The sequence below is a fragment of the Labilibacter marinus genome, from assembly GCF_001659685.2.
In the GTDB taxonomy this organism is placed as follows: domain Bacteria; phylum Bacteroidota; class Bacteroidia; order Bacteroidales; family Marinilabiliaceae; genus Saccharicrinis; species Saccharicrinis marinus.
The window spans coordinates 115,343-173,013 of the sequence record NZ_LXYE02000012.1; the positions used below are offsets into that span (position 1 = coordinate 115,343).

Sequence of the window (57,671 nt, forward strand, 5' to 3'; positions counted from 1 at the left end):
TTTGAAATTGAGAACAAGTCTGTTCCTTTTACATAGAAGGTTATCTTGCTAGAAGATATTTTCTGGCTAACAACCTGTGGTAAAGTATAACTTAATTGTGCTGTTCTTAATTTAAAATACGAACCGTTTTCCATCCAGTAACTTGAGTTGCGGTAACTGTGGTTATTAGAATAAGTAGTTAACCTCGGGTAATCGCTACGTAATACTTGCTCAGAATACTTTCTTTCAGCAAAGTTGTAGTAATACGAGTTGGTCAACATTTTGTCTACATCAGCAACCCCTTGACCTAATAGGTATAAATCAAAACCTTTGTAAGCTACATTTAACTTAAGTGCATAGTTGATTCTAGGTGCCGAATGACCAATCATTGTTTTGTCATAAGTGTCAATTACATTATCACCTAAATCATTAGTTATATCCATCAGTTTAATGTCGCCAGGTTTTAATTCGCCATAAGATGAAGTAACTCCGTAATTGATGATATCTTGTTCATCAGCATAAGAGCCATCGTAAACCCATCCCCAAATAGCATCGGTTTCTTTGCCTTCTCTATTTTGGTGCTCGTACACATTTAATTCGTCATATTTTTCATGAACTGATTCTGAATACATGAAATTACCACCAATTAAAAAATGAACATCACCAATTGAGTTAGAATAGTCAACTGCTACGTCAACACCTTTATTGCTTATCTCGTTGTAGTTTAATGTAGGAAATACATTAGAAACGTAATAAGGGATTTGTGTTTTTGACTCAACAGGAATATCCGATCTAAGCTCATCAAAATAGTTTACCTCAAATGAAAGTTGGTTGTTGAATAAACGACCTTCTAATCCAAGGTTTATCTCTCTTGATTTTTCTAGACCTATATTTGGGTTTCCAAGTTGAGATACCTTTTGGCCATAAGCCACTGGAGTAGTAGAGTTGTTAATACCAAAACGTACAGAGCCTGCGCCACCATACTCATTGCGGTAAATAAAATAGTCTAAGCTATTGTCGTATCCCATTACTCCATAACTACCTTTTAGCTTTAAGTGATTAAATAAACCATCCTTAAGGAAATCTTCGTTAGAGATAACCCAACCGGCACCAACTGCACCAAATAACTCGTATCTGTTTTTATGCTCAAATCGGTCTGTTCCCATCATTGAGGAAGATCCTTCAATTACATACTTATTGTTGAAAGCATAGTTTAATCGAAGACCAACATTTACACTTTTATCATCCTGTGTAGTGGTTGCTCCATCTTGCAATGTTTTGTAAGCAAAATGAGATGAGTTAAATACAGCATTTGCTAAAACTGCATGTTTACCAAATACTCTGTCGTAGTTAATTTGAGCATTAGCATTAACAAGTCGAGTAAAATCATCTGCAAGTTTTTGCTCATTACCTTTGGCTACGTCGTTACCAACCCTAACTAAAGAATCTTCTCTAGCTACTTTGTAACTAGCATACTCTAAGTTTTTACCAATAGAGATAGTGTTGTATGTATCAAAGCCAATATCTGCACGTGCAGTAAGTCCTTTTACATACTTGTTAAAGTCAAGATCCATTCCTAAAGAGGTTTTTGCAACAAAACTCTCGTCGTTAACATATCCCGTTTTTGTTAAATCGCCATATAGGTTTGTTCTATCTGCTACTGGACTCCAACCTAATGAATCTGGGTTTTCTCCCATTGAACTAACAAATACTGGGTAGTCGTTTGGTCTATGAGTAGATAATGCTGAGATGAAATCATTGGCTGTTACATTCGATCTCTTTCTTAAACCCATTTTAGTGCCTAAGTCAAGATTAAGTTTAATAACATCATTTACTCTATAATCAATGTTAGATGCTAAATCTAATTGGTTATAAGAGTTGTCATCTCCTACGTTTTCAAGACCATCTTCATGGGTAAAACCAAAGTTCACAAAATATTGTGTTTTATCGTCACCACCTTCAAGCATAGCAGTTATTCTTTGATAGTCGGCGCTATTCTTTAAGAATCTATCATGAAAGTCTTCGTTAGGGTACATTCTTGGAGAAGTACCATTTCGATAATGGTCAATTTGTTCTTGTGTATAATATGGTTCTAGTCCATCGTTTGTACGAGCCTGATTATATAATTCGGCATATTGTGCAGAATTTACATATTTAGGATCAATAGTAGGTAATTTTAAACCACCCTCAACAGAAAAGCTAAGCTTACGAGTTGCATTTTTACCTCTTTTAGTAGTTAGCATAATTACGCCATTAGCAGCAGAAGGGCCATATAACATTTTAGCAGTGATGTCTTTTAATACATAAATAGACTCAATGCTTTCTAATGTAACATCGTACAATGAACGATGTGGAACACCATCAACAACTACCATGGGCGCATCGGCATCTCCACCTCTGGATCTACCGCGAACCTTTAATGAAGCACCATTTGCCCCTGGTTGCCCTGCTGATTTATTTACAAGTAATCCTGCAGCAAGACCAGCTAACGCAGCATTTGTTCTGTATTCTGTAGAACGTCTGATTTCATCACCAGATATAAAATCTACTGCTCCTACCAAGCGTTCGTTTTTTATCGTGGTGTACGGAAGCTTAACTGTTTCCTTTCCTTTTGTAGGAGACAGTTCTACCTCCTCAATATTAGGTTTATTAATGGTATCGCTTTGCGCAGATACTTGTATAGCACTGGCAAGGAGCATTAAAAAACATAAAGAAATTATTTTATACATATTTTTTTCTTTTAATCTGTTAACAATGATTACCAACCAGGATTTTGTTCAAACTTACTCATCATGTTAATAGTAGATGATGGGAATGGATACCAGTAGTGTTTATTTTCAAATACCCTTTCAGCAATCTTTTGTGTGCTATAGGTAAATCCTCCACTACCATCTTCGGTAATGTAAGCGCCGTAAATTCCTTGAGGTAAAACTTCATGAGCAATTCTCCAGCGTTTTAAATCCCACCAACGGTGCTGTTCAGAATATAGCTCTCTTGCTCTTTCATCACGGATGTAATCTCTAAAGGTTGCTTTATCTGTAGAATAAATACTTTGAACATCTACCATACCAACACGATCGCGTATTATATTAATGGCGTTAAGAGCTGTTAAACCAGCAATGCTTCCTGTTGCTTCTGGAACTGCAGCAGATGGTCCGTATAACTCATTGGCTAATTCAGCAAAATCAAGATATAATTGCGTAAAACGAATTAAAGAAAAGGTACGTGCGTAACCATTTGTTTTATCAGCTTTATTATTTCCAGGCCAACGAAATTTACCAGCATGAAAATATCCAGAGTAAGTACGACTTTTACCTTTTACATATTTGTAATGTTTACCGTTTGGTTCGTTTGATTCCAACTCCGGCGGAAGATTTCCTCGGAAACTCTTATTTTTGATGGTTAACATTTTATCCCCATGACAAAAGATGTTATTCTTTAATCGAGGGTCGCGATTGTTATATGGATCAGTCGGATCCCAAACGGAAGACATAGCAGCATCTTCAATTTTATAACCATCGGCAGTTTCGTACCAATCTACTGCGTTTTGTGTAGGAACTACATAGTTACCCCAACCGCCATCAAAATGAGGTAGGTACCATGCTGTACCAGTATTGTTTCCTTGTAAGTTAACCGTAGCATTACTTACATAAGGTTGAAAAATACCTTCGTTGCTAATTCCGTTAGTTCCAAGTCTGTAGAATATATCATTATATTGATTTTGAGGCATTAGCTCATATCTGTAATGTCCTAAAGCACTGTTTAATGCTTCGTTACATGCTACAAGCGCTTCTCTTGCTTTCTCTTGATTATAAGTAGGCGTACCTTTGAAACTTAAACTTTGAGAACGTGGAATATTATAGTGCGGACTTGCAGCATACAATAAGGCCATAGCCTTAACTGCTTTAGCAGTCGTTTTTGTAATTCTTCCTGCATCACGAGATTCTGTTCTTTCCCATGATTCTGGCAAATACATAATGGCGCTATCTAAATCCTGAATCAGCCATTCGTTACTTTCTAAATAAGAAGGGCGTTCAACATCAAAATCTTCATCTACACTAAAAGCTGTTTGCATATTTGGAAGACCTCCAAAGTCACGGATCAACATAAAATAGAACCATCCTCTTAAGAAAAAAGCTTGCCCTACTAATTGTCCTTTTAACTCCTGTGCCGTATATTCCGATTCTTCAGGAAAAGATTTAAGAAGATCAGCATTAGCTAAAATTTGATTACAAGCTCTAATTCCAACGGATGCTTCGGCGGGTACTTCTCTAGTTTGTAATCGGAAATTAAATTCAGAACTACCTCCATCATTTGTGGCTATACCTTCGTTTTGGCTATTACCCATAGTCCATCTTGTATGAGGTCCTTGCCAATCAAACCAGTCTCCAGTATTGGCATTTTTATTAATGCCAGATGCAGGATTTACGTGTTGACATTCATCAGAAAATGCTCCTACCTCTTGACCGTAGTCAAAACGATCATGTGCGTAATTATGAACAAGCAGGTTTACTCTATCAACTGCTCCTTTAAAAGTATAGTAATCACTATATATTTTTTCCTCAGTTAGCCCCATCTCAGGACTCTTATCCAAGTAGTCTTCGCATGAAAACAGAACTGGAATAAGAAGCATTAAAGCCAATATTTTATTTAATTTTTTCATCTGTTCAAATTTTCAGAATTTATTAGAATGTAGCCCTTAGACCAAGGTTATACCTTTTTGCAATTGGGTAAACTTCAAGTTTTTTGGCTTCGGGATCGAACTGTTTTGGAAGTTTTTGCCAAGTGTACAGGTTGTTTCCGTTTAAATACAATTCAAAGCCGTCAAGTAATGTCTGCCATCCTAAAGCTTTTTTACCAAACCTATATTTTACTTCTAATGACTTAAACCTAAGGAAGTCAGATGACCTGTAGCTATAACTACTATTAATGCTATTGTATTTATTGTTTGTAGCATGTAGAGTAGGATGACTTGCACCTGTATTTTCAGGAGTCCAATAGTCAAGCATTTCCGTATTCAGCATTCTAAAGCCATATCCACCAGAAGTTTCATATTCCCACAAGTAGCTTGGAGATAGCTCTTTGTCTAGACCGAACATTCCGTTAAACATAGCATTTACACTAAAGTTTTTGTAAGCAAGGTTAATAGAAAAAGCATATGTTTTAGACGCATATGAAGGGTTTCCTATAGGCACCATATCTGACTTAGTATTAAGTAAACCATCTCCATTAAAGTCAGTGTAGATAAAATCTCCAGGCATTACATCGGTTCCTTCAGCTTGCGTATAGTTATATACATCGTTCCAATTTTGCATAATGCCATTATTGATGTATCCAGGTTTCCATCCGATTGGTTTTCCTGCGTTTTTCTGGTAGTCTGGAGTGTAAATAAGGTCATCTCTATTTACCACACGGTTTTCACTTAATGAGAGGTTACCTGTGAAACGGTATTGAAGATTATTACCAATATTTCCTCTAAAGATTAATTCCATATCGATACCATGGTTTTTAGTTTCTCCAATGTTGGCATCAGGATTTGTATTACCAAAGTAATTTGGAATCGCATTTCTTTTCATTAAAATACCAGTACGACTTTCATTAAATAAGTCAATATTTGCTTTAATTCGATTGTTTAAAAAGCCAAGCTCAAAACCAAGGTTTTGCTTTACCGCTGTTTCCCAAGTTGCATCTGGGTTTGCAGGAGCACCTTCCATATATATGGTTTTGTTTACATCTCCTACTTCTGTAAAAGTAGTTCCGTATCCACCAAGACTATTGTTTTCAGCATTACCATCTGATCTACTAGTGTAGGTTGAGATGTATGTAAATCGATCAGCTCCTTTATCGCTACCAATTTCACCCCAAGAATATCTTATTTTAAAGAAATCCATGAATGATAGGTTGTCTTTTATGAAACTTTCTTCTGAAACAACCCAACCTACTGCTAATGAAGGGAAGAAACCAAAACGTTTTCCAGGTGCAAATTTCTCACTACCATTATAAGCACCATTAAATTCAGCTAAGTATTTATTTTGGTACCCATAAGTAGCTCTACCTACCCAGCTTTCTTCAAATGAAGGGAAACTAACTTTACTTCTAGCTTTTCTTCTGCTCCAAAGTGCTAGGGCAGAGATATTATGTGCTCCAAGTTCTTTTTGATAAAGTAAAGAACCTTCATAGTACAAGTTGCTAGCATATTTGTCAATCTCTTGCTCATTATATTTTAGTAAACCTTCTACCATATCAGGATCAGAACCAAATTGAAGTAGTTCCATGCTTTCGTGGTTAGCTTCGTAATATAGGGGATCAGCAGTGATAGAGCTTTTATACATTCTATTAAAACCATGCGACATTTTTCCTTTTAATAGAAAATCTTTTAGAAAGCGTTGTTCTAATATGATATCAGTGTTAATCGTAGTGGTTTTTTTACTGATTTCGCCTTCGCGTTCAAGTTCTCCTAAATAGTTAAATTTAAACCAGTCGGTTGCAATTTCGGGGTCTACACCTAGTTCTCCATTACTTAATACAGGAGGCGCTCCTACTTGCATCCAGCTATAAAGTCTTGCTAAAGAACTTCCACCTTGATCTGCAACACCATTTCCGGAACCATCATTTGACACACGGTTACCATGCCAATCTTTAAAGTTTCCAGATAGGTTAACCTTTACTTTTGTGGTTTTAGAGAAATTAAAATCAAGATTACTTCGCCAGTTATATCTTTTTTGCGAGGTACGTGGGTCAAAATGTTCTTGTTTGTCGATATCAAACATATCACCATCGTAATTGTAACCAAACGAAGTAAAGTATTTTACAAAATCGTTACCTCCTGAGATGTTTAAGTTGTACGATCTTGTTTCACCTTGTTCGATTAAATCGTTGGCCCAGTTAGTATACGAATAAAAATCTCTATCTCGATTTGGGTCAGCCCAAGCATCTATTTCACTTTGAGGCTTTAGGTTGCCATATTGCCCGTCATTTGTTAAGGCTTGGTTATAGTATCCAAGAGCTTCGTGATAAGGGCGTACGTAATCAGTTTCAATTACAGGAGATTTTATACCCCAATTGGCAGAAAACGATACTTTTGTTTTTCCTTTATTACCTCGTTTTGTAGTTACAACAATAACACCATTTGCTGCTTTTACACCAAATACAGCAGTTGCCGAGGCATCTTTTAATACAGATATAGACTCAATTTCGTTAGGGTCTAAGTCATTGAAGTCACGCTCAACTCCATCTACTATAAATAGAGGAGAGTTATTATTCCAAGAAGACTGTCCTCTAATTAAGATTGTAGCATCTGTAGAACCTGGTTGACCTGCTGCCTGCATGGTTGATACTCCAGGTAATATACCTGTTAATGCTTCTGAAACTGTAGTTACACTACCAGCTTGTAGTAATTCTTCACCTTTTGCTTGTGTAATAGAACCTACAACACTTGCTTTCTTCTGTGTACCATAACCTACTACAACTACATCGTCAATTAATTCTGTTTCGGCATTTAAGTTTACATTTAATACTGTTTTACCAGCAACAGCAATTTCTTGTGTTTCGTATCCAATAAATCGATATACTAACACTGCATCAGAACTAACGGATATTGAGTAATTACCATCAAAGTCGGTAATGGTACCTCGGGTGTTATCGCCTTTAACCACGATGTTTACACCGGGAATTCCTACTCCGTCACTGTCTTTTACAGACCCAGTAAGAGAAACGTTTTGAGCAACTACACTAAATCCTGCTATTACTAGTATTAATACCAGCATGGTGAGTCGTTTTAGTGCATTTGCCATGTTCAATCTTTTTTTCATATTACATAAATTACATTTGCGTTTTAGGATTTATAATTATCTAATTTTAAATGTTATGCATGCTGTTTACGGAGGTATGGACCACTTTCTAATTTTCATTATTTTAATTTTTTAGACATTTTTTAACATGGCGAAAGTATATGAGGGAAGGATTTTGACAGGGGGAATAACTGAACTTAATGAGGAATTTAAATTTGAAGCTTAAAATATGGACTTATAGGTACAGTAATTGAAATTGAATATTTAAGGAGATAAAAATGGAAGATGTAAATGGATTGTTAATTAACGATTTATTCTATTTAATTATTGGTGAAGTTATTTAATGTGCAGATATATAGTTATATGAAGGTGTTTGTGAGGCGGTAAAAATCATAAGTACGTTAATGTAATTTGAGGAGTTGAGTAGAGACTATATAGGGTGTTTAGATAAAAATATGAAGGGGGATTAAATAGGTTTGGTGTATAATGTATAATGTATACAAAACATAAAGATTTGTGTATCTTGTATGTTGTATTGTAAGTGTCAGTTGTAGAGTTGTTTGCGAGAATTGTTGTATGGTTGTTTATGTGTTTTTAATTCTGAAACTACCCAATGTTTGTATAAATTCTTTTTTTTTGTTTTTGAAATAAGTTGATTTAGTAAAGTGTTGTAAAATGATTAATGTCTCATGCAGTCAATTGGTTAAGGTTGTTTTTGGTAATTTTTAAGCAAGGAGGTTTGGATAGGGTAAGTATGGGCGAAATAGCGGGTAATAATAAAATTGGTAAAAATGGAGAGTTGTGTGTATAGTATTAGTATAGTTAGGTTATGATAAAGCAATGTTGTTTAATTAGTAATTCGTGGAGGTTGTAATACGCACTAATTCAGAGTGTTGCTGTTTGGCTAGAGGTGTGTTTAATCATTAAATTCTGAATTAATAAGGGGGTGAAATATTGAATGATTCTATACTAACACCCGCTTCGGTTTCAGTAACTTTATGAGGCCTAAATAAAAAAACATGAAATTTAAACCGCTATTACTCATTACTCTGTTATTTGTGCTTGGTTGCTTGCATGCCCAACAACACTTCCTTTTTAAAAAAGTATCTACTAAAGATGGCCTTTCTCAAAGTGATGTTCATGCCATTTATCAAGACTCAAAAGGTTTTATGTGGTTTGGTACCAATGATGGTTTAGATAGGTATGATGGTAAAAACTTTAAAAATTTCACAGATGCTAGTACTCGAAAGATAAAAACGACTAGTCACCCTATCACCCAAATAAAAGGAGACATTAATGACAAATTGTATATAGGTACACTTATAAATGGAGTTACAGTAAAGAACGAAGTTAATGGAGTTACTTTTGGAATTACAAATTCTATTTATAGTAAGCAATTGCTGGCGAATAACACAGTTAAGTGTATTGAAATAATTGAACCTGGATTAGTTTGGATAGCTAATACAAATGGTTTGTCTAAAATAGATAGAGATAGCAAATATAGAAACCCGAAGTCTTATAAATACTATGTAAACCCAAGTGAAATTGGTTTGCCAAGTTTCTCGAATATCCAAATTGCTCAAGATTCAACCCAAAACTTATGGATACTTATTTCTGAGGGAATATATAAATGGACCTATCCGTTTGATGAAGTTCCAAGGGAAGTAAAAGCCTTTGATGATGCCCCAAAGCATGTGATTGCTACTAAGGATGGATTGTATTGTGCCTTAAGGAATGAGGTTTGTTATTATGATTTTAATAATAATACTCTTAAAAAGATTAATGCTATTGAAGCAACATGTCTTTTAAAAGATAGGAGTGGACAGTTATGGGCAGGAACAACTAAGGGCTTACATGTTTTAAAATTGCATAAAAACAATATTGATACCTTAACTCACACCATTATCAAAGAAGGCAAAAGTGCAAGCCGAATTAGTAATAGTCATATCTTATCTCTTTATGAAGGTAAAGATGGATTAGTGTGGGTAGGCACAAAATTTGGAGGTATAAATATTTACGATCCAAAACGCAATCATTTCTTATTGTTTAATAATAAGAACAATGCATCTAAATTACCACACAAAAACATAAGCTCCGCTTTCCAAGATAAAAGTAATAATTTATGGATGGGAACTTTTGATGGAGACTTTATATGTCTTGATAAGGAAAATGTAAGTGCTTTTAGTAATAACTATAGAAATGTAAAGTTAAACAGATCTGTAGGGGTTATTAATGTTATTAAACCTGTAATACTTCCGAATAAAAACGAAATATTGTTAATTGGAACGGATGATGGTATTGTGACTTACCCTAAAACTAATATTAACTTACCTCATATAGAATCAGGTGTAAATGATATTTTCCAGGATAAAAAGGGAGTGATATGGATTGCTACTTCACAAGAAGGAGTTTATAGACATGATCCTTATGATAAAGTAAAAGACTGGCAAGTTTCTTTCGATTCTTCATCACCTTTAATTAATCATGCTACTTGTTTTTGTTACGATAGTTTTAATCGGTTTTGGGTAGGAACTAAGGGCGGTCTGATGCTTTTTGAAAAGGATCAGATGCATAATGAGGTTCCTGAATTTAGACAGATTACTTATCACGATGATAGTGGTTTGAACTATAATGATATTGTTAGCATTTATGAAACTTCTAAAAAACAGATGTATTTTGGTACCAACGGGCGTGGTATTAATGTGTTAACTAAGTTAACAGAGGGTTCTGCAAGGTTTAGCTATATTACAAAACAAGATGGATTATCTAACAATGTAATTAAATTTATTTCTGAGGATAAAAATGGGAGTATCTGGATTAGTACAAATAAAGGAATCAATCAGATTGATTCACAAAATAATAGGATTAATAGCTTTAATTTGGAGGATGGACTTCAGGATATGGAGTTTAACTCAAAAGCTTGTTTGTTATTAAATGATGGAAGATTTTTAATGGGGGGGATTAATGGTTTTAATGTGTTTAAACCAGAAGCCATTAAGCATTCTGTAAATGTTCCAAATGTTGTTTTAAATGATTTATCCATTCTAAATCGAACTATTAATAATAAGCGAGAGGTAAATGGGAGGGTTTTGCTTTGTAAGAGTATTGATTATCAAGACTCTCTTGTTTTAAAACATGATGAAAACAGTTTCTCTATTAAATATGCTTTAATTTCAAGCTCAACATCGTTAAATCAGATGGCTAGATATAGGTTAGTAGGTTTTGATGAGGATTGGAATTATAGTAATACGAATGTGGTAAAATATACCAATATACCTAGGGGAAACTATAAGTTAGAAATAAGTGCTACGAACGATGGTTATAATTGGTCTGATAAACCCAAGGTTATTCATCTCGAAATAAAACCGCACCTAGCCTTTTCTGCTCCTATGATAATTATATACATCATTATTTTAATGGTGGTGATATATTTTTTTACTAAGTATTCTTTTATTCAGATCAACCATAAAAATCAATTACAAATTGAGGCTTTTAAGGTAGGACAGATGGAACAATTGAACGATTTAAAGTTGAAATTTTTCACCAATATATCTCATGAGTTCAGAACTCCTCTTTCATTAATAATTAGTCCTATAGAGAATTTACTGGCTAGAGATCAATTGACTGATAAAGCGGTTACACAACGTGTACTTAGTCTTGTCTATCGAAATGCGACAATGTTAAATAAGTTAGTCAATCAGTTGCTCGATTTTAGAAGTCTTGAAAAAGGTAAGTTAAAACTTAGAGTTAATGAAGGAAATGTGGTAGCTTTTTTAAAGCATATATACGATTCATTCTTACCAACAGCACGAGGCAAGCAGATAAATTTGAAGTTTAGCTCGGTATTAAAGGAAGAAATGGCATATTTCGATCATGATAAACTTGAGAAAGTAATTTATAATTTGATATCTAATAGTTTTAAAAATACCAGGCCAAACGATAGTATTGAGCTTATTGTAATGGAAAGTGAAGGTGAAGAATTTATTAAAATATTAGTAAGCGATACGGGGGCTGGCATTCCAGAGCACATTCAACCGCATGTGTTTGAACGTTTTTTTAATGAGAATGGATCGGTAAATAATGGCTATGATAGTTCAGGAATTGGTTTATCATATTCAAAATCATTGATAGAACATATGCATGGTTCTATTAAATTTACGACTAAAGAGAATGTTGGAACTACTTTTACTATTCTTATTCCTTGGAAAAAAACCTTCTTCAAAAAGGATGAGCTTTATGTGGATTATGAATCGATAGATATTAAACCTGTTATTGATGTTGTTAATAAAGTAGAGAGTAAAGACTTTAAAGGTGATGTAGCTCAAGTTAATAAGGAATATACACTTTTGGTTGTTGAGGATAACGATGAATTAAGGCTATTTTTGAAAGGTATTTTTGAACAAGAATATCATATAATATTGGCTAAAAACGGTAAGGAAGGTTTAGAGTTGGCTAACGAAAAAATACCTGATCTTGTATTGAGTGATATAATGATGCCATATATGAATGGAATTGAATTGGCTAAGTCTATTCGGAATACCTTTGAAATTAGTCATTTGCCGATCATATTGTTAACGGCAAAATCGAGTGTAGAAAATCAATTGGAGTCATATGGGGTTGGTATTGAGGGGTATGTATCGAAGCCTTTTAATGTGAGCTTGTTGAAAACACAAGTTGGAGCGATACTAGCGGGTAGACAAAAGTTACGCGAAAAGATTATTAATAAGGTGGATATTTCCCCGTCGGAGGTAATGCCAACTAATGTAGATGAAAAGTTTTTAGTCAATGTAATGAAGATTATTGAAGACAGAATTGGAGATCCAGATTTTACAGTTACTGAAATTGCGGCAAAATGCGGTGTTTCTCAACCTTCCTTAAGTAAAAAAATAACAGCACTAACTGGCTTAAAACCAAAATTGTTTTTAAGAAACATTCGTATTAAAAGAGCAGCACAATTACTAAGGCTTAATGAACTCAATATTTCTCAGATAACGTATGAGGTTGGTTTTATTGATTTAAAACACTTTAGAAGCTGTTTTAAGGAAGAATATGGAGTTTCACCATCGGAGTATAAGCGAAGGTATAAAGAGGAAGATATATTAACCTAGGGCAAAAAAAATCCCGATAAACATATGCTTATCGGGATTGTATATTTTAAAGTATCAATTACTTTCTAATAATCGTTTGGTCTCTATCTGGACCAACAGAAACAATGGTGATAGGTACCTCAAGTTCTTTTTCAAGATAAGCAATATAGTCGCTTAATTCCTTAGGGAACTGATCTTCTGATTTCATTCCTGTTAAGTCCTCAGCCCATCCTGGCACTTCTGTATAAACAACCTCTATGTCTTCAGGTAATTCAAACGGAAATTCGCTTGTTTCTACACCGTTAACTTTATATGCAGTAGCTACTTTAATAGTTTTAAATGAGCTTAAAACATCACCTTTAGTCATAATTAATTGAGTAACCCCATTAATCATTACTGAGTATTTTAGAGCTACTAAGTCTAACCAACCACATCTGCGTGGGCGACCTGTAGTTGCTCCAAACTCATGACCTGCTTTACGAAGCTCTTCACCTGTTTCGCATTCTAGCTCAGTTGGGAATGGTCCGCTACCAACACGTGTACAGTAAGCTTTAAAAATTCCGAATACTTCACCAATTTTGTTAGGAGCAACACCCATACCTGTACATGCACCTGCGCATATTGTATTGGATGAAGTAACGAATGGATACGAACCAAAATCAATATCTAATAAAGTACCTTGGGCACCTTCCGCTAATACAGACTTTCCTTCTTTTAAAAACTTGTTAATATCGTGCTCGCTATCAATAATGGTGAATTTTTTCAAGCACTCGATACCTTCCATTAAGCCAGCTTCAAACTCTTCAATGTTGTATTCAAAATCATACATCGATAAAAGTTGTTCGTGCTTCTTTTTTAACTCCTCATATTTTTGCTCAAAGTTATTTAGGATGTCACCTACACGTAAACCGTTTCGTCCAGTTTTATCCATGTAAGTTGGTCCTATTCCTTTAAGAGTAGAGCCAATTTTAGTTTTTCCTTTTGAAGCTTCCGAAGCTGCATCTAAAATACGGTGTGTAGGTAATATTAAATGTGCTTTTTTCGAAATCAATAGATTCTTTGCTAAATCCATATCTTTTGCCTCAAGCTCATCAATTTCCTGCTTAAAGCTAATCGGATCTAACACTACACCATTACCAATAATATTCATCTTGTCGGTATGGAATATACCTGAAGGAATGTTGTGTAATACGTGTTTGATATTGTTAAACTCTAAAGTATGACCAGCGTTAGGTCCACCTTGAAAACGTGTTATTACATCATATTTAGGGGTAAGTACGTCCACAACTTTTCCTTTACCCTCGTCTCCCCATTGAAGACCAAGAAGAACATCAACTTTCATGTGTATTATTTTAAAGTATTTTTTATTGCAGGATGGTATATTTCTGCTTTTCGACTGGCAAAAATAGTTATTAAAACTGGTAAAATGTCATGGTTTTAGATATATTTTTCCATACCATCTGAAACCTAGCCTTAACAGCTTAAAACAGTTGGTAAGAAGCGTTGTGTGTTAGCTTATTCTTTTAATTTAGAACAATCTTTGCAGGTTCCGTAAATGTATAATGAGTGATGCGAGACCTGAAAATGCATGGTTTCTTTTGCATTGTTAAGTACAGATTGAACACCTGGATCACAAAACTCCGTAACATTTCCACAGTTTACACAAATAAGATGGTCGTGTTGTTTAGATTCGTAGGCTTTTTCGAACTGTGCAATGTTTTTACCAAACTGGTGTTTAATAACCAACTTGCATTCTAAAAGCAAATCAATGGTGTTATATAAAGTTGCCCTACTCACTCTGTAATTTTTATTCTTCATAAAAATGTACAGCGATTCAATATCAAAATGTCCATCTCTCGAATAAATCTCTTCTAATATTGCAAAACGTTCAGGCGTTTTTCGGTGTCCGTTCTTTTGCAGAAATTCAGTGAATATTTTTTTCACTTCTTCCTTGGCCTTCACCTTATCCATATATAAACTAATTAAAAATAACGGCCTAAAGATAGAAAAATCAGTAAAAAAAAGAAACGATTGTTTAGACTAAATTAAAACAAGAGAATTAATTTAATACATCTTCTATTTTTGTATTCTTTCTTGTCGTGTAACAGTGTGTACCCCTTTTATTTTCATTATCTTGTAAATGAGGTTGTTCAAGTCTTCTACGTTATGTATATATAAATAAATAGACCCCTCAAAAATACCATCGTGGCTTTCTACATGGATGGAGCGCATATTTACATTTTGATCGTCAGAAATAACCTTTGTCATCTTACTAACGATACCAATTTGGTCAATTCCCGTTAGGTTAATGATAGCTAAAAAGGACAGGAGTTTGTGTGTAGTCCATTCTGCAGATACCAGCTGATTTCCTTGACTCGACATTAGTTTGATGGCAATAGGGCATTTTCTACTATGCAATATCACCTTTTCTTCGTCATCCACATAGCCCACAACATCATCTCCAGGAATAGGATTACAGCAGCTAGCTACTATGTATGTGGCTTTATCCGTATCATCTGTTAAAACGATAGGTTTGCGTTTGTCAATTTTTTTAGATTCGGATTGTTTTGCTTTTTTACCACCTCCAAAAGATAAACCCCAATATTTAATCCATTTATTACTGGTTTTTTCTGTTAGGATTTTATTGATATTCTTAAGAACTATAGCTCCACTTCCTAATTTAAAGTACAGATCCTCTTTCTTTTCAATATTATAATGACGTAGTAATTTACTAAGAATACGATTATTGGTAGTTAGCTTTTTACGATTAAGTGCATCTTCAACTATTTTTTCTCCTTTAGCAATATGCTCCTTACGTTCTTTTTTAAAGGCATCTTTAATAGCTGTTTTTGCTTTGGCAGTGGTAACTACTTTAATCCAGTCGTATTTAGGTTCTTGCTTCTCCGAAGTTAGTATTTCAACCTGATCACCACTTTTTAGTACGTAGCTGACCGGAACCAATTTGTAATTTACTTTTGCTCCAATACACTTATAACCAAGATGCGTATGGATTTCAAAGGCGAAATCAAGTGCTGTAGCACCTTTAGGCAATATTTTAACTTGCCCTTTAGGTGTAAAAATCATGATTTCAGAAGCAAATAGATTGAGTTTGAAATCATCTAAAAATTCCAATGAATCAGAAACTGGGTTTTCCAGCATATCGCGAATTCGTTGAAGCCAATTGTCTAATTCCGATTCTTTTTCTTGAACTCCTTTATATTTATAATGAGCAGCAAAGCCACGTTCTGCTATCTCATCCATTCTTTGACTACGAATTTGTATTTCTACCCATTTACCAGCAGGTCCCATCACGGTAGCGTGTAATGCTTCATATCCGTTGGCCTTAGGATTGCTCACCCAGTCTCTTAGACGGTCTGGTTTGGGTTTATAGATATCGGTAATAAGAGAGTAAATATTCCAACATTGCGATTTTTCAGGAATCAGCTGATTGTCTTTAAAAACCACCCTGATAGCCAAAACATCATATATCTCATCTACAGGAATGTTTTTCTTTTGCATTTTATTCCAAGTGGAATAAATGGACTTAGGTCGTGATTTTATTTCAAATTCGATACCTGCATGTTCCAAGGTTTCTTCTATTGGAGTGATAAACTTTTCCAATATATCTTTGTCCTTGTGCTCTTTGGTATCAATTTTACTGGTGATGTCTTCGTAAATAGAAGGGTGCTCGTATTTAAGACTTAAATCCTCCAGCTCTGTTTTAAGCGCATATAAACCAAGTCGGTGCGCAATAGGAGCATACATAAATAATGTTTCTCCTGCGATCTTTAATTTTTTATGCTCAGGCATAGAGCCCAGGGTTCTCATATTGTGCAGTCTGTCGGCTAGCTTCAGGATGATGACGCGAATGTCTTCAACCATAGTTAGTAGAAGCTTTCTGAAGTTTTCAGCTTGTGCCGATTGACTTTTATCAAATACCCCAGATAGTTTGGTTAAACCATCCACAATAGAGGCTACTTTAATACCAAATATGGCTTCTAAGTCTTCGTAGGTGTAATCAGTGTCTTCAATAACGTCGTGCAAAAGTGCAGCAGCAACACCAGTACTTCCCAATCCTATCTCTTCGGCTGCAATTCGCGCTACCGCCAGTGGATGTAAAATATAGGGTTCACCCGATTTTCTACGCACACCTTTATGCGCATCACGAGCTAGCTCAAATGCTTTTTTTACCAGCTTTAATCCTTTTTCAGTTTGACACTTGGGGCATATGCTCACTAAGTCATCAAATTCTTTTTGAATTAACTCTTTCTCTTCTATTTCCGATACCGATTCCTTCATTCAGTATATATCTGCAATCTAATTTATAATGATAAACTACCTACTAAAACAATTATAGTAAAAAAATGCTATTTCCCTGCAATAACAACATAGAAATCACTTTCAACTAAATATTTGTTGGCCAATTCTTTTATTTTGGCCACCGTCATGCATTTTATGCTTTTTTCCAGTGTGTCAAAATAGCTCAGATCTAGGTCAAAACCTAGCAACCCTCTTGATGCATCAGAAATGGCAAAAGGGCCATCTAAATTACGCATCAAGTCACCTAACATAAAGTTCTTCACACGGGTTAATTCTTCTTCCTCTATATCCTGAGTCCTTAGCTTTTGCATTTCGTTAAAAACCTCTTTTACGGCTAATTCTCTCTTTTCTGAAAGAACCTCAGTGGAAATTCCGAAAACACCAGCTTTAAGAAACGAAATCATATAGGATGAAATACCGTAAGTGAGTCCTTTTTCTTCTCTTAGATTATTCATTAATCTAGAACCGAAGTATCCACCAAATAACGTATTTAAAACCTGTAGTGGTAAAAAGTCTTCATGATCCTTTGTTACGCTAGGTCTAACAATTCTAATAGCTGACTGCATTGCATTTTCTTTGTGCTCTAAATGAAAATGCTCCTGGTTAGGACTTGCAGTTGGGAGTTCTTGAGAATCTTTAGTGTCATTGGCCCAATCGGTACCGCCAAAATGTTTGTTTAATACCTCTTGTAAATCATCGCCAGGTTGCCCAGATACAATGATTGTACAAAGGTTAGAAGCATATTGTCGTTGATGAAAGTCCTTTACATCTTGCAAGTTTATTTCATCAAAATGGTGCAGTTTAGCCACTTTACCATATGGGTGATCTGCACTAAATAATATTTCTTGCGATTTACGATGAGCTAAAGTTTTTACTTTTTCAGAATCTACTAAAAAGTCCTGCTTTTTCTTAGCCATATGAACATCAAACTCATGCTGAGATAAAGCTGGTTTTTTAATTATGTCTTCTAAAATGGGTAATACATTAGGTAAATATTTTGATAGGGCGTAAAGTGTTATTTGAGCATGATGATAGTTGGTTGATTGTCCAAGGTAAGCTCCGTAAAAATCAATTTTTTCTGCCACCTCAAAAGCCGACATAGATTCAGTACCTTCGTGTATTAATGAGTTTGTAACCGCAGCGACCAATGCTTTTGGTGATTGAACTACTCCTGCAGCAAATACTAAATCCAACTTAGCAACTTCTTGTGTCCCTCCCTCAACAAATAATACCTGTATACCATTGTTCAGCTTATAGGTTTTTTGCTCCAAAATATTTAAGCCAGAAGGTAAGGCAAATGATGGCACTTCTTTTCTTTTTAACATCCTTTTTCCTTTTTCTCCTTTGATAAATAATATAATTTAGAACAATTACTTTGCTCGAATAAACTCTTAGCACATGCCTGAATTTCTTCGGCAGTAACCTTGTTGTATTTGTCCACTTCGTAGTTAATATCTTCGGCTTTGCCTAAAAGTTCAAACTGAGCTAGTGTCATTGCTTTATTCAGAAAATTGATTTCAGAAAATAACATGGATGACTCAATTTTGTTTTTCACTTTTTGAAGTTCGTAATCGCTTACCAATGTTTCTTTAATGATTTTGATTTCTTCCCAAATGGCTTTTTCAGCATCATAAATATTAACATCATCCGAAACATTTCCAGCAAAAGTAAATAATCCTTTTTCGATGTCTCCTGAAACATAGGCATGTATGTCGGTAAATAGTTTTTGCTCTTTTACCAGCCGTTGGTAAATACGTGCGCTTGTTCCGTTTGAAAGAACATCAGACAGTAAATCTGTAGCATGATATTCCTTATCCGTTCTGGAACACATATGAAAAACCAATTGTAATGTATCTGAAGGTACGTCTCTTTCAGCAACCAGTTCTCTCATTTTAGTTTGCTTCGGTTCAAGTGGTAAATTCCGTTTTACCACATCTCTTGATGGGATATCACCAAACCATTTTTTTACTTTCTCAAAAACATCATCGGGATCAATATTACCCGTAACCGTTAAAATGGCATTGTTAGGCGCATAATGCGAATAGAAAAAGCTTTTTACTTCGTCTAAAGTAGCGTCTTCAATATGTTTTACATCCGCTCCAATAGTTGGCCATTTATATGGATGAACCTTATAAACCAGCGGACGAAGCAATAATGGAATATCTCCGTAAGGCTGATTTAAATAACGTTGTTTAAATTCCTCAATAACTACCTTTTTTTGCACATCAAGGGATTCTTGCGAAAAATTTAATTCCAACATTCTATCCGATTCTAACCAAAGTCCTGTTTCTAAATTTGAAGCAGGAAGGGTTAAGTAATAGTTGGTTAAATCATTGCTAGTCCAGGCGTTATTATCGCCACCTACATTTTGCAAAGGATTATCGTACGATGGAATGTTTTTACTACCTCCGAACATAAGGTGTTCAAATAAATGGGCAAAACCCGTTTTCTGTTCATCTTCGTCTTTTGAACCTACGTTGTATAGTACGTTTACAGCGGCTAATGGGGTGGTTTTATCTTGATGCACAACAAGGCGCAAACCATTGTCGAGCTTATACTTTTTAATTTCTATCATTCACTAAAATTGAAAGGCTTTGCCTGATAAGTCCTGCAGCGTGTTTCTATATTCTGCAAGCATTTCTTCCATGATTACTTTTACTGGTTTAATATCCTCAATCATCGAAGATATCTGACCAATTTCTAATTCTCCTTCATCTAATTCTCCTAAAAACATACCTTTTTTAGCACGTCCTTTACCAAGTAACTCTTGAAGCTCTTCTATTGTTGCACCTTTACTTTGCGCATCAGCCACCTGTGCTGAAAACTTATTGTGGATTAATCGGACTGGCCCTAGCTTTTTAAGGGTTAGCGTTGTGCCTCCTTCTCCTGCTTCAATTACTTTTTTCAGAAAGTCGGGATGTGCAGAAGATTCCTTGCTAGCAGCAAATCGAGAACCTACCTGAACACCATCGGCACCTAAAGCCATGGCAGCAGCCATTCCTCTTCCTGTTCCGATTCCGCCTGCAGCAATAATAGGCAGTTTTGTTACTTTTTTAATTTGCGGAATTAATACCATCGTAGTGGTTTCTTCTCTGCTATTATGTCCGCCAGCTTCAAAACCTTCGGCAACCAATATATCAACACCATTATCTTCGCATTTTTTCGCAAAACGACTATTGGCAATGACGTGGGCTACTGTAATACCGTTTTCTTTTAGTTTAGCGGTATATTTTGCAGGGTTTCCAGCGCTTGTGAAAACAATTTTTACACCTTCCTCAATAATTAAATCTATAATAGTATCAATTTCAGGATATAATAAAGGCACATTAACGCCCCACGGTTTATCTGTGGCTTGTTTCATTTTAGTAATGTGCTCTCTTAAAACTTCAGGATGCATTGAGCCAGCTCCTAATAAACCTAACCCACCTTGATTACTTACTGCCGAAGCAAGCTTCCAACCACTACACCAAACCATTCCTCCTTGAATAATGGGGTATTTAATATTGAATATAGATGTTATCTTATTTTCCATTTTTAAGCGCTTTACCAGAATTAAATAGCGGGCAAAGATACTAATTTTTAGGGCTCAGTAAACATTTTGAGAAATTAGGATATCAAATACTTAATTTAGACTTTTTGTCCGAAATGTTTGTTGTGAGAAAGAAATGGTCTTCGTATTTAAGTTTAAGTACTTTAAATACTTAAAGGTTAACGTACATGCAGTCAGTGTTTTATGATTTTGTCACGTATTTGTCACGCATGAAAAAATGAATTTTATATTTTTTTTATTAATTTCATACATCATGATACCAAAACCAAAACATTTTTAAATATAAAAATCCCAAGGAATTATGGCCAGAAGCAAATCTAATGACAAACAGGTGTTTACCTGTGAACAAACACATCAATTAAATTATTTTTCGCACTTGTATAATAAAAACGAAGATGTGGAGAAGTTTTTAAGAAGAAGTTGTGCCACAGGTACAATTGATAAAAAAACGCACATTGAAGTTTTTAAACTTATAGAGGAGGAGTTAGGTTATCCTATTCCTTAACTAAAAAGAATCCTTCCTGAATTTTTCAGGAAGGATTCTTTTTTTAAAATTCTACTATAACACCTATCGTTGGTAATACTGTACCACTTTCTGTAAATAGTTTATCAAAAGCATATCGTTGTTCGCCTGGGTCTGCACCTGGGTTTTCAATAATAGGGCTACCAGAATCATCAAGCTGTTGTACGTATTTAACTGGTTCTGTTAATTTTTGGTTGTATAAATTCTGAATATCTAGATATATGCCTAAGGACCAATTTTTAAAAGTATATGATTTATCTACTCTAATGTCTAATTGGTGAAAATTGTCTAATCTTTGTTGATTATACTGGCTGTAATCTAACTGCTCTCTACCTGTGGCATCCCACGAATCCTTTAAGGTAGTTGTATTTTCATCCACAGGTGTAAATGGTGTTCCTCCAATGAAGCGCCATTTTAAACCAATATCCCAATTATTTTTGAATGTTTTATTAATAGTAGTTGTAAATAAATGTTTGCTATCCCAAGAACTTGGAATATACGTTCCTTCTAAATCGGTAAATTCACTTCGTACAAAGGTGTAAGCAGCAATAAAGCTGTATCCTTTGGCAGACCTCTGTCGAGCCATAATTTCAAATCCGTAAGAACGACCCTTACCTGTTGATAATACAGCCTCGTCACCGATAACTCCAAAATCGCCACCTTTACTAGCCAACGAGATAGAATCATTTAAAGAAACGGGATAGTTGCCGTAGTTTTTGTAGAAACCTTCCAGTGTTACTTTAGTGAAATTGTTGGCTCTGTATTCAAAACCAGTTACATAATGGTCGGCATGAATATGTTTTAAATTATTTTGTTTATTAACTAGGTTTCCATCATTATCTCTAAAACCTAAAGTAGTGTATGATGGCAATTGGTAATATCTACCCACATTTAAATTGTAATAGAAGGTTGGCGATATTTCAACAGAAGCTGAAAATCGTGGACTAATTTGGTCAAGCATGTTACTCATTGCTTTGGAATAGTTGTTGCCGTCTAAGCGCACTCCTAATGAGAGTTTTACCTTGTTGTTGAGTACAGGCATACCTACTGAGGTAAATAAACCATATTTAATAAAGTTAAGCTCCGATTCGTAGTTGATGTCAGTTTGTTCGCCATTTAAATATACCTTTTGAAAAGTACTGTTGGCATAATTAACGCCTTCTAACGAAATACCCGAATTAATACTCATTCCTCCACTTTTAGAATTTATCTCTGCCCTAAATTTATTCTCAATTTCTTCCGACTCGTAATCGTAAGTTAAGTTCTCATCAATAGTAATATTATCACGATATTTGATGGCCGTGTTATTTAAATGACTTCTACTGGCCACCAGTGTTAAATAACTCTTTCCAAAATAGTGCTTGTAGTTGGTTCCAATGGTATAATTCCATTGTTTGTTAACGGGAATATAAGATAGTGTATACTGGTTCTCGGGTGTGTCACTGGCGTTTTCATTTAGTTCAAAATCGTCAATGGCTCCAAAGCCTAAAAAAGTAATTTCATTTTTAGTATTGATTCGGGTTTTAGTTTTAAACTGAAAATCAGTAAAAGTGGGCAGAAATGGAAGGTCTAATGCTTTAAATAAAAACTGTAAATATGAGCGACGCACAGAGGCAAAGGCAGTTGTTTTTTCAGATAATGGACCAGATGCCGAAAATGCAATTTCACTAGCTCCTAAGACGGCTTTATAATCTCCTTGTTCCTTGCTACCATCTTTTTGTTTAAACTCCAAAACTGAGCTTAATGCATTTCCTCTGGCAGAAGGGAAAGCGCTTGAATAAAAATCCACTTCACGAATAAAGTCTACATTTAACATACCAACGGGTCCTCCTGAAGCACCTTGAGTAGAAAAGTGGTTGATGGTTGGAATCTCAATGCCATCAATATAAAACTTGTTTTCGGCAGGACCACCACCTCGTACAATAATATCATTTCTAAATGATACAGAACTACCAACACCTGGGAATGATTGAATAACCTTTGAGATATCTCTGTTTGCACCGGCACTTTTTTCAATTTGATCAATGCCAATTCTCCTTAAAGAAACAGGACTTTCAATTTTTTGAGCGAAAGGAGATGTAGTAACGGTTACTTCAGATAAAGTTTCAGAACTCGGCTCCATAGGTACTTCTATAAAGTTAGAGCGAATCTTAGAAATCATGATTTCCTCTGTAATTAAGCTTTTATATCCAAGAAACGATAATTGCAATTGAATAAATTCGGCATCTTTAATTTCAAACTCAAACCTTCCCAATGAATCTGTTGTGGTGCCATTAGTGGTGTTGTATACAATGATATTTACAAATTGTAAAGGTTCGTTAGAGTACATGTCTTTTACTACTCCTTTAAGTGTACTTGTTTGCGCAGAAGCCCATGCCGAAACCCAAACTAAGAGCAGAGTAATATATATTCGATAGTTCATATTGTTTAACTTTTAAATTCATCAATTAAACACAAAGGTAGAATAAAGGTTCATTTTATTCGAAAGTAATTTTTAAAAAATAGGATGTGTACGTTTGTCGTTAATTCAAATTTCCATTAACAGTAAATAATTCATAAATTGAGCATGTAAAAACCCTTATAAAATCAATGGCAAAAGGCATTCTTCGTAAGAAATTTCTTACCTGGCGACTAAGGTATATCAGCAACCGACAGTTTATGATTATACTTAGTATTGTTATAGGTATTGCAGCAGGTTTAGCGGCTGTTACTATAAAAAAAACAGTTGGTGTTATTCATCATTTTGTACATGGAATTACTTCTATGGAAGGATTGGAATGGCTGTATTTTGTGGCGCCAGGAATTGGAATATTATTGGCCGTTTTGTTTATAAAATATATTGTTCGCAGACCAGTTCGTCATGGTATTCCCAATGTTTTATATGCCATTTCAAAGAATCAAGGTCAAATGAATAGGCATAATATGATTTCTTCGGTCATTGCTAGTTCATTTACGGTAGGTTTTGGTGGTTCTGTAGGGCTGGAGGGACCAACAGTATCTACAGGAGCTGCTATTGGCGCCAATCTTGGTAAAGCCTTGCATTTGAATTATCGTCAGATAACATTGCTGTTGGGCTGTGCTTGTGCAGGAGCTATGTCTGCCATTTTTAAGGCACCTATTGCTGCCATTGTATTTGCGCTCGAGGTAATAATGCTCGACTTAACATTAACTTCACTTGTTCCCTTATTACTTTGTTCTGCTTCGGCTGTGGTGGTTTCATATTTATTCTTGGGGCAAGAGGTGGTTTACCCTTTTGATATAGAGCATACCTATACCTTAAAAGAACTCATTTTTTATGTGTTACTAGGTTTAGGTTGCGGATTGGTAGCTACCTATTTTACGCGCATGTATAAATATATCGAACGCCTTTTTGAGAAAGTTCAGAATGGCTGGACTCGTTTGATTTTTGGTGCAATATCGTTAGGTATTATATTAGTGTTTTTTCCTCACCTTTTTGGAGAAGGGTACGAAGTTATTAATGGTGCTTTAAACGGAGAGTTGTTTTATTTACATGATGTAGGTGTTTTTGCAGGTATGAGTGACACTTTTGTCAATTTTGTGATTATTATGGCGCTTACCATAGGTGTAAAAGTAATTGCTACTTCAGTAACTTTTGGTAGTGGTGGAGTAGGGGGGATATTTGCACCAACGTTGTTTATGGGAGCAAATACGGGAGTATTGTTTGCTACTTTAATCAACCGTTTTGGCTGGATAGATTTACCCGTTAAAAACTTTGCTTTAATTGGTATGGCTGGTTTAATTGCAGGCGTTTTACATGCACCTCTTACTGGGCTCTTTTTAATTGCAGATTTATCGGGCGGTTACTCCATGTTTTTGCCTTTGATGATAACGGCCACCATTAGCTTTATTGTAGCTAAGTCCTTTGAGAAGCACTCTGTATATACCCATCAGTTGGCGCATCGTAAGGAATTGCTAACGCATGATAAGGACCAGAATGTAATGACCATGATGGAGGTGAGTAAGTTGATTGAAACTGATTTTGCCATCATTTCTCCAAAAGCCAACTTAGGTGATTTGGTTAAAGTTATTTCAAAAGCACATCGTAATTTATTTCCAGTTGTGGATGATAATGGAATTTTAAAAGGTATGGTTAAGATGGATGATATTCGTGAAATTATCTTTGAGCCCGAAAAATATGAATCTGTTAAGGTGCAGGAATTAATGTATATGCCAGAGTATTTTATAAGTCCTGATGATAGCATGGAAGACTTGGTTGAAATATTCCGTAAATCGTCGCGCTTTAATATTGCTGTTATTGATAAAGGAAAATACCATGGTTTTATTTCTCGTGCTAACGCTTTTACAGCCTACAGAAACCAAATAAAAGAGTTTTCAGCTGATTATTAGAATAATATTATGAATAATCAAATGGATTTGCTGTATCAGATTAGAGAGCTTCAAACTAAAACAGGATCAGAACAATTTAATAAAGGAATTTTCCCGTCGTATAGAAAGAATACCATTCTGGGTATCCAACGACCTGATGATAATATTTTTTTCTCAGTTTCTGTTCTATATATTTTAAAAACCATATATCCGCATCTTGCCGAAAAAGAAAAGGAGATAGTAGATAAAATAGAAGGAGATTTGCTACCCAACCTTTCTTTATACACGAATAAGTCAGATAGAAATTCATTTAATTTTTGGCAGAAGCTACCGCACAAGCACTTCCCCAATGGGAGAATTTTAAGTCGCTTAAATAAGTTCCAGTTACCTGATGATGTTGATACAACGTCAATGGTTCACATGGTAAGCGGTTTACCTTATAAAGAGGTAGAGCGTACAAAACAGGCTCTTGTTCATCATGTTAATGGGTATCGATATAAAATACAGAATGGTCATCAGCAGTTACGTAATTATAAGGCGTACTCCACCTGGTTTGGGGAGTATATGCCCATCGAATTTGATATTTGCGTGCTGAGTAACTATTTGCTGTGGGTTAATCATTTTCAATTTAAATTGAATGAATATGATGAAGAAACTATAGCCCTTTTGATAGAGACTATTCAGCAGTCCTTGTATTTAAAATCGAGTTTTAAATCGGCGCCCGAATATCCTAAAGTAGCAGTCATCTTATATCATTTGTCTCGTTTGGCTTCAAGCACCTCATTTATTCATCGAGTTAAGAATATACTTATTAAGGATTGTTGGAATCAGTTTAATGTAAGTCAAAATCTATTTGAGAAAATGATACTTCAAACCTCACTCCTTAAATTGGGCGAGGATGTAAGTTTTGATTATCCTTATCAATATGATGAAGAATACTGGTGGTTTACAGCAGGTCTATTATCTGTCTATTCAAATTCAATTATTGAACAACTGGCCACGCAACCCTTATTTCACTTTAGATTTACTTGCCCTGCCTTTAATCTTGCTCTTCGGTTAGAAAATAAAGTGATAAAAGGATTATTTTAAGGCAGGCCATAAATGTAAATGCTATTCCAGTTTACTTCTATATTCTTTTAAGGCAAGCTCTAATTCATCTATATTATGTGTTCGCATAACCGCATCTCTTAATTGAGCAGCCATGGGCAAATGATGCGTGTAAATCTTAAAAAATCTCCGAAGAACAATCCATGGTTTTTCATCTTTCCATGTGTTGTTAAATAAATTGGCATGTTTCAACATGGTGTTTAGTTTTTCTTCAATGCCCACTTCTTTTTTGTCACTAAACATCCAAAAGTTGTTAAATATTCCCCTACCAATCATTATGCCATCTACATTAAACGCTTTCATTTTTGCATGACCATCGGCTATGGATAATACATCACCATTTCCAAGTAGTTTTACTGAGGGATTTATTTGATTACGGATGTCTACTGCTTTTTTAATTTCATTCCAGTCTGCAAGGCCTTCCGACATTTGTTTTTGTGTTCTGCCGTGCACGGTCAAAGCTTTAATTGGTTTCTCTAATAAATGAGAAATCCAGCTCTCTGTTTCAACTAGTTTAAAACCAATACGTGTTTTAACACTAACGGGTAATTGTGTTCCTTCAATGGTGGCTTGTATTATTTCCTTGGCATTATTTGGGTTGGTAATTAATGCACTACATGCTCCTTTTTTTATGATGTTTTTCTGGGGGCAACCCATATTAATATCAATACCATCAAAAGGAGTATGTTCTTGAATGTATTGTGCAGTCTTATGAAATTTTTCTGGGTCTGTACCCCAAATTTGAGCAACAAGTTTTATATCGTTTCTTTTAATTACCTCTAGCTCCGATGGATTTACTTTAAAACGATGCAGTACTTTGTCGTGCCCTATGGGGTGACAAAAACCATCTGTAGATAAAAACTCTGCAAATACTACATGTAAATTATCTGTAGCTGACTCTTCTAATACCATTTGTCTAAAAACGGTATCTGTAACATCCTCCATTGGAGCTAAAGCAAAAATATGTTGCTTCTCATTCCAAAAATTATTCTTTGTATTCATCGCATCAAAAACACAAAAATCGGTAAAAAGTTTGATGATGTAGCTAAGTGCTTAGTAATATAGCGGTTAATGTCTGTAGTGTAATAATGCTAAATGTTCAGATTGAACTGTCATATAATGGCTATGAAAAAAAATAGAAAAAAAGATATTTTTTCTTCGTTTGAAAAAAGGGGGGCTTCATTTAAAAAGAATGCTATTTCACATAGAAACCCCATTGAGAAGGTAGTGAAATCAAGGGTTTGGGGGACTTGTGCGAGGTTGTGTTTTTTGGTAGATAACACATAATCTACTACTTTTGACATGTAATCAAAAACAAAAAAGGTTGTTTTTATGAGATTTTCTCACAACCTATTTAATTTAAGATTGGATAGAGTGGAAACAACTTTAAATCAAACCCGACCAAATCTCAGAAAGCTGGATGACGAAATCTGGAAGTCAATTCCAGGGACAGAAGGCAAGTATGAGATTAGTGACTATGGTAGAGTGAAAAGCTATTGTTACAGCAGTGAGGGGAAGATAGTAAAGTCTGGAAATATCAAAGGATATAGAAGTATCAATCTTAAGGTTGATGGACAGAAAAAAACAATATTGATTCATAAGTTAGTGGCTGAAACATTTTTAGAAAACAGCGATGAATCAAAAGATGTTGTTATTCATAAAGATTGGAATAAATTAAATAATCACGTTAGTAATTTAGCTTGGTTATCGCGAGAAGAAAGCTTTACTAGAGCTCAAGATAAATTGATTCAAGCAAGAAAGAAGAAAGGAAGAATTGTAACGCACTCTAAGCTTAGTGAAAAAGATGTTGCAGCAATAAAGAGTATGCTTGAAAAAGGTAGAAAGCAAAAAGTGATTGCAGAGTTGTTTTGTGTTAGCGCTATGCAAATATCAAGAATTAAAAATAACACTAGTTGGTCAGAAGTTTAATTAAAACAAAAATATACCTCCCTAACAAATCATCCTATAACTATCATAAAGAAGGTTGCCACCCATCCAAACCAAGGCAACCTTTTTTTGTGTCTTATAGTTTGGTGTGGAACAATATGATAAATATTTAATAGTATATTGGGGTTTATGTTTTTTTTTTTTTTCTTTGTAGTGTTATTTTAGTTTAGTATAAAATAATAAAAACCTAAACCTTATGATTTTAAAACCCCTAAAGAAAACATGTCAAACATCCGCACATTCAAGTGTATGTCCTCATAATTGGTTGTTTGTTCCGAAGTTTTAAATTTATTCAAGTGTAAAATATTTTGTTCATGTGTTCAGAAGAGCATATTTGTAATCGCTAACCATAAAAATGTATAGTATGTAATTGGTGTGGTAAGGTCTTTATTTAATTGGGTATTCTTAATGTCTGCTTATTGATACTTTAAAGACTAGAGAAGTGCAGAAAAAAAACTTGGCTTCCGCAAATAAATAGACGCTCAAATCAATGTTATTCGCTAAGCCAAGCGTTATAAACTAATTGTAAAAATAGTATTATGAAATTTAAAAATTGCATGTTCATTGCATTATTTGCAATAGCAGCATTAATAGCTTGTGATAAAGAGGAAGTAGTTTCAAAAGAGGAACAAAAAGAAATTGTAACGGATGCTAGAACATTTGTTTTGTCTGACTCAATAAAGGTTGATGTAGATAATGGTATTTTATCTTTTGAAAGCGAAGAGTCACTTCAAGAATGTATCGATTACCTAAATTTTATTGGTAATGAAAGGTTATTAGATTTTGAGGAGGCATTGGGTTATACTTCCTATAAAACAAGTTGTAATCTTACAGATAAAAAATATCTGGTTGAGGATGATTTATTAGGGACTTTGATGAACCAAGATAGACAGATTATTGTGGCGGGGTATCTCTTAACAACTAATCTTAAAGACGAGACAACAGAAATCAAACCTCTTGATGATACAAGCTTGAAAAGTAGTAGTTATAGACTAGCGGAGGAGGTAACGATTAAATGGCAAGAAGACGCTTTTGATGTAATGCAGACTGGTGAGAGAAATGGCTATTTAAAAGGGTACTGTAAAAATACCCCCAAGAAAAAAGAATGGAAACTGTTTCCAACTCCCAATATGTGGGGTGGAACAAATGATGCAAGTAGAATTCAGGCTAAGGTATGCTTTCAACGAGCTGGGTGGTATAATTCAATTGTAATTAAATTTAAATTAGAAAAGCAAACTGATTCTGGTTATTATTACAACTTGCATTATGTAACTGTTGATGCGAAGTATAAACGTAGGAGGAGAGGCGAAACCAAGTTTGATAGAGAGAAATCTTGTTATGCAAAAAAACAAGGGGATGAAATATCTCATCGTCCATATAACGGTACTAGACGTTTGGAATGGGCAAGAGTTCCTGTTAAGTTTGATTATAAAGCAAGGTGGAGAGATGATGAAAGTAAGGTTGTAGAAACAGGGGAGGTGTTGCTATTAATGAAGTGTACCTGATAAGGTTAATTTATGGAGGGAGGTTTCTCCCTCTTTTTTTTGCTGCTAAAGAATCTTTTGAAGCAAAAACTTTAATGATTTATCTGATTTTAAATAGAAATGAAATATGAAAATTAAGTTTATTATAGGCTTATTGTGTGTAGTAAGTTTTTGCTATTCGCAGGATAGTAAATCGTCAAAGTTGTGTATTGATTTATATACAATGGAAACAATTAATTCTGAATTGGTTGGATATGTTAAGTTTGATTATGAGATTTTGCCAAAGTTGGCTTTGGGAGCATATATAGGTTATAGGCAGGATAAAAAGTCTCAATATGGAAGCCCGTTAGTTTATGATGGGAGTAAAATACATTTTGGTTTGAATACGAAATACTACTTATTAGATTCAAATGTTTTATTGAGGCCATATTTTTGTGGACAGCTTGGTTGCACTTATAGTAAGTATGATTTAAAACCAGAATATTACGATATACGTAGTGCTGAAATAGATTGTGGAATTTACGCAGGTGCTCAGTTTAGAATATATAAATCTTTAAAAGCTATGTTTGAAGTGGGTTATGGAAAAAATAGTATTACAAATTTTGGAATAGCGTATTGTTTATGAGGTGTATAGTTTGTGCTGCTCTAATCGCTCTTTTATCCTCCTGTTTTAAAGAGGTGGATATTGATATTCCATATCAAGAACCAAAGTTGGTGGTTGGAAGTTATTTTACACATAACGAAAAAATAGAGGCTATATTAACCAGTACGGTTCCTGCTTATGACACCCTTTATAACTTAAAAGATATCGCTAATGCTAGTGTTGAGTTTGATGGTGAAATATATCCTTTGCGTCATGTCCATGATTCACTTTATCAGTCGGATATAAAAGGTCAGTATGGTGTTAATTATAAAATTATAGCCAGTGTTAAAGGGTACGAAACTGTATTTGCAGAAGATTTTATACCCCGACCAGTTGATTTTAGCATAGATAAATATGTTCCTAATGCTAATGTAGATTATGAAGGAGAAAATATATCCTCAATTACAATTACCTTAAAGGATGTTCCTAAAGAACCAACGTTTTTTGAGTTGAGAATGAAATCAACCCATAGTTATTTTAGTAATGATAAAGATCATGTGTCTACTTACTATACAGATTTAAGCAGTCAGGATATCGTGGTAAGAAATGAAGGGGTGGTTAACCTCAGTGTTAATAAAGTTGGTTTGCTGTTTAGTAATGAGCTCATTCGCGATGAGAACTATACTTTGACCTATTATTTTTATAATTGGGTAGATGATGATTATAATAATGTCGACCATGTAAGTGTTGAGTTGCGAAGTGTTTCGGAGGATTACTTTCAGTTTAAAAAGCGTTTGTATTTAAATTTGGACAATCAGGTTGGTGATTTGTGGGATGGCACAGGTAATCCAATTGAAGCTTATACTAACATTAAGAATGGTTGTGGTATTTTTGCCGGATACAGCCAAGTATCACACTCTAAAAAATTATAATGCATTTTTTAAAATTTCTTACCGCCTGTTTATTGCTAACGGGTAATATTTGTGCGCAATTAAATATAGCCGGTAATATATCTGATGCTAATACCGGAGAACAGTTAATTGGAGTTAGTGTATATTGTTCGGACTTAAAGCAAGGGCAGGCAAGTAATTCGTTTGGATATTTTAGTTTTAATTTCCCCAAACAAGGAACGTACCTCATTAAGTTTTCTTATGTGGGGTATGAATCATTTGTTGCAAGAGTTAATTTAATATCGGATACATTAATTAATATAAAGCTAAAGCCGGGTATTGATATTCAGGAAGTAAGTGTAAGTGCAGAAAGTCCTATTGAAGAAAAAGCTGAAATGAGTACTGCCAAACTTACCATGAAAGAGGTTAAGCGTATTCCGGCTTTGGGAGGAGAGGTTGATTTGGTTAAAGCTTTGCAATTGTTGCCCGGCGTAAGTCAGGGGAATGAAGGTAGTAGTGGAATGTATGTTAGAGGAGGAAGTCCGGACCAAAACCTGATGCTTTTAGACGATGTTCCACTTTATTATGTCAATCACTTAGGAGGTTTTGTTTCAACATTTAATCCGGATGCTATTAATGATGTAAAGCTTATTAAAGGTGCTTTTCCGGCGAGGTATGGTTCGCGATTATCATCAGTATTAGATGTTCGGATGAAGAATGGCAACAATAAAGAATTTAAAGGGAATGCTACAATTGGTTTGGTGTCATCTAAGTTAACCCTAGAAGGGCCAGTGAAAAAAGACACCTCTTCTTACCTGGTTTCTGTGCGAAGAATGATGTATGACGTTTTTATGCGCCCGCTTACCCCTTTGTTATTCAATGGGGCATCGATGGGGTATAACTTTTATGATGTAAACGCAAAGTACAACCATATGCTAAATGCTAATAATCGCTTGTATTTTAGTTTTTATTCGGGAGATGACAGGTCAATAACAACGTATAAACCTCATGATGATAATGTAAGAGCTAGTAATAAACTGCGGTGGGGAAATACATTAGGAGCAGTACGGTGGAATCATATTTTTAACCCTAAACTATTTAATAATGTAACGGCCTCATATACCCAATATCGTAATTCAATTCAGCAGAAATATAAAAATGATGGTTTAAATTCCGATTATCATTTTGTATCAAAAGTATCTGATGTTAGTTTGAAAACTGATTTTGATTGGTTTGTGAATAATTCATACACAATACGTGTAGGTGCAAATGCTATTTATCATCATTACCTTCCTACTCGGATAAGTAATGAACAAAGCGTAGATGGTGTAAATAAGGATTCGGTAAGTGTTAATTATAAAGAAGAAGCCTTGGAGGCTAGTGTTTATATAGAAAATGAATTTCAGTTATCGCCTCGATTGAAACTAAACGCAGGTTTGCGATATGCAAACTACTTACTTAAACAGAAAACATTTCCTTCTTTAGAACCGAGATTGGCGCTTAATTATCAATTTATGGCAAATCATTCTGTAAAATTGGGCTATGCTAAAATGCAACAGAATGTTCATTTGTTAACTGCAAGCGGAACCGGTATGCCATCGGATTATTGGCTTCCCCCAACAGAAAAACTTGCGCCACAATTATCAACACAATATAGTGTAGGTTGGGCTCATACAACAAAAAATAAAAAATATGAGTTTAGTGTTGAAGCTTATTATAAAGAAATGCAGAACCTAATCACATTTAAAGATGGAGTTGCGTATTTCACAGGTTTAGGTAACTGGGAAAATCATGTGGAAGGTAATGGAACAGGAATTGCAAAAGGTTTAGAGTTTTTTGTAAAAAAGAGAACGGGGAAAACAACCGGATGGATTGGCTATACTTTATCAAAGACTACAAGACAATTTGATGGTGTTAATCAAGGAAAGGAATATTTGTTCCGTTACGACCGCCCGCATGATATAAGTATTGTGGTGCAGCATCGTTTGTCTCCTAAAGTAGATTTTTTTGCCACATGGGTGTATAACTCCGGTAATGCCATAACCTTGGCAAAGGAAAGTTATATGGTGCCTCATGAGATTGGTAGCGGAGAAATGTATGATAAACCTTACGTAAGGGTTGAGAAATATGATGGAAAAAATAGTACTCGAATGGAAGCGTATCATCGCTTGGATGTTGGGGTGAACTTTATTAAAAAGAAAAAACGTGGAGAACGAATTTGGCGCTTAAGTATTTATAACCTTTATAGCAGGTTGAATGCTTATTATTATTTTTGGGGTACCGATATTGAATCGGAGGGACTTGAGCCGACAGAACCTAGGTTATATAAGCAAACGCTTTTTCCATTTATTCCATCTGTAAGTTATAGTTGGACGTTTTAAGGATAAAAAATATAGGTATTTAAAACAACGGGAGCTGCATTGAAAAATGCAGCTCCCGTTTCTTATATGATTGTCGTTAATTACGATCTTCTTCTTCTTCCGCCGGTGAAATTTCCGCCACCACCGTTTCCGCTTCTACCGCCACTTCCGCCACGGTAACCACCTCCGCCGCCATCACTTCTTCTGCGATTGTTTTGTTTTGGTGGTTTAGCAGTTGCTATTTCAACGTGTAATTTTTCGCCTTCAAATTCTTTTCCTTTAACGGCATCAATCACATCTTTCTGTGTTCCATCTTCTACTTCAAAGAATGAGAAGTTTCTAAGTACTTCAATTTTACCGAATCCTACTTTTTGTTTTCCAGTACTTTCGTTAACTAAACCCATCAAACGTTGTGCAGAAAGCTCATGAGCTTTACCAACATTCATATACAAACGAACGTAGTTATCGTCACTTCTTCTTCTTGGTCTGTCACCTCTTTCTCTACCACCTCTTTCAATGTCTTTTTTATAAACATTTAAATCTTTGGCTCCTTGGTAGTAAGCAATAAAGCGGTTAAACTCAACAGATACAAAGCGTTTGATTAAGTCTTCTTTTTCCAGACCCTCAAATTTTTCGTAAATCGTTGGTAAGAATTCCTCAATCTCTTCGTGGTTAATTTCAATATTTTCCACTCTATCTACAAGGTGTAGTAATTGTCTTCCACAAATTTCGCTTCCAGAAGGAACCATTTTACGTTCGAACTTAATGCCCGAAGTACGCTCAATACTTCTAATTTTACCAGACTCTTTAGTATGAACAATAGCTATACTAGTACCGCTTCTACCTGCTCTACCTGTTCTACCACTACGGTGAGTGTATGCTTCAATATCGTCTGGTAAGTTATAATTAATTACGTGAGTAAGTTCATTAATGTCAATACCTCTAGCGGCCACATCTGTAGCTACCAAAATTTGTAAATGACGATTTCTAAAGCGATGCATTACCTGATCTCTTTGAGCCTGAGATAAATCACCATGTAAAGCATCAGCACTGTAACCATCCGCCATTAGCTTTTCAGCAATTTCTTTGGTTTCGTGACGAGTACGACAGAATACAATACCGTAAATGTCTGGGTTGATATCGGCAACTCTTTTAAGGGCATGATATCTATCGCGAGCATGAACCATATAGTAGATGTGCTCTACCGTTGAAGCTCCTGCATTTTGCTTACCAATTTTAATTTGCATTGGGTCGGTAAGATATCTTTTGGCCATGTTCTCGATTTCGCGAGGCATGGTAGCCGAAAATAATAATGATTGTCTGCTATCTGGTGTAGTTTCAATAATAGCATCTAGCTCTTCTTTGAAACCCATGTTAAGCATCTCGTCAGCTTCATCTAACACTAACCATTGTAGTTTATCCATTTTAAGGATACCACGTTTAGTTAGGTCATTAACTCTACCAGGTGTACCAACAACAATGTGAGTTCCTCTTCTTAAATCTTTAATTTGTTTAGAGATATCAGCTCCTCCGTATACAGGAGTTACATATAAGCCCTTGATGTATTTACCAAAGTTATTTATGTCTTTGGTGATCTGTAAGGCTAGTTCCCTGGTTGGGCATAATATTAAGGCCTGAACGCTTTTGTTAGTAGTATCTATTTTTTCAATAATAGGTAAACCAAAAGCAGCTGTTTTACCAGTTCCTGTTTGCGCTAAAGCAACTAAATCCTGGTTTGTTTCTCTTAAGCCTGGAATTGTTTTTTCCTGAATTGGGGTTGGGTTAACAAAACCCATTTCTCCAATGGCTTTTAGAACTTCCGACGATAAGCCGGTTTCTTCAAATGTAATCATAAAATTGTCCTCTTTTTTCCAGTCCGCCCCTGCTAATAATGTTCACAATTTTACCTGGAAAAGAGAAGCCTACTGAATAATCGTTTTGAAAATGAATGATTTATGCCTTTGCAAAAATCGACTGCAAAGATAGTTATTTTTAGTTGGCTTGTTGTGTGAAAGGCGTTTTTAACAAACGGTGTGGCGTAAAGGGCAGCTTAGTAGAGAGATAGGATTCGGTAATATTACATTTTTAACATTTAAAACAGCTTAATCTAAAGGGATTCCGACATTAAATATTGATTTTCAAATTATTTTAATAAAATTTCACACACGCCCTCATCTATTTCTTATACTTTTGTAGCCCTTATGGAGAAGGCACAGGTTATTTTTAGAAGGTTTTTGATTTGGCGAGTAAAACACATTAGTCAGCAGCATTTTGTGTTGATACTAAGTTTACTTACGGGAGTGTTTAGTGGGTTGGCAGCGGTATTATTGAAGAATGCGATTCATGCTGTGCACCATTTTTTAACCGGTCATTTTAGTATTGAAAACGGAAACTTACTTTATTTAGCTTACCCTGTAGTTGGTATCTTAATTGCTGTATTCTTTGCTCGAAATATTATAAAGGATAGTTTGGGGCATGGAGTTTCCAAGATATTATACGCCCTCAGTAAGAATGGAGGTAAAATTAAACCACACAATAATTTTTCATCTATAGTTGCCAGTACTTTTACTATCGGTTTTGGTGGATCGGTAGGAGCGGAGGCACCTATTGTATTAACCGGTGCTTCTATTGGATCTACTTTGGGGCGGGTTTTTCATCAGAACTATAAAACCATTTCCTTATTAATTGGATGTGGTGCTGCAGGCGCTGTAGCTGGTATTTTTAAAGCGCCTATGGCGGGATTGGTTTTTACCTTGGAGGTGTTAATGTTGGGGTTGAGTATGACTTCATTGGTCCCGTTAATTATTTCTGCATTTAGCGCTGCCACGGTCGCTTTCTTTTTTATGGGTGATGGTGCTGAATTCTCGTGGCATTTAGAGAGTCCATTTATTCTTCATAATATACCTTTTTACATTGTTCTAGGTGTGCTAGGTGGGTTTATCTCGCTCTATTTCAGCCGTAGTTTAATGTGGAGCGAAAATCAGTTGAGAAAAATTAAGAGTCCTTATGTGCGCTTGTCTATTGGAGGCGCCATATTAAGTGTATTAATATTTGTGTTGCCGCAGTTGTATGGTGAGGGATATACTACTATAACAGCCTTTTTGAATGGAAATAAAGATATTGTTTTTGACAATAGTTTGTTTTATGAGTTGAGAGATAGAGAGTGGGCTTTGCTTATTCTGTTGGGAATGTTAGTTATATTTAAAGTATTTGCATCGGCGGCTACAACGGGTAGTGGTGGAGTAGGTGGTATTTTTGCACCTTCGCTTTTTACAGGAGGTGTAATGGGATACTTTTTTGCTCGTGTTGTAAATGCAACGGGTTTACATGTTTTACCTGAGAGTCACTTTACCTTGGTGGGGATGGCAGCTATTATGGCTGGAGTGCTGCATGCACCGCTGACGGCCATTTTCCTTATTGCAGAAATCACCCATGGTTATGAGTTGTTTGTTCCTTTAATGATGACTTCAACCATATCGTATTTAACGATTATGTATTTTGAACCGCATTCAATTTACACCAAGCAGTTGGCTAGGAGAGGAGAGTTATTAACGCATCACAAAGATAAAGCAGTGCTAACCTTGATGCGCTTAAATAAAGTGTTAGAAACGGATTTTCTTCCTGTTAAATCAACGGATACTTTAGGTAGTTTGGTGAAAGTAATTGCCAAAGCAAAACGTAATTTATTTCCAGTAATAGGTTCAAAAGGACAATTAAAGGGAATTGTGTTATTAGATGATATTCGAGAAATCATGTTTAATCATGAAAGATATAACGATACTACAGTAGAGGATTTAATGCAGGTGCCACCTGGGTTTATCGAGATAAATGAGAATATGGATTCGGTGATGAAGAAGTTTGAAGAAACAGGTGCTTGGAATTTACCCGTTATTGAGAATGATAAATACATGGGTTTTGTATCTAAATCTAAAATATTCTCGGTTTACCGTAGAGTGTTGATTCACTTTTCGGATGAGTAGAAAAAAGGAGAAAGGAAAAGGGAGACCGAAGACGGGAAAATAAATGGTGTTGGAAATATTAGCGTCATGTAAATAAAGCACCAACGGTGCGATAGCAATAGCCTGGGGCAAAGCGCAGCGTAGCCCTAGGTGCATTAGGGTGCAAATCCGACGCATCATTAAGTAAATAAAATATGCAAAAGGTTTTTGCGTCGGAAATTAGAAAGTAAGAATTATAGCAGCTACATCTACGAATAACTTATGACCAATGACCAATGACCAACAACTATTGACCAATAACTAATCAACTATTGTTTATACGAACAGGATAAGTTAAATTTGCATCCGTTTTACAGTGTATAGATAATAAATTGTTACATATAAAGGATGAGAAATAACGAATAGTCATTTTCCATCATCCATAAATTAATTTCTTTTATGAAACGCGACGATAAAATATTTGAGTTAATTGAAAAAGAACACCAACGCCAGTTGAATGGTATTGAGTTAATTGCTTCGGAAAACTTTGTGAGTGAGCAAGTGATGGAAGCGATGGGTTCTTATATGACCAACAAATATGCCGAAGGTTACCCAGGAGCAAGATATTATGGTGGATGTGAAGTAGTGGATCAGAGTGAAACTTTGGCTATTGATCGTTTGTGTGAAATTTACGGTGCTGAGTATGCTAACGTGCAGCCACATAGTGGGGCACAGGCCAATATGGCTGTGTTAATGACTGTGTTAAATCCTGGGGATAAATTTTTAGGATTAGACCTTTCGCATGGTGGTCACCTTTCGCATGGTTCTCCTGTAAATAGCTCTGGTTTATTGTATGAACCAATTGCTTATGGTGTGCATGAGGATACTGGTTTGGTAGATTACGATATGATGGAAGCTAAAGCACGTGAGCACAAGCCAAAATTAATTATTGGTGGTGCTTCTGCTTATTCGCGTGAGTGGGATTATGCTCGCATGAGAAGATTAGCTGACGAGATTGGAGCTATTTTTATGGTTGATATGGCTCACCCAGCGGGTTTAATTGCTGCAGGTTTATTAGAAAACCCTGTTAAACATGCGCACGTGGTAACATCTACAACGCATAAAACATTAAGAGGTCCTCGTGGAGGAATCATCTTATTGGGTAAAGATTTTGAGAATCCTTGGGGTAAGAAAACACCTAAAGGAGTGGTTAGAAAAATGTCTTCTTTATTAAACTCTGCGGTATTCCCGGGCGTACAAGGTGGACCTTTAGAGCACGTAATTGCTGCTAAAGCGGTTTCTTTCCTTGAAGCTTTACAACCTGAGTATGTTGAGTACCAAACGCAGGTGCAAAAAAATGCTAAAGTAATGGCTGAAGCGTTTATAGCTAAAGGATATAAAGTAATTTCGGGTGGTACAGATAACCACTCTATGTTAATTGACTTACGTACTAAGTTTCCTGATTTAACAGGTAAAGTGGCCGAAAAAACATTGGTTTTAGCTGATATAACTATCAACAAAAATATGGTGCCTTTCGATAGCCGTAGTCCGTTCCAAACTTCAGGTATCAGAGTGGGTACTTCAGCACTTTCTACAAGAGGATTAAAAGAAGAGCATATGGCTCCTATTGTAGACCTTATTGACCAAGTGCTGTCAAATGTAGATAACGAAGCTGTTCTTGCAGAAGTAAGAGGAAAGGTAAATAAGATGATGGGTGCTTTCCCATTATTTGCATTTTAATTTCTGATTAAAGATATAGTGACTGTTTAGTATAAATATTTTTTATGCTAGCGGCGGCTCTTTTTGTTTCCTCTTCCGAGCTGTAGCGAAAAAGGAAAAGCCCGTCGGCTAGAGACAAAAAGGAGAGTAGGTTTATCTGAACTTATTTTTATTTGATACTAAGGTTACAAGATATAGTTGAGCCGATCAAGTTTACTTGGTCGGCTTTTTTATTGGCGCGGCCAACAGGTTTAATGCCTCCGAGCTTGTTTGACTTTCCTTTAGTAACAATAAAACTATTTCAAACACAAATTATTTATCTTACAGAAGAGGTAAATATGATTTGACGTAAGTTAAATAATGATTGCGGCAATGTAAGTGAGTATTGCGAAGATGTAAGAATAAATTGTGAAGAGAAAAGTATATATTGCGAAGAGAGAAGTATGTATTTCTCAATGGTAAGTATATTTAGGGAATAATTAAGTATGTTTTGGGAAGAATGCAGCATCTATTACGAATAGATTCCTTGATATTGTAAGGATAAGCTTATTTGTTTAAGATAAATAAATAATATTTTGGAGTATGTATTTATTCTATCTAACAAGTTAAGGTTTGATTGAAAGCATATTTTACTTGGTTTGATGCATTTAAAGTACTATATTAGAGAGAATCATAATCTTACCTGATATGCTGAAATATAATTTTAAAAGAGTGTTCCGAGCCCGTGGAATAGACAGGCCATTCACTTTCCTTAAAAAGGCTGGTTTCTCAGATAACTTTGCCTCTAAAATTAACAACAATCGTGTTTATCGTTTAGACTTAAAAGATCTGGAACGTATATGCTTTCTGTTACGATGCACACCGCATGATTTACTCGAATGGCATCCAGAACCATCCATGGAGTCAGTAGATGCTCACCCCTTAGAGAAACTTCGAAAAAGTGGAAACGATTTGGACTTAATAAAAACCATTAGCTCCATACCTTTAGAACAAGTACAGCGTATTGAAAACCTTATTAAGGAAGAGTTAAGGAGTTTGGAGGGGGAGTGAATATGAGAAAAAGAATTCACCTCGCCTTATTTTTTATAATGCTAACTAATGTAATTTATTCGCAAATTACTATTACAGGAGTTGTGTTTGAAGAAGGTGATACGCTTTCGATTCCTTGTGTCATAATTACTGAAAAAGGCACAAGTAATACAGTAAATACGGATATAAATGGAGCTTATACAATAACAGTAAGGGATTCAACTTCTACTTTGGTTTATTCATTTATTGGGTTTGTGACACGGGAAATAATTGTTGGAAATCGCGTTTTAATAAATACAACTCTTAAACCATTTGTAATTTATGAAGGTAGGAATCAGAAGTTGCGTTTATTCTTAAAAAGTGGCTTAATTCAAAATCCAGTAGGGGGACAATTTGAATTCTCAACTCCAACTTTTATTAATGCCTTAAATATTTATGGAGGAATAGGTTATCAATCTAATTTTAAAGATAATGAATACTTTGATGCTAGTCTAAGCTTAGTGGGTGTTCGATTAGGGAAAATTGCTGATTATTATTATGTAGATGTTGGGGCAGAATCAAATTATCGTCATATAAAAAAATCAAATAAAAATGAATTTAGTGTTTTCTCAATTGAAGCAAAATGGTGGTTAAGTCTACCTTTTGTTTTATTTACAGGTTATAGTCAAATCAATTTTGAAGATGATGGTAAGGATGCTAAAAACGGTTTAACATTGGGAGGGGAGTTCTGGTTTTCAAAACCTATGAGTGTTAGAGTTAACGGAAAAGCCACCCTTTTTAATGGCTTAACTGAATATCAGGCTGAAGCTAGAACGCGATTTGGGAAGTTCGATAGGTATCATTCATTTATAAAGTATTACAATATTAATGGTTATTCTGAATTGTCATTAGGTGTTGGAGTGGAATTTACTTATTTATTCAAACATCAGCGGAATGAATATTAGAAAGAAATATTTATGATTGTAACTAGCTCCGGGTTTTAACCCGGAGAAATATAAGATTACCCACATGGCTTTAGCCCAAAAATAAGTTTCGGCTAAAGCCACCTTTGTTCAAAAAATATTAACCCAGATTAAAAACCGGGTCTAGTCAAGGCAATTGCATTTAAAGATTGAATCCCTTCACGGTTCAATAAACGAATCGTTTAAAAATCCCTCGGATTGCATCCAGGGCTATTCAAATTGAACATGCGTAGGTTTTTATGCAATAACCCTGAAAGTATTAAATCTAAATAGCCTTGTGCAAAGTGCAGGGGTGTGTTTCTAAATACTATTAACAACCACAAAGTGGTTGAATTTTAAAACCACCTCCCCACTCATTCTTCGCGGTACTCCTCCTTAAAAATGAGGAGAACTCCGCAGCACTTTCCCCACCAGGATTTTGGGAGGCGGCCGAAGGCGGGGTGGTATATTATATTTTGTTTAAATGCGATTGCCGTGCGGGTCTAGTGAATAAAAAAAGCCAGTTAAAACAATTGTTATAACTGGCTTTTTGTTCTTAAATTATAATCTATTTCTTCTCTGTTTGTGGCATTACTTTAACATCGTAATCTAATTTTTCGAGTGCTTTTTTAACGCCTTCTGTAGTGTTTTTATCTTCTCTAAAGCTTACGGTTACCAATTTATCTTCGATGTTTACATTCACACTTTTTACTCCTTTTTCGTAGGGAATATTTTTCATGATTTTTTCTTTACAACTATGGCAATCAACACTACAGCTGTATGTAACTTCTTTAACTTTTGGTTTATCCTTGGCAAAAGATGATGTAACGCCAATAAAAAGGATAAGTGTTGCTAAAACTAATTTTAGATTTTTCATGTGTTTATTTTTTTCTAGTTTTTTTTGCTGTATACCTAGGTTAAAATCCTGGGCTATTAACATTAAACCCCGCTGGGGTTATTCGATTTTTTTTCAAAAGTTGGTATCTGCATTCTTTGAGTCCTTTAGTTTAAATATTTTAATATTGTCTAGTGGCTTACTGCCTACTGCAACCTGTCTACTGTTTACTGCTTACTGAAAGCTGCCCACTGTCAACTGAATACTGCCCACTGCTCACTATTCTTTACCCAAATTATATTTTATACCTGCATACACCATTCCTCCGTACAAAGGACCCCAAATTCTGCTGGCATCAAATTCATCTCCAAACGGATTTTCAGGATCTATAATGGCATTTTTCTGCGTAAAACGTCCAATGTTTTCTCCACCCAAATAAAAGCTCCAGTTTCTGTGATTTTTGGTCACTTGCGCCATCCAAACTACATATTGCTCTGATTGATTTGGTCTGGTGTTTTCTGGCGAATTATTTCCTGTGGAAGGAAGTCTTTGGTCACCATTAAACTGCGCCGTTAAATCAAACTGCCACTTATCCAGGTTGGTTCGGTACGATCCCGAAAGCAAACCTTTGTATTTATTCACAAACGGCACTTCCTCTTGCTTGCCATTAAAGGTACTTTGTACATCGTTTTGGCGATATGCAGCGGTTAAATCAAAGCGTTTAAAAAGCTCATAGTTCGCTTCTATCTGATAAATATTAGAAAACGAAGCCCCATCTAAATTGTAAAAATGAACCTCTTGACTATTTTGGTCCATATCAACCACCAGTTGGTTTACAAAATCAGTACGGAAAAACTCAATATTAAGATTCAACTTTCTTTCTCCTATAGGAATCTCATTAACCAAGCTAATGCCATAATTCCAGGCTTCTTCTTGCTTAACTTTCTCGTCGAATATAAAAGCTTTTGAACTGGCCAGTAGGTTGGAGTTTTCGCTCACTGCATCGGCGGTTCTATAGCCTTTACCAGCGCTGGCACGTACGGCTATTATTTCTGATAAATTGTATTTAGCATGCGCTCTAGGTGTAAAAAAACCTCCATGTAAACTACTGTTATCGTACCTTAAACCTAACATAAAGGTGAATTTCTCCGAAGGAATATAATTATACTCTACAAATGCCCCAGGTGTGGTTTCTTTGTAACCTACGTTTTGTTTATCACCATTAAAAATGGCATCGTTATTATCGTGTACTACACTGATACCAGTATTGTAAGTATGTCTGGTATCGCCTATGTACGATTGAAATAATAAGTTAACAAAGATGTTTTGTTGCCTTACGTCAAAGGTTCTATTGCCATAAAACGAAGTCCTGTCAAAGTAGTTATACGATAATATGGTTCCTATGCTGGTAGCTTCTCTGTTAAAAATAAATCCGTTTTTAGCGTAGGCATTAAATCGCTCCACATCAATACCAATTCCATATAGTCCTTGTTCCGATTGCGATATGTCGTGATTGTAATCCAGTTGTCCTCCTTCTCTTTTTTCGTTGATATAAGAAAGTCCAAACTTAGAGGAGAGTACATCACCTTTGTAATCCCATTGATTAATGAAAGTTCCCATTTTAGCCAATGGTTTATCCAGGAATCCATCATTATTCATGTCCATCTCCCTAAAATTACCACTTCCCTGAACCATAATGGAGGTATTCCATTTTTCGTTTAGCTTAAAGGCATGACCGAATGTGGTTTCTACCTTACCATCCATATTTCCGTAGGTGTAAAAATGCATTTTCTCGGTGCCTACAGGCTCTTTTAGCGAGATGTTTATTTGTCCAGTCATAGATTCATAGCCATTTTTAACGGAGGCAGAACCTTTAGAAACTTGCAGTCCTTCCATCCATGTGCCTGGTATATATTCCATGCCAAATGCAGATTCTGCTCCTCTTAAAGTGGGGATATTGCCTATGGTTAATTGTGAGTATCTACCTGAAAGACCTAATAATTGTATTTGTTTAACGCCAGAAACAGCATCGGCGTAAGCCACATCTACAGAAGCATTGGTTTCAAAGCTCTCGGAGAGATTACAACATGCACACCTTTCCAATTCTTTAGATGATACATTTTGCACGTATAGCGGACTTATTTTAGAAATAGAGGTGTTGGCTCTTCGGTGCGTTACGGTAACTTCGCCTAAAGCTTCGCCTTGCGCAAGGTAAACCTGAAGGGGAGAGCTGTTGTGTATAAGTACTGTATCGTTAAGATATCCCACATAGCTAAAAACCAACATGTGATATTCGTTTCCAGGCTGATTGATATTAAACTCGCCTTTATCATCAGTAATTGTTCCTATGGTAGTTTCTGCCCAATATACATTCACGCCTAAAAGCGGAATGGATTTGTTGCCTTTTTTCTCCAATACTTTCCCTTTGATATCTCCCGCATAAGCGGATAAGGAAACCAGTATTGAAAAAACAATGATGTATAGTTTTTTCATGATGTTGTAAAATTGCAAACCTTGCGCTATAGCAAATTTGTAATTGGTGCACAGGTTTTGTGTAACATTAAATACTTTTTAAGAAGTGTTTTAAAATAACACTTCAGTGGATGAAGAATTAAATGTTAACAGGCAATTTTAAAAGTGTGATGAAGCGTAATTATTTCCCTACCACTATGTTGTAGTAAAGGTATTTCGGGGGGGAGTTCTCTTAATAATCCATCATCAAAAAGAGACGAATGTAAGATGTCAATTTGATGAGGAGCGTTTATGTCAATAAGTAAAGATAGTATGCTTGGTTTAGGCGGAACTTGACGATTTGAATAGTTGTAATCGTTTTTAAGTTTAACCGTCTTGAAACTACTATTGTGGTGTTCGCAACAACTTTTTTCTTCAGCTTTATGCGTACAGCAATCATTTTGATGTTGGTGCGTTGAATGAAATAGAATTTCTGCATTTTCTTCACACATATCTTCCGTTGAATCAATATACATGGAATATATTGTCTGATTAGAATGCTGGCAGTAGTGATAAAATAGAACCATACCACTAGTGCTTAGCAGAAAAAAGCTAAGTGCAATAATGGCGAATATACGTCTATTTATCTCTTTTAAAATCATATTACAAATAACGACAAATTAATTGAAAGATTGCGTTAATGGTTTGTTAATGCCTTGTGTTTATTAGCGTACAGGTTTAAGTTTTTTAAAATTGACCTGCTTAAGTAAATCTGTTTTAGCACTACAGCCTCCACAACTTCCAGCACAGCCTGCGTTGTTTTCTTGGTAGGCGCTCCAGATAACTTTTCCGAAGGAATAAGCTGTATAACTAAAGGCACCAACTACGCTAATCCACATTAATATTTCTTGTACCATACTTTAAATGTTAAGTATTAAACTACCTCCTTGATATACTGCAAAAGATAAAATCCAAGCCAACGAAGTGGTATATATAATAGTAAAAAGAGCCCATTTCCACGACCCAGATTCTTTTCGGATGGTTGCAATTACCCCAATACAAGGGAAGTATATTAAAATAAATACCAAAAAACTTAAGGCTACTAAAGGTGTAAACGAAGCCTCTCCCGATTCTTTTTTATCGTTTTTAATATTCTCCATTAAGCTTTTCTGCTCTTCTTCAGCAGTCTCGGAATTGCTTTGGTAAATAACAGCCATTGTACTTACAACAACTTCTTTAGCAGCAACCCCACTTAAAATACTAACACCCATCTTCCAATCAAAACCAAGTGGACGTATGGTTGGTTCAATCGCATGTCCTATTTTTCCAATGTAAGAGCCTACTTGTGCTTCGCTTTCTTTATGAAACTCTAAGTCATTAATTTTATTAGTAAGCTTAGCTTTCGCTAATTCATTTCCTGTACTGTTGGATAGCTGGTTTAATTCTATGCTTAACTCACTTATCTGTTGGTCGTAGTTTTGCGAATATTCAATATCCTTAGGGAAATTTTGAAGAAACCAGATAATGATAGAAGCAATCATGATAATGCCGCCCACCTTTTTTAGGTACTGACCTCCTTTGTTCCACATATGTCGAATAGTAGACCTTAATGTTGGCATTCTATAGGGCGGTAGTTCCATGACAAAAGGAACGTCTTTATCCTTAAATAATACCCTTCGGAAGATTTTAGCAACGATTACGGCAAGTAAAATTCCCAATCCGTATATTCCAAAAAGTATGGTTCCGGAGTGATCAGGAAAGAAAGCGCCTATAAACAGAATATATACAGGTAAGCGTGCACTACACGACATAAATGGGTTGATGAGCATGGTGATGAGGCGATTATTTTTGTCCTCAATGGTTCTGGTGGCCATAATAGCGGGCACGTTACAACCAAATCCCATTACAAGCGGAATAAATGATTTACCATGAAGCCCCATTTTATGCATCAACTTATCCATAATAAAGGCAGCTCTGGCCATGTATCCTGTATCTTCCATAAAAGAAATAAAGAAGAATAGGATGAGAATATTTGGCAGAAATACTACGACTCCTCCCATGCCGCTTATAATACCATTAATCAACAAATCCTTAAATGGACCTTCAGTCATTATGCCATTTAAAAATTTCATCAGCATTTCAACGCCACCTTCAATTAAATCCATGGGGTATTGCCCAAGCGAAAAGGTACTTTGAAACATGAGCCACATAAAAAACAGGAATATCGGAAAGCCAAATAACTTATGCGTTAAAAAGGTATCTAGTACTTCTGATTTTCTAACTTTAATGGTGGGTGATTCTTCATAGGTTTCTTTTAGTGCTCCTGTTATAAAGCCATATTTAGCATCAGTAATTAGTGTTTCGCAATTATCGTTGAGTTCGTTTTCAACTTTTTTGATGATGGCTTTTATTTTTTCTTTATAAGTTTCAAATTGACTGCGATTGCTAAACTTATTGTAAAAAACTTCATCTTGCTCCAGCATTTTTAAAGCTAGGTAGCGAGGCGATATATTTTTGGGTAAATCAAAGTGACTAAATACATCACCTTGTAGTTTACCAATAGCTTTTTCTAAAGTTTGCCCGTAGTTAATATGGACCCTACGTTGGTTAGGGCTTGCATCTTCATATATTTCTATGGCTTTGTCAAAGAGTTCGTCAAGTCCTTGTCGTTTAGAGCTAACGGTAGGAATAAATTGAATGCCCAGCATTTTCCCTAGGCTCTCATGGTTAAACGTATCACCTTTCTTTTTTAACTCATCATACATGTTTAAAGCTGCAACCACCTTAATATCCATGTCAATAAGTTGGGTTGTTAGCAGTAAGTTACGCTCCAAATTTGAAGAGTCGATTACATTAATAACAATGTCAGGTGTTTCTTCAATAATATGCTTACGTACAAATAATTCTTCAGGAGAATAAGCCGAAAGCGAATATGTTCCAGGTAAATCAACGATATTGAAAGTATAACCATTGTGCTCAAATTTACCCTCTTTAGAATCGATGGTTACACCGCTGTAATTACCAACATGCTCTTTGGCTCCACTGACGTAATTAAATAATGTTGTTTTACCACAGTTGGGGTTACCAACTAAAGCTATATTAATAGATTTTCTTTGCTTAAACGCTGTTTCTCTTAAAACTTCATCACTAATGGTTCCTTCAAAAGGGGCGCTTGCTATTTTCTTAGCTTCTTCCTTTGAAATAACCTGAACTAATTGAGCTTCACTTCTTCGTAAGGAAACTTTATAGTCCATAATCTCATACTCAATAGGGTCTTTTAAAGGAGCATTCTTAACTACTTTTACTTTTTTACCTTTCACAAAACCCATCTCAATAATGCGTTTACGAAAAGCACCGTGACCTTTAACTTTAACAATAACAGCCTCTTGTCCTGTATGTAGTTCTGATAGATTCATTCGTAAGATTAGTTCATATTACATCATAAGCGATGTTTTCCCTCAATAAACAAAAATATACCTATTAAATTAGATACCCAATCCCAATTAGTAGGGATTTTTTAGCCTGTGGTGTGGTTAAAATTAGTGTAAGACTGAATGATTAACTATTTTTGGGGACTAATTAATTGGAGGGTATGAATCAAGAGATAGAGTTTAATCAAGTATATAATAAGATTCAAGAATTGCTCAAGAGTGGTAAAAATACTATTTCGGTGCTTGAAGAACAGGTAGATGTTGAGTTACAGTTAGAATATTTTAAAACCTCAAGAAAACTTTACAATAAGGTAGATAAGGAAGTTGTGTTGATGGAGAAAAACCAATTAACTGAGAGTGCCATAAGTATTGATGTAAAGAAAGAGTTGCTATCCTCATTGGCTAAAATTGATGACCCTTCTGCTTTTAGAGCCTTAGAAACTTATAAGGAAAATCCAGATGCAGAATTGGAGCAATGGAGTAAGTTAGCTTATCAGGAATCTAAAATGGTACTAGAAACTTCTTTATTAGGGGAGGCACCCATATTTATTTCAACAGGATTAGGAGGTAAGGGTAGTCAGTTAAGGTATTTTATTGTGCTTGTTGCTAATGAATCGGAAGCTCTTGAAGAATGGCAGCAGAACTTAGTAAGGAAAGAGCTTAATTACTTCTTTGAAAGGGATAATGGTGAGTTGGAACAAATTGATTTTGACACTGATTTGGTTTTAATTACTGGTTTGTTACCCATCGCTATTAATATAAAGGATACGCTCACGTCTGTAGTAAAAGAGTGTAATGAGCTGGGTGGTTTTTTAAAAAAATCATTTATTGTTACCAATGTAAAAAAGTTAGAAATAAACGAGGTGCGGAATATGGTTAATGCGGCACAATCAAAAGAAGATTCGTCTGAGGATGGCGGTAGTAATGAATTAGAGCTATAAATTATTATATGGAATATATAAACAACAATACAGTAAATATTGCGGTTCAGGTTTTACCTGTTGCAAAGGATAAGGATTCGTACGATTTAGTAGATGATGCTATTGCTATTATTGAAGAATCTGGAGTGAAATACCTTGTAACACCTTTTGAAACGGTTATGGAAGGTAAGTATGATGAATTAATGCAGGTTGTAAAAGAGGTGCAGAATGCATGTTATGCTTCAGGTTCTGAAAAAGTAATGTGTTATGTAAAAATTCAATCTGTACTGAATAAGGATGTAACCATTGATGATAAAGTAGGGAAGTATTCCTAATAATACTTATCAAAAGTTTATAGAAACAAAAAAAAGCTACTCGATGAGTAGCTTTTTTTATGGAAATATTTTTATGCCTATTCGGCTAAATCTTCAAATTCAACGTTTGTATATTCGTTGGCTGGAACTGCCTCTGCAAGTTCTGCTACAGGCTCTTCAATAAAAGGTTGGTTGTTCTTAATAAAAGAAACTACCTCTTCTAGTCCGTCTGCAAACTTATCAAAATCCTCTTTGTAAAGAAAAACTTTGTGCTTTTCGAAATGGAACCTACCGTCTTGGTCAAATTTCTTTTTGCTTTCTGTGATTGTCAGGTAATAATCGTTTTTGCGAGTAGCCTTCACATCAAAGAAATAGGTTCTTTTTCCTGCCCTTACCGCTTTTGAAAAGATTTCTTCTCTATCATTCTTTTCAAAACCTTCTTTTTTCTCATATCCTTCCATCTTCAATAATTTGTTATTTTAAATAAAAAATAAACTGGTTTTTGTTTGCCTCCCAAAAATGGGAATTATTTTTTAATAAATCTAGATATTCAAAGTAAAATTTACTATAATTATTAATAATTGATAATGTTTTTAGCTTAAAAAGTGATAATTCGTATTGAATAAATAGGTAATCAATTACTAAATAAAACTGATTCCATTTTAAATAGAGTCATATATTATTCTATATGTAAATTGCAAATCATCATTATCTAAGCCTTATTTTATCAATCTTTGACAACAATTTATTTTGAAGGAGTAAAAGATGTTTTTTTTTGTGGGATGATATGAAAAAAGACCTATTTTTGCGCTAATAACAAATTATTAAAAGTTCTTTGAGGAATGTTAAACAGAAGACTACTAAGAGTAAAAGTGATGCAGGTATTATATGCTCACTTCCAGCATAACGAAACTACTATTCAAAATTCTGAGAAAGAATTATTTCACAGTATTTCAAAATCTCTGGATTTGTACTATTTGTACATTCTTCTTGTTTTAGAAGTAAGAGACTATGCCATTGGCCGTATTGAATTTGGAAAGAACAAAAAGACGGCTTCTAAAGAAGAGCGCAATCCCAACACCCGTTTTGTAACCAATAAAGTACTATCTAAATTTGCCGATAGCCCAGAAGTGCAGGCTTATATGGATAAGAATGGTAGTAATTGGTCAAATTACAAAGAGATTGTTAAAAATCTTTATAACGATATTCTTAAATCTCAACAATATCAGGATTACCTTAAAAGCGAAACAACAAACTTTGAAATAGACAAAAAGTTTATGATAAAGTTATTCGAAAAGGTAATTGCTTATTTTGAGCCTATCTACCCAACTTTTGAAGAGCAAAGTATTTACTGGAATGATGAAGTGGAGTTTGTGCTTAGTATGGTTGTAAAAACTATTAAGAGCATGGAAGAGGATAAGCCTGTGCAGTTGATGCCTGAGTTTAAAGATGATGATGATGAGGAGTTTGTGAAAAAACTATTCAGAAAAGCTGCTTTAAACCATAAAGATTATTTAGGTTTGGTTGAAAAGCACTCCAAAAATTGGGATGTGGACAGGGTTGCTTTTATGGATATTGTGTTGATGCAGATTGCTATTGCAGAGTTAACTGAGTTCTCGCAAATTCCAATTAAAGTATCGATGAACGAGTATATCGAAATTGCTAAGCATTATTCAACAGAAAAAAGTGGTGTGTTTATCAATGGAATTTTAGATAAAGTTATACAAGAATTAACTGAATCGAAACAGATTAATAAAACTGGTAAAGGCTTAATGGACGGTGCAAAGTAAAGTTGTATTATTATTGAGTTGTATAAGTTTGATGGCCTTGCTGGCATGTAATAATACTAAGCAGAGCCAAAAACAAATAAGTACAAAACATACAACGGAAATTACTTTCGAGAAATCGACACATGCTTTCGGACAAATAAAGGGTGGAGAAACAGTAGGTTGCTATTTTAGTTTTACCAATTCTGGCGAACATCCTTTAGTGATTAATCAAGTAAAGCCAGGCTGTGGTTGTACTACCGTAAAATTTCCTCAGGAACCAATTTTGGCAGGTGAAAAGGGTGAAATTGAGATTCGCTTCGATTCCAGTGGTTTTTCAGGTCATCAGTATAAAGTAGTGCAAGTTTTTGCTAATATTGAAAATAAAATAAAAGAGTTGGTCATTTCGGCCAATGTTATAAATTAGATAAATAGGATAAAAATGGACTTACAAAGTATTTTTTTACAAGCTGCTCCTGGAGGGTTTGATATCGTTAAACAATTATTTCCTTTTCTTTTAATCATTGTTGTATTTTATTTCTTTATGATTCGTCCACAGATGAAGCGTCAAAAAGAATTAAAAAAGTACCGCGAAGAACTTAAAAAAGGCGATAAGGTTGTTACAACTGGTGGTATTTACGGAAAAGTAGCTGAAATCAAGGAGCCTCACGTGGAAGTAGAAATTTCTAAAGGTGTGGTAATTAAAATCGATAAATCAGCTATCATTATGGATATGTCTGATGCGCAAGCAAAACGATAGAAGATAATTTTTTTATATGAGGCCAATAACTAAATTTGTGGTTATTGGCCTTTTTTTATTATGCAGCAACTAAAAAATAATATTAAAAATTGGATTGAGACAGTAAAAAAGGCTGTTCGTTCAATTAAGCAAAATCGCGATTTGTTGGCTTTTGTGTTGTTTCTAGTGCTGTCTATTGGGCTGTGGTTTTTAAATGCCTTGCGTAAAGAATACACCACAACCATATCTTATCCTGTAAAGTATGAGAACTTTCCGAAGGATTATATTTTGTTGGGAGAACCCCAAGATAAAATAGATTTAAAAATTAAATCCTTAGGATATAGTATTTTACCTTATTATTGGGGCAAAATATTAAACCCCGAACAACTAAATGTATCTTCTTTTAGAAGGATAAAACAAGGTAATAAGTATGGAGCTTTTGTTTTAACAAGAGATATCTCCAAAGATTTTTCGAGTAAACTTTCAAATGGTATTGAGTTGCTTGAAATATTTCCAGATACCTTATTTGTTTCTTTAGAGAAGAAAGAACGAAAACGCGTAGCGGTTAAATTTGAAGCGGACTTATTTTTTGAGCAACAATATTACCAATCGGGTAATGTTAGCTTAAAACCTGATAGCGTTGAAATTTCTGGGCCTGCAAGCCTAGTAGATTCGGTCACTTTTGTAAGCGCTAAATTTGAGTTAGAAGAAGCCTTAAGAGATTCTTTAGTACGAAATGTAAGTATTAAAGGCATCGATAAATTAGAAATTACGCCTAGTAGGGTGGTGGTGGATATTCCTGTTGAGCCCTTCACTCAAAAGAATTTACGAATTCCTGTTGATCACCTTAATATTCCAGATAGCCTTAGTTTAAAAAGCTTTCCGGGTGTTATTAATATCACTTTTACAGTGGCTGCCAGTCGATATAGCAGAATTAATGCACAAGACTTTTCTGCTATAATTGACTATAATCAAAGAGATACTAAAGGTTTGCCCGACAGACTAAAAGTGAGGTTGTTACAACGCCCTAGTGGGATTAAAAATGTGACTTATTCTCCTTTGTTTGTGGATTGCCTATTTGAGAAAAAAGCGAAAAAATGATTAAAGTTGGAATAACAGGTGGCATCGGTAGTGGAAAATCTACGGTTTGTACGTTGTTCAAAATGCTCCATGTTCCTGTTTATAATGCGGATATTGAGGCACGTGCTTTAACCAATAATGATGCGAAAATAGTAGCAGGTGTTAAGGGTTTATTCGGAGAAGATATATACCAAGATGGACAATTGAACCGTGCAAAGGTTGGGTCTTTAGTATTTAATAATACTGAGCTGCTATCTAAATTAAATACTATTATTCACCCAGTGGTAGCCAGTCATTTTCAAAACTGGTTATTTAAGCATCAGTACTGTCCTCTGATTATAAAAGAAGCCGCCATTCTTTTTGAAAGTGATGGACATAAACAAATGGATAAAGTAATTACCGTTTCAGCTCCTGAGGCATTACGTATAAACAGAGTTATGAAACGCGATGCATTAACGAAAGAAGAAGTGGAGAGTCGCATTAAAAATCAAATGTCAGAAGAAGAAAAGGTAAAAATGTCAGATTATGTGATTTATTGCAATGATGTTGAATTGCTTATTCCTCAGGTTGTTAATTTGCATAAAGAGCTGAAGAGTTTAAGTTAATTGAGTGCTTAATGTTTTGGCATGAAAAGTGATATACTTCTACAGTTAAAAAGAATTTACCGAATAACTTAAAAAATATAAACATGTTTAAAATATCAGGTTCTTCCTTATTGGGAGCAGGATTAGGATGGTGGGCACTAGGACCTGTAGGTGCCATTTTAGGTTTTGTTGTGGGCTCATTTGCCGATGGTGTTTCTTCAGAATTTATCAACCAAGAAGGACCTGAGGGTAATCCACGTGATGGTTTTGTAGCTTCTTTATTAGTTTTAATGGCAGCCGTAATGAAAGCGGATGGTAAGGTGGTTAAAGCTGAACTTGATTTTGTAAAAGCATATTTACGTCAGGCCTTTGGCGACCAAAAGGCAGGTGAGGCTTTATTGATGCTTCGTGATATTCTTGATAGAGAAATACCTTTAAATCAGGTTTGTGCTCAAATTGCACAACACATGGATTATAATTCCAGGGTGCAATTGATTCATATGCTTTTTGGCGTAGCTAATGCAGATGGTAATATACCGCAAAGCGAACAAGATGTAATTAAACAAATAGCGCAAGGAGTAGGACTTTCGAGTGTTGATTTTGAGTCGGTGTTAAATATGTATGTAAAGAATACTGAGTCGGCTTATAAAATATTAGAAGTAGATGCTTCTGCTAGTAATGATGAAATTAAAAAAGCCTACCGTAAAATGGCCATTAAATTTCATCCCGACAAGGTAGCTCATTTGGGTGAGGAGTTTCAGGCATCTGCAAAGGAGAAATTTCAAAAGGTGAATGAAGCCTTTGAGGTAATAAAAAAGCAAAGAGGTTTTAATTAGCATGTAATTTAATTTGTAGTTAATGCTATTCTACTATTTTTGCACTAAATTTTAAAGGAGCCCTACCTAATGTACAATAGGGAGTTAAATTGATAAAAGAATTGTAATGAGTGAAATGTTAAAGGGAATATTGGCAGTATCTGGACAGAGTGGTTTATATAAAATGATTTCGCAAGCTAAAAGTAGCATTATTGTGGAGTCTTTAGTAGACGGAAAAAGAATGCCAGCATATGCTACTTCAAGAATTAGTGCGTTGGAAGATATTTCTATTTTTACAGAAGAAGCTGATGTGAAATTGGTGGATGTTTTTAAGAATATCTTTGACAAAGAAAATGGAGCACAAGCTATCAGTCATAAAGTGTCTGCAAATGAGCTAAAAAGCTATTTTACCGAGATTTTACCAGACTATGATAAAGATAGAGTATATGTTTCGGATATTAAAAAGGTAATCATGTGGTACAACTTACTACTTGATAAAGATATTTTTAAGTTTGGCGAAGAGGAAGAAGCTAAAGCGGATGATTCTGCAGAAGAATCGAAAGAAGCTTAATCAAGCTAATACTTTAGGATAAAAAGAACGGGTCATGTAAATCAACATGACCCGTTCTTTTTATATCAATATATTATGCTATTGCTTAAAATACAAGTGTATAGGTTTTAGGACTTTAAAGTGAGTGATAATGACTAAATGATAATTACAGGTTTCACTTCTTCACCTTTAAAAAGGCTTCCGCTAGTTCCCATGAGTTAACCATGTTTTGTATAAATTTTCGTAGTTCGCTGTAGTCTTTTAAAGCATATTGCAAAAAGGCCGAACCCATTCCAATTACAGCTGGTAGCTTACTTATTTGCGTTAGGTAGTAGCCATCTAATAAGGATTTAATTCCACCCGAGATAATAATCTGCTTGCACTTCGTTTCGCCTTCATCCACAATCTGATTTACCATATGAGTCATTTCTTCAGCAGTATGGCCAACGGTTGTAAAGCTTTCAAACAAAGGTGAGTTATCTATCCTTCGCATTTGCTCAAGTTTAGTGAAGTTAGTTCCTCCAAGTGCCCCAAACTCCAATGCTTGTATGTCAAGCTTTAAAAGAGCCTTTAAGCTTTCGTAACCCATGCCTTGTCCTACTTCTTTTACAATGATAGGAGAATCCACTTTTTCCAGTAATTCTTGAATGCATTCAATGGGTGGTCGTTTTAATCTATCACCTTCTGGCTGAAAGGCTTCTTGAAGTGGGTTTACATGAATAAACGTACCATCAGCCTGAAGCTGTTCGTTTAAGAAATCTATTTTTTCGGTTTCATTCCTTTCTAAAAGCTGCTCCAATTGAGCAATACCAAGGTTAGAATAAAATGGATAATCATCAGTTATATATTGCCTTACCTTAAAGTCGTTCCAGTAATCATCTGATTCAAAAAGTACTCTGCAGGAACCTAGCCCCATGCCTAGGCCAAACTCACCAGTTGCTTTAGCTAATTTGGTGTTGATGGCTCCAGCTCTTTGTGTTCCCCCAGTCATTGACGAAATCCAGAAGGGGTGATTCATCTTTTTACCTAGGAATGAAAAAGGTTTTACCTCTCCATTAGGATGTGCCGATAATAACGGTTCATACATAAATCGCTTATCTGCCATAGCCTTGCTTATATTTGACTCGAAGGCTAAATGTAGGTGTTCTTTTTTTCTATCTTCCATGGGTAATTATACTGTACTCGTTAAGTTTTGGACCAATTTATTCCAAAAAAATAGATATTACAAACCAATGTGACGCGAAATAACCATTTTCAGAATCTCGGTTGTTCCTTCGCCAATTCTTAATATACGATGGTCGCGATAAAATCTTTCTATATCTTGATTTTTGAAAAGACCTGCTCCTGCAAAAATTTGCATTCCCTCGTCAGACACTTCAGCTGCAACTTCGCTACAATATAGCTTAGCCATGGCTGCTTCTTTGCCAAATGGTTGTCCGTTGTCTTTTAACCAACAGGCTTTGTATAAGAGGTTACGAGCTAATTCAATTTTCATATCCATATCGGCCAGTTTAAACTGAACGCTCTGAAAGTTAGAGATAGTTTTTCCAAATTGTTCTCGTTCCTTCGAATAAGCTAGTGCCATTTCAAATGCACCTTGTGCTAAGCCTAAGCCCATGGCTGCAATCGAAAGACGTCCGCTATCCAGCGTTTTTAACATTTGTGATAAGCCTTTATCGGGAGTTCCTAAAACGTCTGCCTCTGAAATTTCACATTTGTCGATGGTTATTTCAGCGGTGTCAGAAGCTCGCCACATCATCTTACCTAAAGTTCTTTTAGTTGAAAAACCGTCTGTATTTCTTTTTAAGATAAAAGTAGAGTAGGTTGGTTTACCATTTTTTTCGCCTGTTAAAGCCAATACGGTTATACCATCCATTAGCTCGTTACTACCGTTGGTTATGTATCTTTTGGTTCCGTTTAATTGCCATCCATTAGTCGTTTTTGTTGCCACGGTTTCAACACCACGTGCATCCGAGCCTGCATTGGTTTCTGTAAGACCAAAAGCCCATAGTTTTTTACCACTTAATAAGTCGGGCAAAAGTGATTGTTTTTGTGCTTCGGTACCAAAATTATAGATAGGAGAAGCACCTAATGAGTTATGGGCTGCCATGGTTGCTGCTTGCGAACCATCTACTCGGGCAATTTCCTCCACCGCAATAATATATGAAAGGGTATCTAAACCTTGGCCTCCGTATTTAGTTGGAATATCCATTCCGAAAAGCCCATTTTCTCCCATCTTTTTTGTTAACTCAACAGAAAAAGTCTCATTGGCATCTAATTCCTGCGCTAGAGGTTTAATTTCTTTCTCGGCAAAAGCTCTTACTTTTTTTCTTAAATCTTCTTTGTCTTGGTTATAATATGGATTCATATAATGCTTGTTAGTCATTAGCCCTTAGTTAATAGTTAGTGACTAATGTCTACTGACCAATAACCAATGACTAAATTTTATTCTGTTTCTATTAATAATTGATTTAAACTTACCTGCTCTCCTTTATTCACATTAACTTTAGTAATGGTGGTGTCTTTCCATGCGTTTATGCTATTTTCTGTTTTCATCGCTTCCAACACCAATAAAGGATTACCTTTTTTAAT

At 35.2% G+C, this 57,671-nt stretch carries 44 protein-coding genes (2 of these 44 running past the window's edge); 23 read left to right on the forward strand and 21 right to left on the reverse strand.

What is annotated here, in order from left to right; genetic code table 11:
- The 3 genes in view from A8L32_RS05625 to A8L32_RS05635 are tightly spaced (at most 29 nt apart) and all read right to left on the reverse strand, a layout consistent with a single transcriptional unit that may run on beyond the window.
- Window positions 1-2,708: the 5' portion of a SusC/RagA family TonB-linked outer membrane protein gene (locus A8L32_RS05625; RefSeq protein ID WP_075590201.1), read on the reverse strand. 94 nt of this gene lie to the left of the window's left edge; only the first 2,708 of its 2,802 coding nucleotides appear in the window; its start codon is at window positions 2,706-2,708; the stop codon falls past the left edge of the window.
- Window positions 2,709-2,737: 29 nt separating this feature from the next.
- Complete coding sequence (locus A8L32_RS05630; RefSeq protein WP_066628735.1) at window positions 2,738-4,642, reverse strand: RagB/SusD family nutrient uptake outer membrane protein; 1,905 nt, start codon at window positions 4,640-4,642, stop codon at window positions 2,738-2,740.
- Window positions 4,643-4,664: 22 nt separating this feature from the next.
- Window positions 4,665-7,772: a SusC/RagA family TonB-linked outer membrane protein gene (locus A8L32_RS05635; RefSeq protein WP_158027201.1), complete on the reverse strand. Its 3,108-nt coding sequence runs from the start codon at window positions 7,770-7,772 to the stop codon at window positions 4,665-4,667.
- A gap of 679 nt (window positions 7,773-8,451) precedes the next feature.
- On the opposite strand from A8L32_RS05635, the gene A8L32_RS23775 reads away from it, so the two are divergent.
- Both A8L32_RS23775 and A8L32_RS05640 read left to right on the forward strand, forming a co-directional pair.
- A complete protein-coding gene (locus A8L32_RS23775; protein ID WP_262495115.1) occupies window positions 8,452-8,580 on the forward strand; it encodes a hypothetical protein in 129 nt (42 codons plus the stop codon).
- 208 nt (window positions 8,581-8,788) lie between these two features.
- Window positions 8,789-12,877: a hybrid sensor histidine kinase/response regulator transcription factor gene (locus tag A8L32_RS05640; protein ID WP_066628741.1), complete on the forward strand. Its 4,089-nt coding sequence runs from the start codon at window positions 8,789-8,791 to the stop codon at window positions 12,875-12,877.
- 58 nt (window positions 12,878-12,935) lie between these two features.
- On the opposite strand, the gene A8L32_RS05645 is transcribed toward A8L32_RS05640, so the two are convergent.
- The 6 genes from A8L32_RS05645 to A8L32_RS05670 all read right to left on the reverse strand — a co-directional run bounded on the left by A8L32_RS05645 (window position 12,936) and on the right by A8L32_RS05670 (window position 20,708).
- Entirely contained in the window at window positions 12,936-14,198 is a 1,263-nt protein-coding gene (locus A8L32_RS05645; RefSeq protein ID WP_066628745.1) for an adenylosuccinate synthase, read from the reverse strand.
- A 173-nt stretch (window positions 14,199-14,371) separates the two neighbouring features.
- On the reverse strand, window positions 14,372-14,827 hold the full coding sequence (locus A8L32_RS05650; RefSeq protein ID WP_066628748.1) for a Fur family transcriptional regulator: 456 nt from the start codon (window positions 14,825-14,827) through the stop codon (window positions 14,372-14,374).
- A 105-nt stretch (window positions 14,828-14,932) separates the two neighbouring features.
- On the reverse strand, window positions 14,933-17,155 hold the full coding sequence (locus A8L32_RS05655; protein WP_066628751.1) for a RelA/SpoT family protein: 2,223 nt from the start codon (window positions 17,153-17,155) through the stop codon (window positions 14,933-14,935).
- A 68-nt stretch (window positions 17,156-17,223) separates the two neighbouring features.
- The gene (locus tag A8L32_RS05660; RefSeq protein ID WP_066628754.1) at window positions 17,224-18,501 is read right to left on the reverse strand and encodes a M16 family metallopeptidase; all 1,278 of its coding nucleotides are present in this window, start codon (window positions 18,499-18,501) and stop codon (window positions 17,224-17,226) included.
- Window positions 18,495-19,751: a M16 family metallopeptidase gene (locus A8L32_RS05665; protein WP_066628757.1), complete on the reverse strand. Its 1,257-nt coding sequence runs from the start codon at window positions 19,749-19,751 to the stop codon at window positions 18,495-18,497. The genes A8L32_RS05660 and A8L32_RS05665 overlap by 7 nt, the downstream gene beginning before the upstream one ends.
- 3 nt (window positions 19,752-19,754) lie before the next feature.
- Window positions 19,755-20,708 carry an NAD(P)H-dependent flavin oxidoreductase gene (locus A8L32_RS05670; RefSeq protein WP_066628760.1) on the reverse strand — a complete coding sequence of 318 codons (954 nt, stop codon included), beginning with the start codon at window positions 20,706-20,708 and terminating at the stop codon, window positions 19,755-19,757.
- Between the two features lie 319 nt (window positions 20,709-21,027).
- On the opposite strand from A8L32_RS05670, the gene A8L32_RS05675 reads away from it, so the two are divergent.
- Window positions 21,028-21,231, forward strand: coding sequence for a hypothetical protein (locus tag A8L32_RS05675; RefSeq protein WP_066628762.1), 204 nt, complete (start codon window positions 21,028-21,030; stop codon window positions 21,229-21,231).
- Window positions 21,232-21,274: 43 nt separating this feature from the next.
- Here A8L32_RS05675 and A8L32_RS05680 read toward each other — a convergent pair whose 3' ends face one another.
- Complete coding sequence (locus tag A8L32_RS05680; protein ID WP_066628765.1) at window positions 21,275-23,671, reverse strand: TonB-dependent receptor; 2,397 nt, start codon at window positions 23,669-23,671, stop codon at window positions 21,275-21,277.
- A gap of 167 nt (window positions 23,672-23,838) precedes the next feature.
- On the opposite strand from A8L32_RS05680, the gene A8L32_RS05685 reads away from it, so the two are divergent.
- Together A8L32_RS05685 and A8L32_RS05690 are read left to right on the forward strand one after the other, a co-directional pair.
- Window positions 23,839-25,617 (forward strand): chloride channel protein, encoded by a 1,779-nt coding sequence (locus A8L32_RS05685; protein WP_083631196.1) that lies wholly within the window; start codon window positions 23,839-23,841, stop codon window positions 25,615-25,617.
- A gap of 9 nt (window positions 25,618-25,626) precedes the next feature.
- Window positions 25,627-26,685, forward strand: a complete 1,059-nt coding sequence (locus A8L32_RS05690; protein WP_066628769.1) for a hypothetical protein — start codon at window positions 25,627-25,629, stop codon at window positions 26,683-26,685.
- Window positions 26,686-26,706: 21 nt separating this feature from the next.
- On the opposite strand, the gene A8L32_RS05695 is transcribed toward A8L32_RS05690, so the two are convergent.
- Window positions 26,707-27,705, reverse strand: a complete 999-nt coding sequence (locus tag A8L32_RS05695; protein WP_066628770.1) for a tRNA dihydrouridine synthase — start codon at window positions 27,703-27,705, stop codon at window positions 26,707-26,709.
- Window positions 27,706-28,077: 372 nt separating this feature from the next.
- On the opposite strand from A8L32_RS05695, the gene A8L32_RS05705 reads away from it, so the two are divergent.
- From A8L32_RS05705 to A8L32_RS05725, 5 genes are all read left to right on the forward strand, one after another.
- On the forward strand, window positions 28,078-28,632 hold the full coding sequence (locus A8L32_RS05705) for an NUMOD4 domain-containing protein (protein WP_158027202.1): 555 nt from the start codon (window positions 28,078-28,080) through the stop codon (window positions 28,630-28,632).
- Window positions 28,633-29,189: 557 nt separating this feature from the next.
- The gene (locus A8L32_RS05710; protein ID WP_143525024.1) at window positions 29,190-30,155 is read left to right on the forward strand and encodes a hypothetical protein; all 966 of its coding nucleotides are present in this window, start codon (window positions 29,190-29,192) and stop codon (window positions 30,153-30,155) included.
- A 202-nt stretch (window positions 30,156-30,357) separates the two neighbouring features.
- Window positions 30,358-30,759: a hypothetical protein gene (locus A8L32_RS05715; protein ID WP_143525025.1), complete on the forward strand. Its 402-nt coding sequence runs from the start codon at window positions 30,358-30,360 to the stop codon at window positions 30,757-30,759.
- Complete coding sequence (locus A8L32_RS05720; RefSeq protein ID WP_066628776.1) at window positions 30,756-31,649, forward strand: DUF4249 domain-containing protein; 894 nt, start codon at window positions 30,756-30,758, stop codon at window positions 31,647-31,649. Before A8L32_RS05715 ends, A8L32_RS05720 begins: the two co-directional genes overlap by 4 nt.
- Window positions 31,649-33,988, forward strand: coding sequence for a TonB-dependent receptor (locus tag A8L32_RS05725; RefSeq protein ID WP_066628778.1), 2,340 nt, complete (start codon window positions 31,649-31,651; stop codon window positions 33,986-33,988). Before A8L32_RS05720 ends, A8L32_RS05725 begins: the two co-directional genes overlap by 1 nt.
- An 80-nt stretch (window positions 33,989-34,068) precedes the next feature.
- Here the strand turns inward: A8L32_RS05725 and A8L32_RS05730 are convergent, their stop codons facing one another.
- Window positions 34,069-35,820 carry a DEAD/DEAH box helicase gene (locus A8L32_RS05730; protein ID WP_071797443.1) on the reverse strand — a complete coding sequence of 584 codons (1,752 nt, stop codon included), beginning with the start codon at window positions 35,818-35,820 and terminating at the stop codon, window positions 34,069-34,071.
- A 348-nt stretch (window positions 35,821-36,168) separates the two neighbouring features.
- Here A8L32_RS05730 and A8L32_RS05735 point away from each other — a divergent pair, with 348 nt between their 5' ends.
- From A8L32_RS05735 to A8L32_RS05750, 4 genes are all read left to right on the forward strand, one after another.
- Window positions 36,169-37,947, forward strand: a complete 1,779-nt coding sequence (locus tag A8L32_RS05735; protein ID WP_066628781.1) for a chloride channel protein — start codon at window positions 36,169-36,171, stop codon at window positions 37,945-37,947.
- A gap of 417 nt (window positions 37,948-38,364) precedes the next feature.
- Window positions 38,365-39,645 carry a serine hydroxymethyltransferase gene (gene glyA / locus A8L32_RS05740; protein WP_066628785.1) on the forward strand — a complete coding sequence of 427 codons (1,281 nt, stop codon included), beginning with the start codon at window positions 38,365-38,367 and terminating at the stop codon, window positions 39,643-39,645.
- A gap of 666 nt (window positions 39,646-40,311) precedes the next feature.
- A complete protein-coding gene (locus A8L32_RS05745; protein WP_066628790.1) occupies window positions 40,312-40,674 on the forward strand; it encodes a helix-turn-helix domain-containing protein in 363 nt (120 codons plus the stop codon).
- A gap of 2 nt (window positions 40,675-40,676) precedes the next feature.
- Window positions 40,677-41,597 (forward strand): carboxypeptidase-like regulatory domain-containing protein, encoded by a 921-nt coding sequence (locus tag A8L32_RS05750; protein ID WP_066628793.1) that lies wholly within the window; start codon window positions 40,677-40,679, stop codon window positions 41,595-41,597.
- A 565-nt stretch (window positions 41,598-42,162) separates the two neighbouring features.
- Here A8L32_RS05750 and A8L32_RS05755 read toward each other — a convergent pair.
- The 5 genes from A8L32_RS05755 to feoB form a co-directional block, all read right to left on the reverse strand.
- The gene (locus tag A8L32_RS05755; protein ID WP_066629146.1) at window positions 42,163-42,471 is read right to left on the reverse strand and encodes a heavy-metal-associated domain-containing protein; all 309 of its coding nucleotides are present in this window, start codon (window positions 42,469-42,471) and stop codon (window positions 42,163-42,165) included.
- 237 nt (window positions 42,472-42,708) lie between these two features.
- Entirely contained in the window at window positions 42,709-44,922 is a 2,214-nt protein-coding gene (locus A8L32_RS05760) for a TonB-dependent receptor (protein ID WP_066628796.1), read from the reverse strand.
- A gap of 125 nt (window positions 44,923-45,047) precedes the next feature.
- Window positions 45,048-45,542 (reverse strand): HYC_CC_PP family protein, encoded by a 495-nt coding sequence (locus tag A8L32_RS05765; RefSeq protein ID WP_066628801.1) that lies wholly within the window; start codon window positions 45,540-45,542, stop codon window positions 45,048-45,050.
- Between the two features lie 63 nt (window positions 45,543-45,605).
- On the reverse strand, window positions 45,606-45,797 hold the full coding sequence (locus A8L32_RS05770; RefSeq protein WP_066628803.1) for a hypothetical protein: 192 nt from the start codon (window positions 45,795-45,797) through the stop codon (window positions 45,606-45,608).
- Window positions 45,798-45,800: 3 nt separating this feature from the next.
- Window positions 45,801-48,296, reverse strand: coding sequence for a ferrous iron transport protein B (feoB, locus tag A8L32_RS05775; protein ID WP_066628806.1), 2,496 nt, complete (start codon window positions 48,294-48,296; stop codon window positions 45,801-45,803).
- A gap of 176 nt (window positions 48,297-48,472) precedes the next feature.
- Here feoB and A8L32_RS05780 point away from each other — a divergent pair, with 176 nt between their 5' ends.
- Window positions 48,473-49,252 (forward strand): hypothetical protein, encoded by a 780-nt coding sequence (locus tag A8L32_RS05780; RefSeq protein WP_066628811.1) that lies wholly within the window; start codon window positions 48,473-48,475, stop codon window positions 49,250-49,252.
- An 8-nt stretch (window positions 49,253-49,260) separates the two neighbouring features.
- On the forward strand, window positions 49,261-49,566 hold the full coding sequence (locus A8L32_RS05785) for a thiamine-binding protein (protein ID WP_066628814.1): 306 nt from the start codon (window positions 49,261-49,263) through the stop codon (window positions 49,564-49,566).
- Window positions 49,567-49,643: 77 nt separating this feature from the next.
- Here A8L32_RS05785 and A8L32_RS05790 read toward each other — a convergent pair whose 3' ends face one another.
- On the reverse strand, window positions 49,644-50,006 hold the full coding sequence (locus A8L32_RS05790) for a DUF3276 family protein (RefSeq protein WP_066628818.1): 363 nt from the start codon (window positions 50,004-50,006) through the stop codon (window positions 49,644-49,646).
- A 381-nt stretch (window positions 50,007-50,387) separates the two neighbouring features.
- Here A8L32_RS05790 and nusB point away from each other — a divergent pair, with 381 nt between their 5' ends.
- The 7 genes from nusB (at window position 50,388) to A8L32_RS05825 (ending at window position 55,100) form a co-directional block, all read left to right on the forward strand.
- Window positions 50,388-51,335 carry a transcription antitermination factor NusB gene (nusB, locus tag A8L32_RS05795; protein ID WP_066628820.1) on the forward strand — a complete coding sequence of 316 codons (948 nt, stop codon included), beginning with the start codon at window positions 50,388-50,390 and terminating at the stop codon, window positions 51,333-51,335.
- Window positions 51,336-51,348: 13 nt separating this feature from the next.
- The gene (locus A8L32_RS05800) at window positions 51,349-51,738 is read left to right on the forward strand and encodes a DUF1573 domain-containing protein (RefSeq protein WP_143525027.1); all 390 of its coding nucleotides are present in this window, start codon (window positions 51,349-51,351) and stop codon (window positions 51,736-51,738) included.
- 15 nt (window positions 51,739-51,753) lie between these two features.
- Complete coding sequence (yajC, locus tag A8L32_RS05805; protein WP_066628828.1) at window positions 51,754-52,071, forward strand: preprotein translocase subunit YajC; 318 nt, start codon at window positions 51,754-51,756, stop codon at window positions 52,069-52,071.
- Between the two features lie 60 nt (window positions 52,072-52,131).
- The gene (locus A8L32_RS05810) at window positions 52,132-53,151 is read left to right on the forward strand and encodes a CdaR family protein (RefSeq protein ID WP_066628830.1); all 1,020 of its coding nucleotides are present in this window, start codon (window positions 52,132-52,134) and stop codon (window positions 53,149-53,151) included.
- The gene (gene coaE / locus A8L32_RS05815) at window positions 53,148-53,735 is read left to right on the forward strand and encodes a dephospho-CoA kinase (protein ID WP_066628833.1); all 588 of its coding nucleotides are present in this window, start codon (window positions 53,148-53,150) and stop codon (window positions 53,733-53,735) included. Before A8L32_RS05810 ends, coaE begins: the two co-directional genes overlap by 4 nt.
- 83 nt (window positions 53,736-53,818) lie before the next feature.
- Entirely contained in the window at window positions 53,819-54,550 is a 732-nt protein-coding gene (locus A8L32_RS05820; protein WP_066628836.1) for a TerB family tellurite resistance protein, read from the forward strand.
- Between the two features lie 106 nt (window positions 54,551-54,656).
- Window positions 54,657-55,100 carry a DUF5606 family protein gene (locus A8L32_RS05825; protein ID WP_233145459.1) on the forward strand — a complete coding sequence of 148 codons (444 nt, stop codon included), beginning with the start codon at window positions 54,657-54,659 and terminating at the stop codon, window positions 55,098-55,100.
- Window positions 55,101-55,254: 154 nt separating this feature from the next.
- Here the strand turns inward: A8L32_RS05825 and A8L32_RS05830 are convergent, their stop codons facing one another.
- The 3 genes in view from A8L32_RS05830 to A8L32_RS05840 are tightly spaced (at most 59 nt apart) and all read right to left on the reverse strand, a layout consistent with a single transcriptional unit that may run on beyond the window.
- A complete protein-coding gene (locus tag A8L32_RS05830) occupies window positions 55,255-56,244 on the reverse strand; it encodes a beta/alpha barrel domain-containing protein (protein ID WP_066628839.1) in 990 nt (329 codons plus the stop codon).
- A 57-nt stretch (window positions 56,245-56,301) separates the two neighbouring features.
- Window positions 56,302-57,465 (reverse strand): acyl-CoA dehydrogenase family protein, encoded by a 1,164-nt coding sequence (locus tag A8L32_RS05835; RefSeq protein ID WP_233145460.1) that lies wholly within the window; start codon window positions 57,463-57,465, stop codon window positions 56,302-56,304.
- Window positions 57,466-57,524: 59 nt separating this feature from the next.
- Window positions 57,525-57,671, reverse strand: the 3' end of a protein-coding gene (locus A8L32_RS05840) for an acetyl/propionyl/methylcrotonyl-CoA carboxylase subunit alpha (RefSeq protein WP_066628841.1). Its footprint extends 1,833 nt past the window's final position; the window shows 147 of its 1,980 coding nt (coding positions 1,834-1,980); the start codon falls outside the window, past its right edge — the gene reads right to left on this strand; its stop codon occupies window positions 57,525-57,527.

Excerpts from the sequence above, each read along its gene's own strand:
- A8L32_RS05630 (WP_066628735.1), bottom strand. The coding sequence starts at position 4,642 with ATGAAAAAATTAAATAAAATATTGGCTTTAATGCTTCTTATTCCAGTT.
- A8L32_RS05635 (WP_158027201.1), bottom strand. The coding sequence starts at position 7,772 with ATGGCAAATGCACTAAAACGACTCACCATGCTGGTATTAATACTAGTA.
- A8L32_RS23775 (WP_262495115.1), top strand. The coding sequence starts at position 8,452 with ATGTCTCATGCAGTCAATTGGTTAAGGTTGTTTTTGGTAATTTTTAAG.
- A8L32_RS05640 (WP_066628741.1), top strand. The coding sequence starts at position 8,789 with ATGAAATTTAAACCGCTATTACTCATTACTCTGTTATTTGTGCTTGGT.
- A8L32_RS05645 (WP_066628745.1), bottom strand. The coding sequence starts at position 14,198 with ATGAAAGTTGATGTTCTTCTTGGTCTTCAATGGGGAGACGAGGGTAAA.
- A8L32_RS05650 (WP_066628748.1), bottom strand. The coding sequence starts at position 14,827 with ATGGATAAGGTGAAGGCCAAGGAAGAAGTGAAAAAAATATTCACTGAA.
- A8L32_RS05655 (WP_066628751.1), bottom strand. The coding sequence starts at position 17,155 with ATGAAGGAATCGGTATCGGAAATAGAAGAGAAAGAGTTAATTCAAAAA.
- A8L32_RS05660 (WP_066628754.1), bottom strand. The coding sequence starts at position 18,501 with ATGTTAAAAAGAAAAGAAGTGCCATCATTTGCCTTACCTTCTGGCTTA.
- A8L32_RS05665 (WP_066628757.1), bottom strand. The coding sequence starts at position 19,751 with ATGATAGAAATTAAAAAGTATAAGCTCGACAATGGTTTGCGCCTTGTT.
- A8L32_RS05670 (WP_066628760.1), bottom strand. The coding sequence starts at position 20,708 with ATGGAAAATAAGATAACATCTATATTCAATATTAAATACCCCATTATT.
- A8L32_RS05675 (WP_066628762.1), top strand. The coding sequence starts at position 21,028 with ATGGCCAGAAGCAAATCTAATGACAAACAGGTGTTTACCTGTGAACAA.
- A8L32_RS05680 (WP_066628765.1), bottom strand. The coding sequence starts at position 23,671 with ATGAACTATCGAATATATATTACTCTGCTCTTAGTTTGGGTTTCGGCA.
- A8L32_RS05685 (WP_083631196.1), top strand. The coding sequence starts at position 23,839 with ATGGCAAAAGGCATTCTTCGTAAGAAATTTCTTACCTGGCGACTAAGG.
- A8L32_RS05690 (WP_066628769.1), top strand. The coding sequence starts at position 25,627 with ATGAATAATCAAATGGATTTGCTGTATCAGATTAGAGAGCTTCAAACT.
- A8L32_RS05695 (WP_066628770.1), bottom strand. The coding sequence starts at position 27,705 with ATGAATACAAAGAATAATTTTTGGAATGAGAAGCAACATATTTTTGCT.
- A8L32_RS05710 (WP_143525024.1), top strand. The coding sequence starts at position 29,190 with ATGAAATTTAAAAATTGCATGTTCATTGCATTATTTGCAATAGCAGCA.
- A8L32_RS05715 (WP_143525025.1), top strand. The coding sequence starts at position 30,358 with ATGGAAACAATTAATTCTGAATTGGTTGGATATGTTAAGTTTGATTAT.
- A8L32_RS05720 (WP_066628776.1), top strand. The coding sequence starts at position 30,756 with ATGAGGTGTATAGTTTGTGCTGCTCTAATCGCTCTTTTATCCTCCTGT.
- A8L32_RS05725 (WP_066628778.1), top strand. The coding sequence starts at position 31,649 with ATGCATTTTTTAAAATTTCTTACCGCCTGTTTATTGCTAACGGGTAAT.
- A8L32_RS05730 (WP_071797443.1), bottom strand. The coding sequence starts at position 35,820 with ATGATTACATTTGAAGAAACCGGCTTATCGTCGGAAGTTCTAAAAGCC.
- A8L32_RS05735 (WP_066628781.1), top strand. The coding sequence starts at position 36,169 with ATGGAGAAGGCACAGGTTATTTTTAGAAGGTTTTTGATTTGGCGAGTA.
- glyA (WP_066628785.1), top strand. The coding sequence starts at position 38,365 with ATGAAACGCGACGATAAAATATTTGAGTTAATTGAAAAAGAACACCAA.
- A8L32_RS05745 (WP_066628790.1), top strand. The coding sequence starts at position 40,312 with ATGCTGAAATATAATTTTAAAAGAGTGTTCCGAGCCCGTGGAATAGAC.
- A8L32_RS05750 (WP_066628793.1), top strand. The coding sequence starts at position 40,677 with ATGAGAAAAAGAATTCACCTCGCCTTATTTTTTATAATGCTAACTAAT.
- A8L32_RS05755 (WP_066629146.1), bottom strand. The coding sequence starts at position 42,471 with ATGAAAAATCTAAAATTAGTTTTAGCAACACTTATCCTTTTTATTGGC.
- A8L32_RS05760 (WP_066628796.1), bottom strand. The coding sequence starts at position 44,922 with ATGAAAAAACTATACATCATTGTTTTTTCAATACTGGTTTCCTTATCC.
- A8L32_RS05765 (WP_066628801.1), bottom strand. The coding sequence starts at position 45,542 with ATGATTTTAAAAGAGATAAATAGACGTATATTCGCCATTATTGCACTT.
- A8L32_RS05770 (WP_066628803.1), bottom strand. The coding sequence starts at position 45,797 with ATGGTACAAGAAATATTAATGTGGATTAGCGTAGTTGGTGCCTTTAGT.
- feoB (WP_066628806.1), bottom strand. The coding sequence starts at position 48,296 with ATGAATCTATCAGAACTACATACAGGACAAGAGGCTGTTATTGTTAAA.
- A8L32_RS05780 (WP_066628811.1), top strand. The coding sequence starts at position 48,473 with ATGAATCAAGAGATAGAGTTTAATCAAGTATATAATAAGATTCAAGAA.
- A8L32_RS05785 (WP_066628814.1), top strand. The coding sequence starts at position 49,261 with ATGGAATATATAAACAACAATACAGTAAATATTGCGGTTCAGGTTTTA.
- A8L32_RS05790 (WP_066628818.1), bottom strand. The coding sequence starts at position 50,006 with ATGGAAGGATATGAGAAAAAAGAAGGTTTTGAAAAGAATGATAGAGAA.
- nusB (WP_066628820.1), top strand. The coding sequence starts at position 50,388 with ATGTTAAACAGAAGACTACTAAGAGTAAAAGTGATGCAGGTATTATAT.
- yajC (WP_066628828.1), top strand. The coding sequence starts at position 51,754 with ATGGACTTACAAAGTATTTTTTTACAAGCTGCTCCTGGAGGGTTTGAT.
- A8L32_RS05810 (WP_066628830.1), top strand. The coding sequence starts at position 52,132 with ATGCAGCAACTAAAAAATAATATTAAAAATTGGATTGAGACAGTAAAA.
- coaE (WP_066628833.1), top strand. The coding sequence starts at position 53,148 with ATGATTAAAGTTGGAATAACAGGTGGCATCGGTAGTGGAAAATCTACG.
- A8L32_RS05820 (WP_066628836.1), top strand. The coding sequence starts at position 53,819 with ATGTTTAAAATATCAGGTTCTTCCTTATTGGGAGCAGGATTAGGATGG.
- A8L32_RS05825 (WP_233145459.1), top strand. The coding sequence starts at position 54,657 with ATGAGTGAAATGTTAAAGGGAATATTGGCAGTATCTGGACAGAGTGGT.
- A8L32_RS05830 (WP_066628839.1), bottom strand. The coding sequence starts at position 56,244 with ATGGAAGATAGAAAAAAAGAACACCTACATTTAGCCTTCGAGTCAAAT.
- A8L32_RS05835 (WP_233145460.1), bottom strand. The coding sequence starts at position 57,465 with ATGACTAACAAGCATTATATGAATCCATATTATAACCAAGACAAAGAA.